54 protein-coding genes, 1 pseudogene and 1 other annotated feature (1 of these 56 running past the window's edge) are annotated in these 57,071 nt (G+C 53.4%); of the genes and pseudogenes, 40 read left to right on the plus strand and 15 right to left on the minus strand.

What is annotated here, in order from left to right; translation table 11 throughout:
• The 5 genes from dnaA (at position 1) to yidA (ending at position 7,044) form a co-directional block, all read left to right on the plus strand.
• Positions 1-1,404 carry a chromosomal replication initiator protein DnaA gene (gene dnaA / locus G4551_RS00005; protein ID WP_003023861.1) on the plus strand — a complete coding sequence of 468 codons (1,404 nt, stop codon included), beginning with the start codon at positions 1-3 and terminating at the stop codon, positions 1,402-1,404.
• 4 nt (positions 1,405-1,408) lie between these two features.
• Positions 1,409-2,509 (plus strand): DNA polymerase III subunit beta, encoded by a 1,101-nt coding sequence (dnaN, locus tag G4551_RS00010; RefSeq protein WP_003023863.1) that lies wholly within the window; start codon positions 1,409-1,411, stop codon positions 2,507-2,509.
• Positions 2,509-3,582, plus strand: coding sequence for a DNA replication/repair protein RecF (gene recF / locus G4551_RS00015; RefSeq protein ID WP_003023865.1), 1,074 nt, complete (start codon positions 2,509-2,511; stop codon positions 3,580-3,582). The genes dnaN and recF overlap by 1 nt, the downstream gene beginning before the upstream one ends.
• Before the next feature lie 28 nt (positions 3,583-3,610).
• Positions 3,611-6,025 (plus strand): DNA topoisomerase (ATP-hydrolyzing) subunit B, encoded by a 2,415-nt coding sequence (gene gyrB / locus G4551_RS00020; protein ID WP_003840598.1) that lies wholly within the window; start codon positions 3,611-3,613, stop codon positions 6,023-6,025.
• A 206-nt stretch (positions 6,026-6,231) separates the two neighbouring features.
• Positions 6,232-7,044 carry a sugar-phosphatase gene (gene yidA / locus G4551_RS00025; protein ID WP_003840602.1) on the plus strand — a complete coding sequence of 271 codons (813 nt, stop codon included), beginning with the start codon at positions 6,232-6,234 and terminating at the stop codon, positions 7,042-7,044.
• A gap of 22 nt (positions 7,045-7,066) precedes the next feature.
• Here yidA and cbrA read toward each other — a convergent pair whose 3' ends face one another.
• Positions 7,067-8,167: a colicin M resistance lipid reductase CbrA gene (gene cbrA / locus G4551_RS00030; protein ID WP_003840603.1), complete on the minus strand. Its 1,101-nt coding sequence runs from the start codon at positions 8,165-8,167 to the stop codon at positions 7,067-7,069.
• A 100-nt stretch (positions 8,168-8,267) separates the two neighbouring features.
• Between cbrA and G4551_RS00035 the strand changes: the two genes are divergently transcribed.
• Positions 8,268-9,494 carry a DUF3748 domain-containing protein gene (locus tag G4551_RS00035; protein ID WP_003840605.1) on the plus strand — a complete coding sequence of 409 codons (1,227 nt, stop codon included), beginning with the start codon at positions 8,268-8,270 and terminating at the stop codon, positions 9,492-9,494.
• A 1-nt stretch (position 9,495) separates the two neighbouring features.
• On the opposite strand, the gene G4551_RS00040 is transcribed toward G4551_RS00035, so the two are convergent.
• A complete protein-coding gene (locus G4551_RS00040; RefSeq protein WP_003840607.1) occupies positions 9,496-9,828 on the minus strand; it encodes a YceK/YidQ family lipoprotein in 333 nt (110 codons plus the stop codon).
• Between the two features lie 238 nt (positions 9,829-10,066).
• Positions 10,067-10,139, plus strand: a sequence feature (ROSE (Repression Of Heat Shock gene Expression) occurs in the 5'-region of heat shock genes and acts as an RNA thermometer to modulate expression.).
• Between G4551_RS00040 and ibpA the strand changes: the two genes are divergently transcribed.
• The 3 genes from ibpA (at position 10,133) to G4551_RS00055 (ending at position 12,853) form a co-directional block, all read left to right on the plus strand.
• Positions 10,133-10,546: a small heat shock chaperone IbpA gene (gene ibpA, locus G4551_RS00045; protein ID WP_003023882.1), complete on the plus strand. Its 414-nt coding sequence runs from the start codon at positions 10,133-10,135 to the stop codon at positions 10,544-10,546. Its footprint overlaps the feature before it by 7 nt.
• 92 nt (positions 10,547-10,638) lie before the next feature.
• On the plus strand, positions 10,639-11,067 hold the full coding sequence (gene ibpB / locus G4551_RS00050) for a small heat shock chaperone IbpB (protein WP_003840609.1): 429 nt from the start codon (positions 10,639-10,641) through the stop codon (positions 11,065-11,067).
• 124 nt (positions 11,068-11,191) lie between these two features.
• The gene (locus G4551_RS00055) at positions 11,192-12,853 is read left to right on the plus strand and encodes a putative transporter (RefSeq protein WP_003840611.1); all 1,662 of its coding nucleotides are present in this window, start codon (positions 11,192-11,194) and stop codon (positions 12,851-12,853) included.
• Positions 12,854-12,855: 2 nt separating this feature from the next.
• On the opposite strand, the gene G4551_RS00060 is transcribed toward G4551_RS00055, so the two are convergent.
• The gene (locus G4551_RS00060; protein WP_003840612.1) at positions 12,856-13,572 is read right to left on the minus strand and encodes a GntR family transcriptional regulator; all 717 of its coding nucleotides are present in this window, start codon (positions 13,570-13,572) and stop codon (positions 12,856-12,858) included.
• Between the two features lie 224 nt (positions 13,573-13,796).
• Here G4551_RS00060 and G4551_RS00065 point away from each other — a divergent pair, with 224 nt between their 5' ends.
• Both G4551_RS00065 and G4551_RS00070 read left to right on the plus strand, forming a co-directional pair.
• A complete protein-coding gene (locus G4551_RS00065; protein ID WP_003840614.1) occupies positions 13,797-15,416 on the plus strand; it encodes an alpha-glucoside-specific PTS transporter subunit IIBC in 1,620 nt (539 codons plus the stop codon).
• A complete protein-coding gene (locus G4551_RS00070; RefSeq protein ID WP_003840616.1) occupies positions 15,413-16,735 on the plus strand; it encodes a 6-phospho-alpha-glucosidase in 1,323 nt (440 codons plus the stop codon). Before G4551_RS00065 ends, G4551_RS00070 begins: the two co-directional genes overlap by 4 nt.
• Here the strand turns inward: G4551_RS00070 and G4551_RS00075 are convergent.
• On the minus strand, positions 16,732-17,625 hold the full coding sequence (locus tag G4551_RS00075; protein WP_032941110.1) for an AraC family transcriptional regulator: 894 nt from the start codon (positions 17,623-17,625) through the stop codon (positions 16,732-16,734). The genes G4551_RS00070 and G4551_RS00075 overlap by 4 nt on opposite strands.
• A 167-nt stretch (positions 17,626-17,792) precedes the next feature.
• Here G4551_RS00075 and G4551_RS00080 point away from each other — a divergent pair, with 167 nt between their 5' ends.
• The 5 genes from G4551_RS00080 (at position 17,793) to G4551_RS00100 (ending at position 22,905) form a co-directional block, all read left to right on the plus strand.
• Entirely contained in the window at positions 17,793-19,508 is a 1,716-nt protein-coding gene (locus G4551_RS00080) for a solute:sodium symporter family transporter (RefSeq protein ID WP_003840621.1), read from the plus strand.
• A complete protein-coding gene (locus tag G4551_RS00085; RefSeq protein ID WP_003840622.1) occupies positions 19,505-20,998 on the plus strand; it encodes a sulfatase-like hydrolase/transferase in 1,494 nt (497 codons plus the stop codon). The genes G4551_RS00080 and G4551_RS00085 overlap by 4 nt, the downstream gene beginning before the upstream one ends.
• Positions 20,999-21,096: 98 nt before the next feature.
• Complete coding sequence (locus G4551_RS00090; RefSeq protein ID WP_003840625.1) at positions 21,097-21,444, plus strand: YidH family protein; 348 nt, start codon at positions 21,097-21,099, stop codon at positions 21,442-21,444.
• Positions 21,434-21,796 (plus strand): DUF202 domain-containing protein, encoded by a 363-nt coding sequence (locus tag G4551_RS00095; RefSeq protein WP_003840628.1) that lies wholly within the window; start codon positions 21,434-21,436, stop codon positions 21,794-21,796. Before G4551_RS00090 ends, G4551_RS00095 begins: the two co-directional genes overlap by 11 nt.
• The gene (locus G4551_RS00100) at positions 21,793-22,905 is read left to right on the plus strand and encodes an anaerobic sulfatase maturase (RefSeq protein ID WP_157787175.1); all 1,113 of its coding nucleotides are present in this window, start codon (positions 21,793-21,795) and stop codon (positions 22,903-22,905) included. Before G4551_RS00095 ends, G4551_RS00100 begins: the two co-directional genes overlap by 4 nt.
• 2 nt (positions 22,906-22,907) lie before the next feature.
• Here G4551_RS00100 and dsdA read toward each other — a convergent pair whose 3' ends face one another.
• The gene (gene dsdA, locus G4551_RS00105; protein WP_003840633.1) at positions 22,908-24,230 is read right to left on the minus strand and encodes a D-serine ammonia-lyase; all 1,323 of its coding nucleotides are present in this window, start codon (positions 24,228-24,230) and stop codon (positions 22,908-22,910) included.
• A gap of 17 nt (positions 24,231-24,247) precedes the next feature.
• Positions 24,248-25,585 (minus strand): D-serine transporter DsdX, encoded by a 1,338-nt coding sequence (gene dsdX / locus G4551_RS00110; protein WP_003023897.1) that lies wholly within the window; start codon positions 25,583-25,585, stop codon positions 24,248-24,250.
• Positions 25,586-25,814: 229 nt separating this feature from the next.
• Here dsdX and dsdC point away from each other — a divergent pair, with 229 nt between their 5' ends.
• Both dsdC and G4551_RS00120 read left to right on the plus strand, forming a co-directional pair.
• On the plus strand, positions 25,815-26,741 hold the full coding sequence (dsdC, locus tag G4551_RS00115; protein ID WP_003840637.1) for a DNA-binding transcriptional regulator DsdC: 927 nt from the start codon (positions 25,815-25,817) through the stop codon (positions 26,739-26,741).
• A gap of 78 nt (positions 26,742-26,819) precedes the next feature.
• Positions 26,820-27,902 carry a cellulase family glycosylhydrolase gene (locus tag G4551_RS00120; RefSeq protein ID WP_003840639.1) on the plus strand — a complete coding sequence of 361 codons (1,083 nt, stop codon included), beginning with the start codon at positions 26,820-26,822 and terminating at the stop codon, positions 27,900-27,902.
• On the opposite strand, the gene emrD is transcribed toward G4551_RS00120, so the two are convergent.
• The 3 genes from emrD to tisB form a co-directional block, all read right to left on the minus strand.
• Positions 27,829-29,013 carry a multidrug efflux MFS transporter EmrD gene (gene emrD, locus G4551_RS00125; protein WP_003023905.1) on the minus strand — a complete coding sequence of 395 codons (1,185 nt, stop codon included), beginning with the start codon at positions 29,011-29,013 and terminating at the stop codon, positions 27,829-27,831. The genes G4551_RS00120 and emrD overlap by 74 nt on opposite strands.
• A gap of 193 nt (positions 29,014-29,206) precedes the next feature.
• Positions 29,207-30,040, minus strand: a complete 834-nt coding sequence (locus G4551_RS00130; RefSeq protein WP_003840641.1) for a DMT family transporter — start codon at positions 30,038-30,040, stop codon at positions 29,207-29,209.
• Between the two features lie 123 nt (positions 30,041-30,163).
• Positions 30,164-30,253, minus strand: a complete 90-nt coding sequence (gene tisB, locus G4551_RS00135; protein WP_003840643.1) for a type I toxin-antitoxin system toxin TisB — start codon at positions 30,251-30,253, stop codon at positions 30,164-30,166.
• Between the two features lie 521 nt (positions 30,254-30,774).
• On the opposite strand from tisB, the gene ivbL reads away from it, so the two are divergent.
• From ivbL to nepI, 11 genes and pseudogenes are all read left to right on the plus strand, one after another.
• On the plus strand, positions 30,775-30,873 hold the full coding sequence (gene ivbL / locus G4551_RS00140; protein WP_003827118.1) for an ilvB operon leader peptide IvbL: 99 nt from the start codon (positions 30,775-30,777) through the stop codon (positions 30,871-30,873).
• Positions 30,874-30,980: 107 nt separating this feature from the next.
• Complete coding sequence (gene ilvB / locus G4551_RS00145; RefSeq protein ID WP_003840646.1) at positions 30,981-32,669, plus strand: acetolactate synthase large subunit; 1,689 nt, start codon at positions 30,981-30,983, stop codon at positions 32,667-32,669.
• A 3-nt stretch (positions 32,670-32,672) separates the two neighbouring features.
• On the plus strand, positions 32,673-32,963 hold the full coding sequence (gene ilvN / locus G4551_RS00150) for an acetolactate synthase small subunit (RefSeq protein ID WP_003023914.1): 291 nt from the start codon (positions 32,673-32,675) through the stop codon (positions 32,961-32,963).
• A 154-nt stretch (positions 32,964-33,117) separates the two neighbouring features.
• Positions 33,118-33,711, plus strand: coding sequence for a transcriptional regulator UhpA (uhpA, locus tag G4551_RS00155; protein WP_003023923.1), 594 nt, complete (start codon positions 33,118-33,120; stop codon positions 33,709-33,711).
• The gene (gene uhpB, locus G4551_RS00160) at positions 33,708-35,210 is read left to right on the plus strand and encodes a signal transduction histidine-protein kinase/phosphatase UhpB (protein WP_003840650.1); all 1,503 of its coding nucleotides are present in this window, start codon (positions 33,708-33,710) and stop codon (positions 35,208-35,210) included. The genes uhpA and uhpB overlap by 4 nt, the downstream gene beginning before the upstream one ends.
• Positions 35,211-35,219: 9 nt before the next feature.
• Positions 35,220-36,548, plus strand: coding sequence for an MFS transporter (gene uhpC, locus G4551_RS00165; RefSeq protein ID WP_003840652.1), 1,329 nt, complete (start codon positions 35,220-35,222; stop codon positions 36,546-36,548).
• A 142-nt stretch (positions 36,549-36,690) separates the two neighbouring features.
• Positions 36,691-38,082 carry a hexose-6-phosphate:phosphate antiporter gene (uhpT, locus tag G4551_RS00170; protein WP_003023929.1) on the plus strand — a complete coding sequence of 464 codons (1,392 nt, stop codon included), beginning with the start codon at positions 36,691-36,693 and terminating at the stop codon, positions 38,080-38,082.
• A 125-nt stretch (positions 38,083-38,207) separates the two neighbouring features.
• Complete coding sequence (locus G4551_RS00175; RefSeq protein ID WP_003023933.1) at positions 38,208-38,660, plus strand: DUF1198 family protein; 453 nt, start codon at positions 38,208-38,210, stop codon at positions 38,658-38,660.
• Positions 38,661-38,760: 100 nt separating this feature from the next.
• Positions 38,761-39,125 (plus strand): annotated as a pseudogene (locus G4551_RS00180) (type II toxin-antitoxin system RelE/ParE family toxin).
• On the plus strand, positions 39,112-39,411 hold the full coding sequence (locus G4551_RS00185; RefSeq protein WP_003840660.1) for a helix-turn-helix domain-containing protein: 300 nt from the start codon (positions 39,112-39,114) through the stop codon (positions 39,409-39,411). Before G4551_RS00180 ends, G4551_RS00185 begins: the two are co-directional and overlap by 14 nt.
• A 118-nt stretch (positions 39,412-39,529) precedes the next feature.
• Positions 39,530-40,723, plus strand: a complete 1,194-nt coding sequence (gene nepI / locus G4551_RS00190) for a purine ribonucleoside efflux pump NepI (protein ID WP_003840662.1) — start codon at positions 39,530-39,532, stop codon at positions 40,721-40,723.
• A gap of 48 nt (positions 40,724-40,771) precedes the next feature.
• Here nepI and G4551_RS00195 read toward each other — a convergent pair whose 3' ends face one another.
• On the minus strand, positions 40,772-42,154 hold the full coding sequence (locus G4551_RS00195) for a glycoside hydrolase family 1 protein (RefSeq protein WP_003840664.1): 1,383 nt from the start codon (positions 42,152-42,154) through the stop codon (positions 40,772-40,774).
• Between the two features lie 94 nt (positions 42,155-42,248).
• Positions 42,249-42,542: a YicS family protein gene (locus G4551_RS00200; protein ID WP_003840665.1), complete on the minus strand. Its 294-nt coding sequence runs from the start codon at positions 42,540-42,542 to the stop codon at positions 42,249-42,251.
• A 130-nt stretch (positions 42,543-42,672) separates the two neighbouring features.
• On the opposite strand from G4551_RS00200, the gene G4551_RS00205 reads away from it, so the two are divergent.
• The 10 genes from G4551_RS00205 (at position 42,673) to nlpA (ending at position 52,656) form a co-directional block, all read left to right on the plus strand.
• Entirely contained in the window at positions 42,673-43,089 is a 417-nt protein-coding gene (locus G4551_RS00205; protein WP_003840667.1) for a GNAT family N-acetyltransferase, read from the plus strand.
• A gap of 90 nt (positions 43,090-43,179) precedes the next feature.
• The gene (gene dagR / locus G4551_RS00210) at positions 43,180-45,978 is read left to right on the plus strand and encodes a transcriptional regulator DagR (protein WP_003840669.1); all 2,799 of its coding nucleotides are present in this window, start codon (positions 43,180-43,182) and stop codon (positions 45,976-45,978) included.
• 210 nt (positions 45,979-46,188) lie between these two features.
• Complete coding sequence (locus G4551_RS00215) at positions 46,189-46,614, plus strand: PTS sugar transporter subunit IIA (RefSeq protein ID WP_003840671.1); 426 nt, start codon at positions 46,189-46,191, stop codon at positions 46,612-46,614.
• A gap of 12 nt (positions 46,615-46,626) precedes the next feature.
• Entirely contained in the window at positions 46,627-47,112 is a 486-nt protein-coding gene (locus G4551_RS00220; protein ID WP_003023959.1) for a PTS system mannose/fructose/N-acetylgalactosamine-transporter subunit IIB, read from the plus strand.
• Between the two features lie 25 nt (positions 47,113-47,137).
• On the plus strand, positions 47,138-47,887 hold the full coding sequence (locus G4551_RS00225; protein ID WP_003023960.1) for a PTS mannose/fructose/sorbose/N-acetylgalactosamine transporter subunit IIC: 750 nt from the start codon (positions 47,138-47,140) through the stop codon (positions 47,885-47,887).
• The gene (locus tag G4551_RS00230; RefSeq protein WP_005121522.1) at positions 47,884-48,744 is read left to right on the plus strand and encodes a PTS system mannose/fructose/sorbose family transporter subunit IID; all 861 of its coding nucleotides are present in this window, start codon (positions 47,884-47,886) and stop codon (positions 48,742-48,744) included. Before G4551_RS00225 ends, G4551_RS00230 begins: the two co-directional genes overlap by 4 nt.
• Positions 48,745-48,747: 3 nt before the next feature.
• Positions 48,748-49,857, plus strand: a complete 1,110-nt coding sequence (gene dgaE, locus G4551_RS00235; RefSeq protein ID WP_003840673.1) for a D-glucosaminate-6-phosphate ammonia lyase — start codon at positions 48,748-48,750, stop codon at positions 49,855-49,857.
• Positions 49,844-50,587 carry a 2-dehydro-3-deoxy-phosphogluconate aldolase gene (gene dagF / locus G4551_RS00240; RefSeq protein WP_003840674.1) on the plus strand — a complete coding sequence of 248 codons (744 nt, stop codon included), beginning with the start codon at positions 49,844-49,846 and terminating at the stop codon, positions 50,585-50,587. The genes dgaE and dagF overlap by 14 nt, the downstream gene beginning before the upstream one ends.
• 211 nt (positions 50,588-50,798) lie before the next feature.
• The gene (locus G4551_RS00245) at positions 50,799-51,713 is read left to right on the plus strand and encodes an Rpn family recombination-promoting nuclease/putative transposase (protein ID WP_003840677.1); all 915 of its coding nucleotides are present in this window, start codon (positions 50,799-50,801) and stop codon (positions 51,711-51,713) included.
• A gap of 124 nt (positions 51,714-51,837) precedes the next feature.
• Complete coding sequence (gene nlpA / locus G4551_RS00250) at positions 51,838-52,656, plus strand: lipoprotein NlpA (RefSeq protein WP_003840678.1); 819 nt, start codon at positions 51,838-51,840, stop codon at positions 52,654-52,656.
• Positions 52,657-52,684: 28 nt separating this feature from the next.
• Here nlpA and G4551_RS00255 read toward each other — a convergent pair whose 3' ends face one another.
• The 3 genes from G4551_RS00255 to G4551_RS00265 form a co-directional block, all read right to left on the minus strand.
• Positions 52,685-53,587 carry a carboxylate/amino acid/amine transporter gene (locus G4551_RS00255; protein ID WP_003840681.1) on the minus strand — a complete coding sequence of 301 codons (903 nt, stop codon included), beginning with the start codon at positions 53,585-53,587 and terminating at the stop codon, positions 52,685-52,687.
• 118 nt (positions 53,588-53,705) lie between these two features.
• Positions 53,706-54,011 (minus strand): putative quinol monooxygenase, encoded by a 306-nt coding sequence (locus G4551_RS00260; RefSeq protein WP_003023975.1) that lies wholly within the window; start codon positions 54,009-54,011, stop codon positions 53,706-53,708.
• A 1-nt stretch (position 54,012) separates the two neighbouring features.
• Positions 54,013-55,020 (minus strand): zinc-binding alcohol dehydrogenase family protein, encoded by a 1,008-nt coding sequence (locus tag G4551_RS00265; RefSeq protein ID WP_003840683.1) that lies wholly within the window; start codon positions 55,018-55,020, stop codon positions 54,013-54,015.
• 104 nt (positions 55,021-55,124) lie between these two features.
• Here G4551_RS00265 and G4551_RS00270 point away from each other — a divergent pair, with 104 nt between their 5' ends.
• Positions 55,125-56,027, plus strand: coding sequence for a LysR family transcriptional regulator (locus tag G4551_RS00270; protein WP_003840685.1), 903 nt, complete (start codon positions 55,125-55,127; stop codon positions 56,025-56,027).
• 36 nt (positions 56,028-56,063) lie between these two features.
• Here the strand turns inward: G4551_RS00270 and G4551_RS00275 are convergent, their stop codons facing one another.
• On the minus strand, positions 56,064-57,071 hold the 3' portion of the coding sequence (locus tag G4551_RS00275; protein ID WP_005121531.1) for a C69 family dipeptidase. 489 nt of this gene lie beyond the right edge of the window; only the last 1,008 of its 1,497 coding nucleotides appear in the window; its start codon lies beyond the right edge, outside the window — the gene reads right to left on this strand; its stop codon occupies positions 56,064-56,066.

Here is a 57,071-nt window from a genome sequence, read left to right on the forward strand (position 1 = left end):
GTGTCACTTTCGCTTTGGCAGCAGTGTCTTGCCCGATTGCAGGATGAGTTACCAGCCACAGAGTTCAGTATGTGGATACGCCCGTTGCAGGCGGAACTGAGCGATAACACGCTGGCTTTGTACGCGCCAAACCGTTTCGTGCTCGATTGGGTAAGGGATAAATACCTTAATAATATTAATGGATTACTCAATAATTTCTGTGGAGCGGATGCCCCACAGCTGCGCTTTGAAGTCGGTACTAAACCCGTCACGCAAACGCTGAAAACGCCGGTCAACAACGTTGTTGCGCCCGCCCACGTGACTCAGCAAGTGCAACCACAACGTGCTGCTCCGGCGGCGCGTCCAGGCTGGGATAACGTCCCGGCTCCGGCAGAACCTACCTATCGTTCTAACGTCAACGTCAAACACACGTTTGATAACTTCGTTGAAGGTAAATCTAACCAACTGGCGCGCGCGGCGGCACGTCAGGTGGCGGACAATCCTGGCGGCGCCTACAATCCGTTATTCCTTTATGGCGGTACGGGCCTGGGTAAAACTCACCTGCTGCACGCTGTCGGTAACGGCATTATGGCGCGTAAGCCAAACGCCAAAGTGGTGTATATGCACTCCGAGCGTTTTGTGCAGGACATGGTCAAAGCCCTGCAAAACAATGCGATCGAAGAGTTTAAACGCTACTACCGTTCCGTTGACGCGCTGCTGATTGACGATATCCAATTCTTCGCGAATAAAGAGCGATCGCAGGAAGAGTTTTTCCACACCTTTAATGCCCTGCTGGAAGGTAATCAGCAGATCATCCTGACCTCGGATCGCTATCCGAAGGAGATCAACGGCGTTGAAGATCGTCTGAAATCCCGTTTTGGCTGGGGACTGACTGTCGCGATCGAACCGCCCGAACTGGAAACGCGTGTTGCGATCCTGATGAAAAAAGCCGACGAAAACGACATTCGTCTGCCGGGTGAAGTAGCGTTCTTTATTGCCAAGCGTCTACGCTCTAACGTACGTGAGCTGGAAGGCGCACTGAACCGCGTGATCGCCAACGCCAATTTTACCGGCCGGGCGATTACTATCGATTTCGTGCGTGAAGCGCTGCGCGATCTGCTGGCTTTGCAGGAAAAGCTGGTCACCATCGACAATATCCAGAAGACGGTGGCGGAGTATTACAAAATCAAAATTGCGGATCTGCTTTCTAAGCGTCGATCTCGCTCGGTAGCTCGTCCGCGCCAGATGGCGATGGCGCTGGCAAAAGAGCTCACTAACCACAGTCTGCCGGAAATTGGCGACGCGTTTGGTGGGCGTGACCATACTACCGTGCTTCATGCCTGCCGCAAGATTGAGCAGTTGCGTGAAGAAAGCCATGATATTAAAGAAGATTTCTCCAATTTAATCAGAACATTATCTTCGTGACGCTATGAAATTTACCGTTGAACGTGAACATTTATTAAAACCGCTTCAGCAGGTCAGCGGCCCGCTGGGTGGACGTCCTACACTGCCGATCCTCGGAAACCTGCTGCTGCAGGTTGCTGACGGCACCCTTTCGCTTACCGGTACCGATCTCGAAATGGAGATGGTGGCGCGCGTGGCGCTGATCCAGCCTCATGAACCTGGTGCGACCACCGTTCCGGCGCGTAAATTCTTCGATATTTGCCGTGGATTACCAGAAGGGGCGGAAATTGCCGTTCAACTGGAAGGCGACCGTATGCTGGTGCGTTCTGGCCGCAGCCGTTTCTCGCTGTCTACGCTGCCTGCCGCCGACTTCCCGAATCTGGACGACTGGCAGAGCGAAGTCGAATTCACCCTGCCACAGGCGACAATGAAGCGCCTGATTGAAGCCACGCAGTTTTCGATGGCGCATCAGGACGTGCGTTACTACTTAAACGGCATGCTGTTTGAAACCGAAGGGGAAGAGTTGCGTACCGTGGCGACCGACGGTCACCGCCTGGCGGTCTGTTCAATGCCTGTCGGTCAGCCGTTGCCTAGCCATTCGGTGATCGTACCGCGTAAAGGTGTGATTGAACTGATGCGTATGCTCGACGGCGGCGATAACCCGCTGCGCGTGCAGATTGGCAGCAACAATATTCGTGCGCACGTTGGTGACTTCATCTTTACTTCCAAGCTGGTTGACGGTCGTTTCCCGGATTATCGCCGCGTATTGCCGAAGAATCCGGACAAACATCTGGAAGCCGGTTGCGATATCCTCAAACAGGCGTTTGCGCGTGCGGCGATTCTCTCCAACGAGAAATTCCGTGGCGTGCGTCTGTATGTCAGCGAAAACCAGCTCAAAATCACTGCCAACAACCCGGAGCAGGAAGAAGCAGAAGAAATTCTGGATGTTTCCTATCCTGGTACTGAACTGGAAATCGGCTTTAACGTTAGCTACGTACTGGACGTTCTGAACGCGCTGAAGTGCGAAAACGTGCGTATTCTGCTGACCGATTCCGTCTCCAGTGTACAAATTGAAGATGCAGCCAGCCAGAGCGCGGCTTACGTTGTTATGCCAATGAGACTGTAATGTCGCTGACCCGCCTGTTGATCCGCGATTTTCGCAATATCGAAAATGCGGATCTCGCTTTATCTCCCGGCTTTAACTTTCTGGTAGGCGCTAACGGCAGCGGCAAAACCAGCGTGCTGGAAGCCATCTATACGCTCGGCCATGGTCGGGCGTTTCGCAGTTTGCAGATTGGCCGCGTGATTCGCCACGAGCAGGAGTCGTTTGTTTTACACGGGCGTTTGCAGGGTGAAGAACGTGAGACGTCGATTGGCCTGACGAAAGACAAACTGGGTGACAGCAAAGTGCGCATTGACGGCACTGACGGGCACAAGGTCGCGGAACTGGCGCACCTGATGCCGATGCAGTTGATCACGCCTGAGGGGTTTACTTTACTCAATGGCGGCCCCAAATACAGAAGAGCATTCCTTGACTGGGGATGCTTTCACAATGAAGCCGGATTTTTCACCGCCTGGAGCAACCTGAAGCGACTGCTCAAGCAGCGCAATGCAGCGCTGCGCCAGGTGAGTCGTTATGAGCAACTGCGCCCGTGGGATAAAGAACTGATCCCACTGGCGGAACAAATCAGCACCTGGCGCGCGGAGTACAGCGCTGGTATCGCGCAGGATATGGCGGATACCTGCCAGCAGTTTCTTCCCGAGTTTTCTCTCTCCTTCTCTTTCCAGCGCGGCTGGGAGAAAGAGACAGATTACGCTGAAGTGCTGGAACGTAGTTTTGAACGCGATCGCATGTTGACCTACACCGCGCACGGTCCGCATAAGGCGGATTTCCGCATTCGCGCCGACGGTGCGCCGGTGGAAGATACGTTGTCGCGTGGGCAGCTAAAGCTGCTGATGTGCGCCTTACGTCTGGCGCAAGGGGAGTTCCTTACCCGTGAAAGCGGGCGGCGCTGCCTGTACCTGATAGATGATTTTGCCTCTGAACTGGATGACGCGCGTCGCGGACTGCTGGCCAGCCGCTTAAAAGCCACGCAATCTCAGGTCTTTGTCAGCGCAATAAGCGCTGAACACGTTATAGACATGTCCGATGAAAATTCGAAGATGTTTACCGTGGAAAAGGGTAAAATAACGGATTAACCCAAGATAAAATGAGCGAGAAACGTTGATGTCGAATTCTTATGACTCCTCCAGTATCAAAGTCCTGAAAGGACTGGATGCGGTGCGTAAGCGCCCGGGTATGTATATCGGCGACACGGATGACGGCACCGGTCTGCACCACATGGTATTCGAGGTGGTAGATAACGCTATCGACGAAGCGCTCGCGGGTCACTGTAAAGATATCGTGGTAACGATTCACGCTGACAACTCCGTGTCCGTTACCGATGATGGCCGTGGTATCCCAACCGGTATTCACCCGGAAGAGGGCGTTTCGGCAGCTGAAGTTATCATGACCGTTTTGCACGCAGGCGGTAAATTTGATGATAACTCCTATAAAGTTTCCGGTGGTCTGCACGGCGTAGGTGTTTCCGTCGTTAACGCCCTGTCGCAGAAACTGGAGCTGGTGATTCGTCGTGAAGGCAAAGTGCATCAGCAAACTTACGTGCACGGTGTGCCGCAGGCGCCGCTGGCGGTAACCGGCGAAACAGAATTGACGGGTACTCAGGTCCGTTTCTGGCCAAGCCACGAAACCTTTACCAACGTCGTTGAGTTCGAATACGATATTCTGGCGAAGCGTCTGCGTGAGCTGTCATTCCTGAACTCCGGCGTCTCTATTCGTCTGCGCGACAAGCGCGACGGCAAAGAAGATCATTTCCACTACGAAGGCGGCATCAAGGCGTTTGTTGAATACCTCAACAAAAACAAAACGCCGATCCACCCGAATATCTTCTACTTCTCCACTGAAAAAGACGGTATCGGCGTTGAAGTTGCGCTGCAGTGGAACGATGGTTTCCAGGAAAACATCTACTGCTTCACCAACAACATTCCGCAGCGTGACGGCGGTACTCACCTTGCAGGCTTCCGTGCGGCGATGACCCGTACCCTGAACGCCTATATGGACAAAGAAGGCTACAGCAAAAAAGCGAAAGTCAGCGCTACCGGTGACGATGCCCGTGAAGGCCTGATTGCCGTTGTTTCCGTGAAAGTACCGGATCCGAAGTTCTCCTCACAGACCAAAGACAAGCTGGTCTCCTCTGAGGTGAAATCGGCGGTAGAACAGCAGATGAACGAACTGCTGAGCGAATACCTGCTGGAAAACCCATCTGACGCGAAAATCGTTGTCGGCAAAATCATTGATGCTGCGCGTGCTCGTGAAGCTGCACGTCGCGCGCGTGAAATGACCCGTCGTAAAGGCGCGCTGGACTTAGCGGGTCTGCCGGGCAAACTGGCGGACTGTCAGGAACGCGACCCGGCTCACTCTGAACTGTACCTGGTGGAAGGGGACTCAGCGGGCGGCTCTGCGAAGCAGGGACGTAACCGTAAGAACCAGGCGATTCTGCCGCTGAAGGGTAAAATTCTTAACGTTGAGAAGGCGCGTTTCGACAAGATGCTCTCTTCTCAGGAAGTGGCGACGCTGATCACCGCGCTGGGCTGCGGCATCGGTCGCGACGAGTACAACCCGGACAAACTGCGTTATCACAGCATCATCATCATGACCGATGCGGACGTCGACGGCTCGCACATCCGTACGCTGCTGTTGACCTTCTTCTATCGTCAGATGCCGGAAATCGTTGAGCGCGGCCACGTTTACATTGCACAGCCGCCGCTGTACAAAGTGAAGAAAGGCAAGCAGGAACAGTACATCAAAGACGATGAAGCGATGGATCAGTACCAGATCTCTATCGCCCTTGATGGCGCCACGCTGCACACCAACGCCAGCGCACCAGCCCTGGCGGGTGAAGCATTAGAAAAACTGGTTTCTGAATACAACGCGACGCAGAAAATGATTGGCCGTATGGAACGTCGTTTCCCGAAAGCGCTGCTGAAAGAACTGGTTTATCAGCCGACGCTGGCTGAAGCCGATCTGGCTGATGAAGCGAAAGTCACTGCCTGGGTGTCCCAGCTGGTTAACGTACTGAATGAAAACGAAGTTCACGGCAGCACCTGGAACAGCTTTGTGCGTAAAGACGCTGAACTGAACCTGTTCGAGCCGGTGATCCGCGTGCGTACCCACGGCGTTGATACCGATTATCCGCTGGAGCATGAATTTGTGACCGGTGGCGAATATCGTCGTATTTGTGCGCTCGGCGAGAAGCTGCGTGGACTGATCGAGGACGATGCGTTTATCGAACGTGGCGAGCGTCGCCAGCCGGTTGCCAGCTTCGAGCAGGCGCTGGAATGGCTGCAGAAAGAGTCACGTCGCGGCCTCGCTATCCAGCGTTATAAAGGTCTGGGCGAGATGAACCCGGAACAGCTGTGGGAAACCACCATGGATCCGGAAAGCCGTCGTATGCTGCGCGTTACCGTGAAGGATGCGATTGCTGCCGACCAGCTGTTCACCACGCTGATGGGTGATGCCGTTGAACCGCGTCGCGCGTTTATCGAAGAGAACGCTCTGAAAGCGGCGAACATCGATATCTAACATGTACCTCAGGCCTGCTCCTGTAGGCCTGATAAGCGAAGCGCCATCAGTCAGTTCGTCTACGTTTGCCGGCTCAGGCCTTATCCGGCCTACCATCGATTGTCAAAAGGGGAATCTCGATTCCCCTTTCTATCCCCCTTTTCGTAGCTGTTTTTTGAGCGGAATCGCGTTAGCATGAGGACGGACTCATTTAATCCGGGGAACTCATGGCTATCAAACTTATTGCTATCGACATGGATGGCACACTTCTGCTGCCCGATCACACCATTTCACCTGCGGTCAAAACGGCGATTGCCGCAGCGCGCGCGCGTGGCGTGAATGTGGTGCTGACCACGGGACGCCCGTATGCCGGCGTTCACAGCTATCTGAAAGAACTACATATGGAACAGCCCGGTGACTACTGCATTACCTACAACGGTGCGCTGGTGCAGAAAGCAGGCGATGGCAGTACCGTTGCGCAAACCGCGCTGAGCTATGATGATTATCGCTACCTGGAGCAGCTCTCCCGGGAAGTTGGCTCGCATTTCCACGCGCTCGATCGCAACACGCTGTATACCGCGAACCGTGATATCAGCTACTACACGGTGCACGAATCGTTTGTCGCGACCATCCCGCTGGTGTTCTGTGAAGCCGAGAAAATGGATCCAGAAACCCAGTTCCTGAAAGTGATGATGATTGATGAACCGGAGATCCTCGATAAAGCCATCTCGCGCATCCCAGCAGAAGTAAAAGAGAAGTACACCGTATTGAAAAGTGCGCCGTATTTCCTCGAAATCCTCGATAAACGCGTCAATAAAGGGACGGGCGTAAAATCGCTGGCCGATGCGTTAGGTATTAAAGCCGAAGAGGTGATGGCGATAGGCGATCAGGAAAACGACATCGCGATGATTGAATACGCAGGCGTGGGCGTTGCTATGGACAACGCTATTCCATCAGTCAAAGAAATCGCCAACTTCGTGACCAAATCCAACCTCGAAGATGGCGTCGCGTATGCCATTGAGAAATTTGCGCTGAATTAAGAAATTATGGGCAAGTGCCTTGTTACATTTGCCCTGTTTCAGCCATGATTTGTGGTGCTGAATGGTCTCCCTGGGGAATATGCGCCACGCCGCTGCGCATAATCCATTTACGGGAAAATGCTGATGTGAGTGCCCGGCTTTTCAGGATTTTGCCATACAGTTTGAGACGTATTTTACGGGTAGCTTTACGGTAAGCATGATTCATATCTGGCGTATCCCGCAGCAGTACCGATTTGAGGATCTCCGCGCTGTCCAGCGCATAGCTAATCCCTTCCAGCGAGCTGGCGCTAATAAAACCGGCCGCTTCACCAATCAAAAATGCGTTGTCCTCTCCGCAGACAAAGTCTTTCCAGCGTGAGGGGAACAGAACCGTACATTTTTCACTTTTCACCGGTTTGCCGAACTGGAAATGGAACGCTTTCAGCTTCTCCTTCAGCGCGTCAAAGCGTGCCTGTCCGTCCTTCATGGGGTAGGCGCCACCAAAGATAAAATAGCCATCTTTGCTGATACTCCATGAATAACAGTCAGTTGCATCGTTATCAAAAATACAGGAATAGAACGGCACAGGATGTTTCTCCGCAAACCATTGTTGAATAGCGACATATTTACGGATTTGGTGCTGGGGATAGAGATGACGGCGCACCAGTGAATTCGCACCGTCTGCCCCCACCAGATAACGCGCGGTGATCTGCTGCTCCCAACCGTCGGCGCGGAAAATAACATGCCATTTATCGCCCTCGCGCCAGATTTTCCGACACAGGCTGTCGTGGTACACCTGCACATCATCAGGGATGAGAGATTTAAGCCATAAATCAAAAGCATGGCGGTTGATATTAATGTAGCTGCGCTGGTAGTTACGCGTCAAAGAAGCGGCAACATCAACCGTTTTAACGCTAAAAATCTGCGGGTTGGCGATGACATCAACGGGTAAGGTTATACCATCGCGGATAAACGAACGCTGGGCGTCCGGGGCCAGCAGACCGCCGCAGGGTTTAGTGAAACCTTCGTTGCCGCACTGGCGTTTTTTATCCAACGCAATCACGCGCATTTTTCCGCTCAACTGCCGCGCCAGCGCTGCGCCTGCCGGACCTAATCCGATAATCGCCACGTCAAAATGTTCCATCTTTCTGTCCGCAAAAAATGAAGATGGCGATACGCTAAAGCCTGAAAGTGAAGTGCTTGTGAAGTATGATTGCTTTAATCGTCTTGTATCAGGGCATCCCATGAAGCAAATCACCTTTACGCCGCGTAATCATCAGCTTACCAATATTAACACCTGGACACCGGACAGCCAGTGGCTGGTCTTTGATGTGCGTCCTTCTGGCGCCTCCTTTACCGGTGAAACAATTGAGCGCGTCAATATCCATACTGGCGAACTGGAGGTGATTTACCGGGCTACTCAGGGAGCGCACGTTGGCGTGGTGACCGTTCATCCAAAGTCGGAAAAATATGTATTCATTCACGGGCCTGAAAATCCTGATGAAACATGGCATTACGACTTCCATCATCGTCGTGGGGTGATTGTTACGCAGGCTGGGGTGGAGAATCTGGATGCGATGGATATTACCGCGCCGTACACGCCAGGCGCGCTGCGTGGCGGGAGTCATGTGCATGTCTTTAGCCCAAATGGTGAGTTTGTCAGTTTCACCTATAACGACCATGTTTTGCATGAGCGCTCGGCGGCGCTGGATTTACGCAACGTCGGCGTGGCTGCACCGTATGGGCCGGTGAAGGTCTCCGCGCAGCATCCGCGTGAATACAGTGGCAGCCATTGGTGCGTGCTGGTGAGCCAGACGACACCAACGCCAAAACCGGGTAGCGATGAGATTAACCGTGCCTATGAAGAGGGCTGGGTAGGAGAAAACAGGCTGGCGTTTATCGGCGATACGTTGTCAGTGAATGGCGAAAAAGTACCGGAATTGTTTATTGTCGATTTGCCACTGGATGAAAGTGGCTGGAAACAGCCGGGGGACGCGCCTCTGGAGGGGACTGACATGACCATGCCTGCGCCGCCATCCGGTATTTGCCAACGTCGCCTGACGTTTACCCATGAGCGCGCCTTCCCGGGGCTGGTGAATCAACCTCGCCATTGGGTACGCAGTAATCCAAAGGCGTCTGAGATTGCGTTTTTAATGCGTGATGACAGCGGTATTGTGCAGCTATGGCTGATTTCCCCACAGGGGGGAGCACCGCGTCAGCTTACCCAATGCGCTACGAATATTCAGTCAGCCTTTAACTGGCACCCATCGGGGAAATGGCTGGGATTTGTACTGGAGAACAGAATTGCTTGTTGTGATGTTCAAACGGGCGAGATTGTTTTTTTAACGGAACGTCATGGTAACCCGCCGTCGGCCGATGCGATCGTCTTCTCCCCTGATGGTCGACAGGTTGCGTGGATGGAAGACGTCGAGGGTTTCCGCCAGCTGTGGGTGACTGAAACCGGGCGTTAACTTATGGCGCGGACATTTCTGCCGGGGGAATAACAGCGTTCGTGGCCTGGGTTCTCTCCTCGCTCTTTTCTACGCGGGATCTCACCGAGTTGTCTTTGCGAAAGAGATCCCACGGTAGCAATACCGTATCGAGCACCGCGGTGAAAGGCATATCCAGAATCGCCAGCGACTTGGTTCCCCAGTTCGTATCACTTTCGCTAATCATTGTGGCACTGGCTCGCGTGCCAGGATACGTCCCTTCTTTGCCACCGGTATGCGACATGATGCTGGAACAGCCGCTTACAAACGCTATCCCACTACACATCGTCAGTGTTACCAACATTTTTTTAATCATCATTTATTCATCTGTATTTATCGTGTTTGCATGGTGAGTTAAAGCGATCCGTTGCGAAAATAACATCACCATTTCGTCGCACTGTGGCGGCCATCGCGATTTAACGAGAACAACTGCTCCCCCCAGTGTATGCAATAGACAACAAACTGCAAAAAAAGTCAGATGAATACGCTTGAAAAGTTTGTATTAAGACCCATTTTTAGAGTGTAGACAAATGAAGGGCATGCCTGATGGGTGTCCTGGCTACCTGACCTGTCCATGATGGAAGGTCAATTATTCTCGCTGATTTCAGGAGCTATTAATTATGCGTAACTTTGATTTATCCCCGCTGTACCGTTCTGCTATTGGTTTTGACCGTCTGTTTAACCTGCTGGAAAACAATCAGGGCCAAAGCAATGGCGGCTACCCTCCGTACAACGTTGAGCTGGTAGACGAAAACCATTACCGCATTGCAATTGCCGTTGCCGGTTTTGCTGAAAGCGAACTGGAAATTACTGCCCAGGATAATCTGCTGGTGGTGAAAGGCGCCCATGCGGACGATCAAAAAGAACGTACTTACCTGTATCAGGGAATTGCCGAGCGCAACTTCGAGCGTAAGTTCCAGTTAGCGGAGAACATTCATGTTCGCGGCGCAAACCTGGTAAATGGTCTGCTGTATATCGATCTTGAGCGCGTGATTCCTGAAGCGAATAAGCCGCGCCGCATCGAAATCAACTAATTCTATAGGCCGCTTCAGGCGGCCTTGCTAAGTCATCGGCTTGCCGTCAGGGAGCCGAAAGGTACCTACTCGCTTCTTAGAAGGAGATTATTATGCGTAACTACGATTTATCCCCACTGCTGCGTCAATGGATCGGTTTTGACAAACTGGCCAATGCTTTGCAAAACACCGGTGAAAGCCAGAGCTTCCCGCCTTATAACATCGAAAAGAGCGATGATAACCACTACCGCATTACCCTTGCGTTAGCCGGTTTCCGCCAGGAAGATTTGGATATTCAACTGGAAGGTACGCGCCTGACCGTGAAAGGTACGCCGCAGCAGCCGGAAAAAGAGACCAAATGGTTGCACCAGGGGCTGGTCATTCAGCCGTTCAGCCTGAGCTTTACGCTGGCTGAAAATATGGAGGTCTCCGGCGCAAGCTTCACTAACGGCTTGCTGCATATCGATTTGACCCGGAATGAACCTGAAGCCATTGCTCCACAACGTATCGCTATCAGCGAACGTCCCGCATTAAATAGTTAAATAGCTCCATGCCTTTGCCCCGCCAGAAATGACGGGGCTTTTTTGTGCTTTACCACCCATACATTGCGACTGTACTCTGCGAGAATCCATTTACTTAATGATGTTATTCACAGGGAACAGGATAATGAGTGATATAGCATTGACGGTCAGCGTTCTGGCATTAGTGGCAGTTGTCGGATTATGGATCGGCAACATAAAAATACGTGGTGTGGGTTTTGGCATCGGAGGCGTGCTGTTCGGCGGTATTATTGTCGGGCATTTTGTCGATCAGGCAGGGATGACCCTGAGCGGCGACATGCTGCATTTCATTCAGGAATTTGGCCTGATCCTGTTCGTCTACACCATCGGTATCCAGGTCGGACCGGGCTTTTTTGCGTCATTGCGCGTTTCGGGCCTGCGGCTGAATCTGTTTGCCGTGCTGATTGTCATCATGGGTGGCCTGGTCACCGCGATTCTGCATAAGCTTTTTGCCATTCCTCTTCCCGTGGTACTGGGTATATTCTCCGGGGCGGTCACCAATACCCCGGCGTTGGGAGCCGGGCAGCAAATTCTGCGCGATCTGGGTACGCCTGGCGATGTGGTAGACCAGATGGGGATGAGCTATGCCATGGCTTATCCTTTCGGCATTTGCGGAATTTTACTCACCATGTGGCTGATGCGCCTTATTTTCCGCGTTAACGTCGATGCTGAAGCCCAGCAGCATGAATCCACGCTAACCAACGGACACGCACTGATTCAGACGATGAACATCCGTGTGGAAAACCCAAACATCAACAATATGGCAATTCAGGATGTCCCGATTCTGAACAGCGACAAAATCATCTGCTCGCGTCTGAAACGTGACGAGACATTGATGGTGCCGTCGCCAGGGACAGTTATCCAGATGGGCGACCTGTTACACCTGGTCGGGCAGCCAGCTGATCTGCACAACGCGCAGGTGGTGATTGGTCAGGAGGTGGACACATCGTTGTCGACACGCGGGACTGATTTACGCGTTGAGCGCGTGGTGGTGACCAACGAACAAGTGCTGGGTAAACGTATCCGCGATCTGCACTTTAAAGAACGTTACGACGTGGTGATCTCCCGCCTGAACCGTGCGGGGGTTGAGCTGGTAGCCAGCAGCGACGCCAGCCTGCAATTCGGGGACATCCTCAATCTGGTTGGGCGCCCTTCGTCGATTGACGCCGTTGCCAATGTTGTTGGTAACGCGCAGCAAAAACTGCAGCAGGTGCAGATGCTACCGGTATTTATCGGTATCGGACTGGGTGTTCTGCTGGGGTCAATCCCGCTGTTTATCCCGGGTTTCCCGGTGGCGTTAAAGCTGGGGCTGGCCGGTGGGCCGCTTATTATGGCTTTGATTCTTGGACGTATTGGCAGCATCGGTAAGCTGTACTGGTTTATGCCTCCCAGCGCTAACCTGGCGCTGCGAGAGTTGGGTATCGTACTGTTTCTCGCGGTGGTTGGTCTGAAGTCAGGCGGTGATTTTGTTCATACCCTGACGCAGGGCGATGGTCTGAGCTGGGTGGGCTACGGTATTTTCATTACCGCGATTCCGCTCATTACCGTGGGCTTGCTGGCGCGGATATTCGCCAAAATGAACTATCTGACGCTGTGCGGCATGCTGGCCGGCTCAATGACCGATCCTCCTGCGCTGGCGTTTGCTAACAACCTGCATGCCACCAGCGGGGCGGCAGCGCTCTCCTACGCCACCGTTTATCCGCTGGTCATGTTCCTGAGGATTATCACCCCGCAACTGTTGGCGGTGATCTTCTGGGGAATGGGTTAGCGTCAGGACGGGTCCGGGTGGACACGCCGTAAGTGGTAGTCCACCTGGTATTCGCTGGCGTTTCTGAACATGACTGAATAATTTAGAAATTCCCCGCTATCACTGTATGACAACGAGGTAATGCGTAATAACGGCGTCTGTTCAGGTACGTTCATCTGTGCGGAGAGCTGCTTATCGGCAAGAACGGGGGTCAGACTTTCATAGTTGCCGCTGATTGTTATCCCGCACTCTTTCTCAATGTAATCGAATTTTGACCCTTCCAGATGTGCCAGTGACAGATTACGGAATAATTTTACCGGCATGTAGCTGTCTTCAAGCATCAGCGGTTTGCCATCCACATAGCGAACACGGCGTGAGAAGTGGATACGTTCATTAATCTGGATACGCAGCTGACTGGCAATTGCCGGTGGTGCGGGCATTACTTCAAAAATCAGTACCTCACTGGTGACTTCTTTTCCCTGTCTCTTCAGCACTTCCGCCAGTCCGGTTAGATTGGTGGTTTCATGATGGACATCTTTGCGTGCTACATAAGTTCCACTCCCATGACGGCGTACGACCAATCCCCAGCCAATTAACATATCAATTGCTTTACGGATCGTCATTCGTGACACCGCAAACTCTTCGGCAAGCTTTTTTTCGCCAGGTAGCGGGCTACCGATGTTGTAATCAGAAGAATTCAGGCGAATTCGTAGTCGTTCCGCAATTGATTTGTAGATCACTACCAGACCTCTTTTTTCTTTTAATCACCGCACCATAGACCTTTTGATGTCTAACTTTTACGTGAAAAGTAGACCTCATTGTCGAAATTAAAACCATGAAAGCGATCACGAATCGTAGCGGCATACCATGTCCGGAGGATCGCAACTTTCTATTCTCGTATCAGGCCAGCAATGACGAAAAAAAAGGCCTCTCTCCCTACTGGTTGTTCTATGAGGATGTGAAAATGCTCAGTCAAATACAACGCTTTGGCGGCGCGATGTTCACCCCGGTGCTGCTGTTTCCCTTTGCTGGTATCGTCGTGGGTATCGCTATTATGTTGCGCAACCCGCTCTTTGTGGGCGAAGCGCTTACCGATCCCAACAGTTTGTTCGCCCAAATCGTTCATATCATCGAAGAAGGTGGCTGGACGGTATTTCGTAATATGCCGCTGATTTTCGCCGTTGGCCTGCCTATTGGTCTGGCAAAACAGGCTCAGGGCCGCGCTTGTCTGGCGGTATTGGTCAGTTTCCTGACGTGGAATTACTTCATCAATGCCATGGGTATGACATGGGGACATTTCTTCGGCGTGGATTTTAGCGCAGACCCGACTGCTGGTAGTGGTTTAACGATGATGGCTGGAATTAAAACGCTTGATACCAGCATCATCGGCGCAATTGTCATTTCCGGTATTGTTACTGCTCTACATAACCGTTATTTCGATAAACCCTTGCCAGTATTTCTCGGTATTTTTCAGGGGACATCGTTTGTGGTGATCATTGCCTTCCTGGTGATGATTCCCTGCGCCTGGCTGACGCTGCTGGGTTGGCCAAAGGTGCAAATGGGGATTGAATCTCTGCAAGCTTTTCTGCGTTCTGCAGGTGCGCTGGGGGTATGGGTGTATACCTTCCTGGAGCGTATTTTAATTCCGACCGGGCTGCATCACTTCGTCTATGGGCCATTTATTTTCGGCCCTGCCGCGGTGGAAGGCGGCATTCAGGTCTATTGGGCGCAACATTTGCAGGAATTCAGCCAAAGTACTGAGTCGTTGAAAACGCTGTTCCCTGAAGGTGGGTTTGCCCTGCACGGCAACTCGAAAATCTTTGGTTCATTGGGCATTGCTCTGGCGCTCTACTTCACCGCCTCCCCGGAAAACCGGGTGAAGGTGGCGGGACTATTGATCCCCGCTACGCTAACGGCTGTGCTGGTTGGGATTACCGAACCGCTGGAGTTTACCTTCCTGTTTATCTCTCCCTTATTGTTTGCTGTACATGCCGTGCTGGCGGCTTCCATGGCGACGGTAATGTATCTCTGCGGCGTGGTAGGCAACATGGGCGGCGGTCTGCTTGATCAGTTCTTACCGCAAAACTGGATCCCAATGTTCCACAACCATGCCGGAATGATGTTCACCCAGATAGCGATTGGTCTGGCCTTTACCGTGCTCTATTTCGCCATCTTCCGCGCCCTGATCCTGCGCTTCAACCTGAAAACGCCAGGGCGAGAAGACAGCGAAATCAAACTCTATACCAAAGCTGATTACAAAACTGCTCGTGGGAAAACCACCGCCGCATCGCCGGAGACCAAACTGGGTCAGGCTGCGGGTTTTCTACAGGCGTTAGGCGGCGCAAGCAATATCGAGAGTATTAATAACTGCGCTACTCGCCTGCGTATTGCGCTTCACGACATGGCGCAAACTCAAAGCGATGACGTCTTCAAAGCGTTGGGCGCGCACGGTGTTGTGCGCCGCGGCAACGGTATTCAGGTCATTGTTGGTTTGCACGTTCCTCAGGTACGCGAGCAGCTCGAAACGCTAATGAAATCTTCTTTATCAAACGAACAGATCCCCATGACGGAGGCAGTATCATGAAAAAATTCTCAGTGGTTATCGCAGGTGGCGGTAGTACCTTTACGCCGGGTATCGTGCTGATGTTGCTGGCAAATCAGGACCGTTTCCCGCTTCGTGCGCTGAAATTTTATGACAACGATGGCGCTCGCCAGGAAGTGATTGCTGAGGCATGTAAAATCATCCTCAAAGAACAGGCACCGGAAATTGAGTTTAGTTACACCACCGATCCTAAAGCAGCATTTACCGATGTCGATTTCGTGATGGCGCATATCCGAGTGGGTAAATACCCAATGCGCGAACAAGATGAAAAAATCCCATTACGTCACGGGGTGTTAGGTCAGGAAACTTGCGGGCCGGGTGGGATTGCCTACGGAATGCGTTCTATTGGCGGCGTGCTGGAACTGGTGGATTATATGGAAAAATATTCACCAAACGCCTGGATGCTTAACTATTCCAATCCGGCGGCAATTGTTGCTGAAGCCACGCGTCGGCTGCGTCCAAATGCGAAAATCCTCAATATTTGCGATATGCCTATCGGTATTGAAGGGCGGATGGCACAGATCGTTGGCCTTAAAGACCGCAAACAGATGCGTGTGCGTTACTATGGACTGAACCACTTCGGCTGGTGGACATCGATTGAAGATCTGCAGGGTAACGATCTGATGCCGAAGCTGCGCGAATATGTGGCGCAGTATGGTTATGTTCCTCCGTCAAACGACCCGCACACAGAAGCAAGCTGGAACGATACCTTTGCGAAGGCAAAAGATGTACAGGCGCTGGATCCAGATACCATGCCGAATACATATCTGAAATACTATTTATTCCCGGATTACGTGGTGCAGCACTCTGATCCGCAGCGCACGCGCGCCAATGAGGTGATGGACCACCGTGAAAAACAGGTGTTCGGTTCCTGCCGCGCAATCATTGAGGCGGGCAATTCTGCCGCTGGTGAGCTGGAGATTGACGAACATGCTTCTTACATTGTCGATCTGGCGGCGGCTATTGCCTTTAATACTCAGGAAAGAATGTTGCTGATTGTGCCGAACAACGGGGCCATTCATAACTTTGATGATGAAGCGATGGTCGAGATCCCATGCCTGGTAGGGCATAACGGCCCGGAACCGTTGACGGTGGGTGATATACCTCAGTTCCAGAAAGGGCTGATGAGCCAGCAGGTAGCGGTTGAGAAGTTGGTGGTTGATGCCTGGGAGCACAGTTCTTATCAGCGTTTGTGGCAGGCTATCACCTTGTCGAAAACCGTACCGAGCGCATCTGTGGCAAAAGCGATTCTTGATGATTTGATCGAGGCCAACAAAGCGTACTGGCCAGAATTGCACTAATCCTGTTGACCGGCATCCTTTGGGTGCCGGTCCGCATGTTTCAATACCGCCGACGGTGCATAGCCAAACTTGTGTTTAAACGCTTTGCTGAAATGAAACGAGTCAAAGAAGTTAAGCATATCCGCCACCTGTCCGACCGTATTTCCCTCCTGTTTTAGCAGTGACAGCGCCAGTTCCAGCCGGGCATCCAGATAATATTCCTTCGGCGTTTTGCCGGTATAACGTAAAAAAAGACGACGTAGCCAGGCTTCGCTACAGGGAATGGTGGCTGCCATATCCGCTACGCTCCAGCGTTTTTGCAGGCTGGCATGCAGAGTGGCAATCAGTTTTTCAATTTGCATCCGTTGTGGGTCTTTTTTACCTTCAGCGTAAATAAGACAAATCCATTGATAAATTATTTTTGTGAGAAAGGCGACGGCCAGATTATTTATCATTGAGTCTGAGGAAGTAATTAATTGTGAAACTTCAGCCAGCTCCTGATTATAAATATCACCATTATAAATAATGCTTTGTTGGCGTAGCGGAATATCCATTACGCTGGTTGGCGTGAACTCCATCCAGTATTGTTCCCATACCAACCCTTCGCAATGATAAGACTGTATATCGGTTGGTTTTAAAAAGATTATACAGTTTCCGGTGAGAGTAATGTGTTCGCCACCTTTTAGCAGGATTTTTCCACAACCCTGGACGGTATAGACAGCAACCCATGAATTAGCTATCAGTGGCTTTTTCTTATCGCGCGGCCAAATAACCCGGTAATGTTCGTCGGCATAGGTGTGCCACAGCGAGATCAATGAAATTCCGCTTGAGATCACATTTTCGTTAATCAACAGGGGAATATTGTACGTAGTTTCGTTTTTTACATGCGAACTTTGCATCTTTCCATTCATTTTAATTTCCCGCCGGAGAATTATGCCCACAACCTGAACTTAACAGAAAAAATCCGTTCAGGGATATGACGTTTTTATTTTATGAAATCTGACTGCCTGACCCGGTGCGCAATACCTCCTGTTACACCCTACAGCTACCGGGACATAATGAAAAAAAGGGCTATGAGATGAATACGCTACAAATTTTAAGCTTTGTGGGCTTTACGCTGCTGGTGGCGGTAATCACCTGGTGGAAGGTACGCAAGACGGATACCGGATCGCAACAAGGGTATTTTCTTGCCGGGCGTTCCTTGAAAGCACCAGTGATTGCGGCGTCACTGATGTTAACTAACCTTTCGACCGAGCAGTTGGTTGGTCTGTCTGGTCAGGCTTACAAAAGCGGAATGTCGGTCATGGGCTGGGAAGTTACCTCTGCGGTGACGCTTATCTTTCTGGCGCTGATCTTTCTGCCTCGCTATCTGCAACGTGGTATCGCTACGATCCCGGATTTTCTTGAAGAACGCTACGATAAAACAACACGGATTATTATCGACTTTTGCTTTCTTATTGCCACTGGCGTCTGCTTCCTGCCGATTGTGCTTTATTCAGGGGCGCTGGCGCTGAACAGTCTTTTTCACATCGGTGAATCACTCAATATTTCTCAGGGTGCCGCAATCTGGTTACTGGTTATTTTGCTGGGCATTGCCGGAATTATTTATGCGGTGATCGGCGGCTTGCGCGCAATGGCGGTGGCTGACTCCATCAATGGTATTGGCCTGGTGATTGGCGGACTGATGGTACCCGTGTTTGGCTTGATTGCGATGGGCAAAGGCAGCTTTTTACAAGGTATCGAGCAACTCACCACCGTGCATGCGGAGAAATTAAACTCAATCGGCGGAGCGAACGATCCGCTGCCGATTGGTGCGGCCTTTACCGGTTTGATTCTGGTGAATACTTTCTACTGGTGTACCAATCAGGGCATCGTGCAGCGTACGCTGGCCTCCAAAAGCCTCGCTGAAGGGCAGAAAGGGGCATTGCTCACAGCGGTATTGAAAATGCTCGATCCGCTGGTACTGGTATTACCGGGCTTAATTGCTTTTCATCTGTACCAGGATCTGCCAAAGGCGGATATGGCCTATCCGACACTGGTGAATAACGTGCTGCCAGTTCCTTTAGTGGGGTTTTTCGGCGCGGTTTTATTCGGCGCGGTAATCAGTACGTTCAATGGATTTTTAAACAGCGCCAGTACCTTATTTAGTATGGGCATATACCGGCGAATTATTAATCAACATGCACAACCGGAACAGCTGGTTCGCGTTGGTCGTAAATTTGGTTTTTTTATCGCGGTAATTTCCGTGCTGGTAGCGCCTTGGATCGCTAATGCGCCAGAAGGGCTCTACAGCTGGATGAAACAGCTCAACGGTATTTATAACGTGCCGCTGGTGACCATCATCATTATGGGATTCTTTTTCCCGCGCATTCCCGCGCTGGCAGCAAAAGTCGCCATGGGACTCGGTATTGTCAGCTACATCACCATCAACTATTTGGTGAAATTCGACTTTCACTTCCTTTACGTACTGGCCTGTACCTTCTGCATCAACGTGGTGGTCATGCTGGTTATCGGTGTTATCAAGCCGCGTGCCACGCCGTTTAAATTCCATGATGCTTTCGCGGTAGATATGAAACCGTGGAAAAACGCCAAACTTGCCTCTGTCGGTATCCTGACTGCGATGATCGGCGTCTATGCCGGGCTCGCACAGTTCGGCGGGTACAACACGCAATGGCTGACCATTCTCTGCTACTCAACTACGGCGGCAGTGATGATGTATTTGATGTACAGCAGTTGGCAGACGCGGCGTAACGCGACTGCACAATGTGTCCCTGACGCTAAGGATGAAGCATGACCCGGCCCAATTTTCTGTTCATTATGACCGATACCCAGGCGACCAATATGGTCGGCTGCTACAGCGGTAAGCCGCTGAACACCAATAATATTGATAGTCTGGCAGCGGAAGGTATTCGCTTTAACTCGGCCTATACCTGTTCACCAGTGTGTACGCCGGCTCGCGCGGGGCTGTTTACCGGGATTTATGCCAACCAGTCCGGGCCGTGGACCAATAACGTCGCGCCGGGGAAAAACATCTCCACTATGGGGCGCTACTTTAAAGATGCGGGCTACCACACCTGTTATATCGGCAAGTGGCATCTCGATGGGCATGACTACTTTGGGACCGGCGAATGTCCGCCCGAGTGGGATGTTGATTACTGGTATGACGGAGCCAATTACCTCGCGGAACTGACTGACGCAGAGATCAGTTTGTGGCGTAACGGGCTCAATAGCGTGGAGGATCTGTTAGCCAACAATATCGATGAAACCTTTACCTGGGCGCACCGCATCAGTAACCGGGCGGTCGATTTCCTCCATCAGCCTGCGCGTGCCGAGGAACCGTTCCTGATGGTTGTTTCCTATGATGAGCCGCACCATCCGTTTACCTGTCCGGTCGAGTATTTGCAGAAATATCAGGATTTTTATTACGATCTCGGTGCGAAAGCCCACGATGCTTTGCATGATAAGCCCGAGCACCATCGTCTATGGTCGCAAGCCATGCCATCCCCGGTTGGCGATGACGGGCACTATCACCATCCGCTCTATTTTGCCTGCAACGACTTTGTTGATGATCAGATAGGTAGGGTGATCAATGCCTTAACGCCGCAACAGCGAGAGAATACCTGGGTCATTTATACCTCCGATCATGGTGAGATGATGGGGGCGCATAAGCTCATCAGTAAAGGGGCCGCGATGTATGACGATATCACACGAATTCCACTGATTATGCGCCCGCCGCAGGGAGAGTCTATGCAGGTAGACACGCCGGTCAGCCATATCGATCTGCTGCCGACGATGATGGCGCTGGCGGGTATTGAGAAGCCGCAAATCCTGCCGGGTGAAAACATTCTTGCCGTTGAAAAGCCGCGCGGTGTGATGGTGGAGTTCAACCGTTATGAGATTGAACATGACAGTTTTGGCGGATTTATTCCGGTACGCTGCTGGGTGACGGACGACTGGAAACTGGTATTAAATCTGTTTACCAGCGATGAGCTTTACGACAGGCGTAACGATCCTGATGAGCTACACAATCTGATTGATTCGCCACAATTGGCCGACGTTCGTTGCCAGATGCACGACGCGCTGCTGGACTACATGGATAAAATCCGCGATCCGTTCCGCACTTATCAATGGAGTTTGCGTCCGTGGCGACCTGATGCCGCACCGCGCTGGATGGGCGCTTTTCGCCCGCGCCCTGAAGACGGCTATTCTCCGGTAGTACGCGATTACGACACCGGTTTACCGACCCGGGGCGTAAAAGTGGAAGAGAAAAAGCAGAAGTTCTGACTACAATGCCAGTTGGCGCAAATATCCTTATTTGCACTTACTTGTAGGCCGGATAAGGCGCGAGCCACCATCCGGCAATGACAACCAGAGGAGTTTGGATGAAGATTTCCCGCCTTGGTGAAGCGCCGGATTACCGCTTCTCGTTGGCAAATGAACGTACTTTTCTGGCGTGGATCCGCACCTCGCTGGGGTTTCTGGCGGCGGGTGTGGGTCTTGACCAACTGGCCCCGGATTTTGCCACGCCGGTAATTCGTGAACTGCTGGCGCTGTTGTTGTGCCTGTTTGCCGGTGGCCTGGCGATTTATGGTTACCTGCGCTGGCTGCGCAATGAAAAGGCAATGCGTCTGAAAGAGGACTTGCCGTACACCCATAGCCTGTTAATCATCAGCCTGATTTTGATGATCGTCGCGGTGATTGTCATGGGACTGGTACTGTATGCCGGATAGCCGTAAATCGCGACGGATCGCCGATCCAGGGTTACAACCGGAACGTACCTCGCTGGCCTGGTTTCGCACGTTGTTGGGCTATGGCGCGTTAATGGCGCTGGCGCTAAAGCACAACTGGCATCAGACGGGGTTCCTGTTTTGGGTTTCAATTGTAGTGCTGGCGCTGGTGGCAATCGTTCTCTGGCGTTATACCCGTAGCCGCAACCTGATGGATGTCAGTCATAGCGATTTTTCTGAATCTCATGCGGTGCGTGACAAATTTATGATCTCCCTCGCGGTGTTATCCCTCGCAATACTGTTTGCTGTAGCGCATGTCCGCCAACTTATGGCATTTATCGGGAATTTAGCATGACAGGATGTCAGGTCATGGCCAAGCCGGCCAGCTCTCGTTGTAACCTCGATTGTCGCTACTGTTTTTACATTGAGAAACCCACTCAACCCACAATGGATGACGCTACCTTAGAGACGTTTATTCGTCAGCATATCGCCGCGCAGCCGGGGTCCGAAGTGATGTTCGCTTGGCAGGGCGGTGAGCCGACTCTTTGTGGGATCGACTTTTTTCACCGCGTAGTGGCGTTGCAAAAACAGTACGGGGAAGGGAAGCAAATCCATAACGCTTTCCAGACCAACGGAATTTTGCTCAATGACGAATGGTGTCAGTTTTTACGCGATAACGGCTGGCTGGTTGGGATTTCCCTGGATGGCCCGGCCGAGTTGCATGATGCTTATCGCGTTAACCGCAGCGGAAAACCGACGCACCATAAGGTGGTGGAGGCCATTGCCAGACTTCGTGAGTATCAGGTGGAGTTCAATCTGTTGGTGGTGATTAACCGCCTGAACAGCCAGCAGCCCGGACAAATGTATCGTTACCTTCGCCAGTGCGGCACGCCGTTTTTGCAGTTCATTCCGCTGGTTGAATATGATGAAAAAGGCGAGCTTACCGCCGACTCGGTCCCGCCGCAGGCATGGGGAACCTTTCTGAATTCCGTCTTTGATATCTGGGTCAGAGAAGATATTGGCCGCGTATTCGTCCAGTTATTCGATTCAACCCTCGGGGTATGGTGCGGGCATCCGGCGCAGATGTGTTCGCTAAGCTCTACCTGTGGGCATGCTTTTGCCCTGGAAGCGAATGGCGATTTGTATCAGTGCGATCACTATGTTTACCCTGATTATCGCTTGGGTAATATTCATCACACATCGCTGGGTGAGCTCAATGCCAGCCCTCGGGCAGGGGAATTTGGTCAGTCCAAGAGAACCACGCTGAGCGCGGAATGTCAGGCGTGTTCATTGCTGCGTTTTTGCCACGGCGACTGTCCTAAGCACCGTGGCAGAAATGGAAAGAGTGCGATTTGCGGTGGATACAGCGCTTTTTTCAATCATACCGCGCCGCATATGCGAGTTATGCGCGATCTCATTAAGCAGCATCGCTCACCCGCGGAGCTGATGGCGATGCTGCGCTGAGATTAGCGCCCTTTCGCCAGGTATTGCGCCATCTCGGTTTCCGGCACCATGCCGCCGCCGGTTGCCCACACCAGATGGGTGGCGTTATTGAGCTGATCCGCGTTGAAGCCATGCATCTGCTGGTAATCCGTAGAGGCGCAAACGTGCTGAGGGCCAGCCATGCCCGCCAGCGCCGATGGTTCAAGACGAATCCCTTCTTCCTGCGCCAGCCAGCCCAGCATGTCGTACATTGTCTGATCGTCCAGGGTGTACAGACCGTCGAGCAGACGTTCCATCGCCCGGCCGACAAAGCCCGAGGCGCGACCGACCGCCAGCCCATCCGCCGCCGTCAGGTTATCGATGCCGATATCCTGCACAGAAAGGGTATCGTGTAGCCCGGTGTAAATCCCCAGCAGCATGCACGGTGAATGAGTCGGTTCAGCGAAGAAGCAGTGCACATTATCGCCAAACGCCAGCTTAAGGCCAAACGCCACGCCGCCAGGGCCGCCACCGACGCCGCAAGGCAGGTAGACAAACAGAGGATGATCGGCATCCACCACGCGCCCCTGCTGGGCAAACTGCGCTTTCAGACGCTGACCGGCGACCGCATAGCCTAAGAACAGCGTGCGGGAATTTTCATCATCGATAAAGAAGCAGTTCGGATCGGACTCTGCCGCCTTACGACCTTGTTCAACCGCCACGCCATAATCTTCTTCGTACTCCACCACCGTCACGCCGTGGCTGCGCAGCTTGGCTTTTTTCCACGCGCGGGCGTCTGCAGACATATGCACCGTAACGTTAAAGCCGATCCGGGCGCTCATGATACCAATCGACATGCCGAGGTTGCCGGTGGAGCCAACCGCGATGCTGTACTGGCTGAAGAACTGTTTAAATTCAGGCGAAAGCAGAACGCGGTAATCGTCTTTGGTGGTCAGCAGACCGGCTTCCAGCGCCAGTTTTTCCGCATGGGTCAGTACTTCATAAATGCCACCGCGGGCTTTAATCGAGCCTGAAATCGGCAAGTGACTGTCTTTCTTCAGCAGGAGTTCGCCGTTAATGTGCTGCCCGAACTCTTTTTCCAACCGTTTTTGCATGGCAGGGATTGCGGCCAGCTCAGATTCGATAATGCCCCCAGTGGCGGCAGTTTCCGGGAAGGCCTGCGCCAGATACGGTGCGAAGCGCGTCAGACGCGCGTGGGCGTCCTCAACGTCGTGTGCTGTCAGGCCAACATACGGTAAACCTTCCGCAAGAGAGGTGGTGCCAGGGTTAAACCAGGTTGTCTCTTTCAGAGCCACCAGATCTTCCACTAAAGGATGCTGGGCGATAAGTGTTTGAATGTTTTCCATAGTCAGTCTCTTCGCGCTTAGATAATAAAGGAAAGCAGGAATGTGCAAGCCAGTGCAATAACGGAAGCGATAAATGTCGCGGTCGTATAGTATTTGAACGTTTCATTCAGGGTGGCGCCGCAATACTGCTTCACCAGCCAGAACAGGGAATCGGTGACGATCGTGCAGCCAATAGCGCCGGAACCGATGGCAATGGCGATGATCTCCGGGCTAACGTTGGGATACAGCGGTAGCATCGGGGCAACGATTGCCGTTGCGCCCATCATCGCCACCGTGGCAGAGCCTACCGCCGCATGCAGAATCAGAGCGACCAGCCATGCCAGTAGAATCGGGTGCATATGCATGTTTGAGAGGATCAGCGCCAGAGTATCCGCCAGCCCGCTGCTCTTGAGAATAGCGTTGAATGCGCCGCCTGCGCCTATAATCAGCAAAATGTTAGCAATCGAGCCAAAACCGTTTTCGGTGTGGGTCAGCAGCGCACCCATACCGATGTGCTGACGCAGACCGAGAATGTAATAGGCTACGAAAACGGCGATAAACATCGCGGTGATCGGGTTACCAATAAACTCCAGCAGCGTATACACCGTGCTGCCTTTCGCCATGTTCAGTTCCGCGACGGTTTTCACCAGCATCAGGCCAATTGGTAGCAGTACGGTAAACAGCGTCGCGCCCAGCGATGGCAGCGTGCTTTCATCACGCACTTTCAGGTCGGAAAACTCAGCCGGTACCGGTTTAAATGGCAGACGGTTACCGAGGAATTTCAGGTACAGCGGCCCACCGACAAGCGAAGCCATTAAACCCACCAGTAAGCCGTAGACAATCACGGTGCCAATGTCTGCGCCCAGCTTATTAGCCACGAACAGGGCGGCCGGATGCGGAGGTACGACGCAGTGTACCGCCATCAGCGCCGTACACAGCGGAATCGCCAGCTTCAGTAATGAGGTATTGGTTTTTTTAGCAATCGAAAAGGCCAGTGGAATCAACAGCACCACGCCGACCTCAACGAACAGCGTGATCCCGCAAATCAGCCCGACCAGCACCATAATGACATCCGCTGAAAGCCAGCGGCAGCGCTGCAGCGTCAGACCGATGCGTTCGGCCGCGCCGGACACTTCCATCATTTTGCCCAGAATGGTCCCAAGGCCGATAACCGCCGCGAGGAAGCCCAGCGTACCGCCGATGCCGCTCTCAATGGCATTGACCATATCCAGCGGCCCCATCCCCATCATCGTACCCACGAAGAAACTGGCTAACAGCAGCGCCAGAAACGGGTGGAATTTGAACTTCACGATGGTCAAAACGATTAACACGATGCTTATCAGCAGCGTGCTCACAACCCAGATTTGAGAGTGCATAGCTCACCTTGCCCTGTGATTAATATAAGGTTATTGGACAAAAATAAGGCACCGTCTGACAAACGATATAAATCTCCTTTCACATGAACCAGATTGCATCAAGTGAGTGATTTATGTCTAATTACGCTATGTTTATGCGATATGGTTCACCTTGATTCATCTTTATGCTGATTTTTGCAGCGAAGTTTTTTACACTCCGGCGAATGAATCAGGAGGACAGGAGGTGAGTTTGGATCCCCTACGCGAGGTCAGAAACCGGCTGCTCAATGGCTGGCAGCTGTCAAAGCTGTATACTTTTGAAGTGGCGGCCCGGCATCAGTCGTTTGCGCTGGCGGCAGATGAGCTGTCGTTAAGCCCCAGCGCCGTCAGCCATCGCATTAATCAACTGGAAGATGAACTGGGCATTCAGCTGTTTGTCCGTTCGCACCGTAAAGTGGAACTCACCCACGAGGGTAAGCGGGTATTCTGGGCGCTGAAATCGTCGCTGGATACGCTGAATCAGGAAATCCTCGATATTAAAAATCAGGAGTTGTCCGGGACGCTCACCGTCTACTCTCGACCTTCTATCGCCCAGTGCTGGCTGGTTCCGGCGCTCGGTGACTTTACCCGTCGCTACCCGTCAATTTCACTGACCATCCTGACCGGCAACGACAACGTCAATCTGCAGCGTGCCGGGGTCGATCTGGCTATCTATTTTGATGATGCGCCCTCCGCGCAGCTTACGCACCACTTCCTGATGGATGAAGAGATCCTGCCGGTATGTAGCCCGGACTACGCTCGCCGCCATGACCTTACCGGTTCGTTAGTGAATTTGCCGCACTGCACCTTGCTGCACGACAGACAGGCATGGAGTAACGACTCAGGAACCGATGAATGGCACAGCTGGGCGCAGCATTTTACGGCGAATTTGCCGACATCATCGGGGATTGGTTTCGATCGTTCTGATTTAGCGGTAATTGCCGCCATGAACCATATCGGCGTGGCGATGGGCCGAAAGCGTCTGGTGCAAAAACGTCTCGACAGTGGAGAACTGGTCGCGCCTTTTGGCGATATGGCGCTGAAATGCCATCAGCATTACTACATCACCACGCTGCCCGGCAGGCAGTGGCCGAAAATCGAGGCGTTTATTAGCTGGCTTCAGGAGCAGGTAAAATAAGCGGACCGCGAATATTTTTTACGCTTTCTCTCTACACGGAAAGTGAAAAAGCGTGCTAAATACGTGATATCACTCCTGATGATTTGCGTAAGGACGACCGTGTTAAAGCCGATTGTTTCCCTTTTACTGTTGGCCAGCGCCACCGTGTGCGCCGCGCAACCTGCGCTGACGGCGGCGCAGTATGCACAGCAGCTTGGCGTTGGGATGGACGTAGATTGGGCGCGCACCGATCGGGGTATCCGTGAATTCGATCCGCTGGTAGTGCGGGACTACAAGGCGAAAGGGTTGGCCCACGTACGCATTCGCGTAGCGGGCGAGCCTACGGAGGCGCGGCTGATTCATCTGCGCAAGCTGGTGGAAGCCTGCGAGCAGTATGGCGTGATCCCGATCATTGCCTATCAGGCAGACGAATATAAAAAAGACCCCAGCGCCGGGAACGAAAAAGAGGTGGTTAACTGGTGGGTGGCGGTGGCGCATTACTTTGGTCAACGCTCGCCGTTGCTGGGTTTTGACCTGATCTACGACCCCTCTGATAAGCTCAACCATAATCAGGCGTCGCTCAATCGCGTGTATGACAAAACCATTCGAACCATCCATGCCATCGATCCACAGCGAATGATTTTTATCGCGCCGAAACTGCATGCCGCTCCGGAAGATTTGGCCAACCTAAAGCTGCCGCCGCAAAGTCAGAATACGGTGCTGGCCCAATGGCATATTTTTCCGTGGGGACCGCTGAAAAATAACGGCAAATATCCGTGGACCTCAGGGACTGCGGCAGAAAAGGCCGCCATTCGCGCCCGTATCAATACTGCCATTCATTGGCAACAGAAAACCGGGCATGTCAGTTGGGTAGGGGGCTGGTCGCCGGGAGAAACCGTCAAAAACGCGCCTTCTGCCTCGCAAATGGCGTTTGCCCGCTTTATGGCGTGCGAGCTGAAAAAAGCGAAAATTCCCTATGCTATCAATGCGGATACGCAGTTCTATGATGGTGAGGAGGGGGCCTGGCGTCCGGCGCTGGAACCGTTACTGACGACGATTATCGCGCCAGAATGCGAAAAGCCCGGCGATAAGCCGGGCCATCATACGCTTAAACCGCCTGTCCCTGATGCGACACGCGTGACGCCAGCGGAAGCCAGCAAACAAAAATCAACAGCCCCATAAGGGTCATCAGCAGGCCCAGACTGGCTTGCCCGGTCTGCGGCAGCATGGCAGAGAACCACGCCAGCACGCCGGAACCAATGTTCTGTAATCCCCCAACCAGCGCGCCGGCCGTGCCTGCCAGGAACGGGAAAGGCTCCATTGCACCGCTGGTTGCCAGCGGAAACAACATTCCGGCGCCGAAGAAAAATAGTGCGGCAGGAACCAGCAGCGTCCAGACGTTCATCACGTCAAACAGCCCTGGGATCCACATCATTAAACCCGCTACCAGACAGCAGGTCACCGACTGCCACATTAGCGTCGAGAAACGTTTATTCGGGCGACCAGCGAACCATGCGCCGAAAAACGCCGCCGGGATGGGCAGGATAAACAGGATACTGACCACCATGCTGCTTAGACCGAGACGTGCGCCCAATAATACTCCGGAGCAGGCCTCAAAGACCGCAACACCCGCCAGACCACCGATCAACATCAGCACGTAACAGGTGAAAGCGCTATTACCAAACAGGGTTTTGTAGCTGGCGATCAGCCGTGGACGCGGCGCACCTGCAGGGCGCGTTTCCGGCATCCAGCGTGCCATGCTAAACGTCACGCCCGCACACAGAATCAACAGAAAAATATAGCAGGCGCGCCAGTTCCACACTGTATCCAGCACACCGCCAATCAGCGGAGCTAACAGCGGACTGACCAGAATCCCCATGTTTAACAGACTATTGGCGTGGCGCAGTTGCGTGCCTTCGTACAGATCGCGCGGTAACGTTCGCGCCATCACACCGCCGACGCCCGTTCCCATCCCCTGGATGGCACTGGCGATAATCAGTACCGTCAGGCTATGCGTGGTAATCGCGACCAGCGTGGCCAGCATAAAAATAGACATCCCGGCGAGGATAACCGGGCGGCGGCCAACGCGGTCTGAAAGGGGACCGTAAACCAGTTGTGATAGACCATAGGTCAACAGATAGGCGGCCATTACGCTTTGCACCGCCCCTTCGCGAACGTTCAGTTCACGCGCCATATCAGCAATCGCGGGGATATAAATGGTTTGCGCCATCTGACCTACCGCCACCAGTAATACCAACATCAACAACAAATTGACGCTTCTATGCCTTTTCATTTCGCTGATTACTTTTAAAAAAGAGAAAAAAGAAGAATAAGGTGCTGCACTTTCCCGTAAATGCGCGTGGAATCTACCACAACAGAAAAAGAAGGCCAGATAGTGGGCTGGAATGTTTATGTGATAGACGGCAGGAAATGTAAACAAAAATCGGCAACAAATGTTGCCGGATTGCATCGGGTTTACAACGTGATCATGATAAGCGTAGTAAAACTGCGCCTACGGCAATACCTGCAGCCGCGACAAGACGTATTCCGGCAACCTTCTCTTTCAGTAGCAGCCACGCGAGCAGCGCGCCAAACAGGATAGAGGTTTCACGCAGCGCCGCGACTACCGCCAACGGAGCCTGGGTCATGGCCCACAGCGCCAGGCCGTAAGAACCCATTGTGCCAATGCCACCAAGAATACCTTTCTTCCACTGCTGTACAAGATAGCGCGACGCTTCCCGGCGTCTGGCGATCATCGCCCAGCCCAGCAGGCAGGAGCCGTTCAGAAAGAAGGTCCACAGCGTATAACCCAGCGCGGTTTCTGATAAACGTACGCCGGTGCCATCAACCAGAGTATAACCGGCGATAAAGCAGGCGTTAATGAGCGCCAGGATAATCCCGCGTTGCGAACCGCTGCGTCCGTTAAATGCCATCCCGAGAATAGCCAGACAGATGGTGGCAATCCCCACCCAGGCGAGTAGCGAGAGGCTATCACCAAGAAACAGGACGCTGATAATCGCGACCAGCAGTGGCGCTGTGCCGCGCATCAGAGGATAGGTCTGGCTCATATCCGAAACCTGATAGGTTTTAGCGACCAGGACGGTATAGACCACCTGTAATGCGGTTGAGACAGCTAAAAACGGCAGGCTGGCGGCAGAGGGTTGCGGCGCAAAGGGTAAACAAATCAGCGCCATAATCGCAGCGGTTCCGCTGACGCTGATCGCCGAGTACAGCTTGTCGTTTCCCGCTTTTACGATGGCATTCCAGCTGGCATGCAGCAGTGCGGCGAACAGCAAAATGCAGAAAACAGAAAGCGTCATGGCGGAATTCTTCCCTGAGGATGTCATAAAAACGTAACATATTGACGCGATACAAGCACCAGGGAGAAGGTGAAAGGGGAGCGGAGTGTTATCCGCCCCCCTTAGGTGCGACTTGAATCTGAATTACTTAATGTATTTCAGAACGGCATCAAGGAGTTGCAGTGCTGCAACAATGAGTTTGAGGATAAGAATAGCGATATCCACGAGGCTCATACGCTCTCCTTTTGGTACAAGGAGCACGGTGCTGACGTACCTCGCCGCTGCCTGTTGCCAGCACCTTTGTTGACATAACACAGTGTGCTCACGCGGGGGTTAAGGCGCTGACGGCACCACCCGTTTCAGCCAGGACTTTGATGCGCCGGTTTACGATGCGGCCCCCGCATAACACATTGCGTACCGAGACATTATAGATAAATACTGTATAAATTAACAGTATTTTATGGACGTTACGCTATTCATGTTCCATACTCAAAAACATCAAAATTCGTGCCGAAATTGCGTGTTCTTCGTAGAACGCGTATACTTTTTTCGTTGACATAACACAGTGTGTTCGGCGGCTACCAACCGCACAACGCTGAAAAAACCTCGCTCCGGCGGGGTTTTTTGTTTTTGCACGACATACAATTAAATGTGATCGTTGAAGCATTTTTGTGCAGATGAAAATTTTTCCATTGTCACGCTGAAAAACCTGTGTTTGTATAAATCCAGTTAATCAACAAACAGACAGGTCCCTAATGAACCCTTCCATGCTGACTGCGACCCTACTAAAAACTGCGCCATCTCGCGCAGCGGTCGTCGTGCGTGTGGTGGTGGTCGTCGGCAATGCGCCGTAGGGTCCGAATCAACACACGATTCCAAAACCCCGCCGGCGCAAACCGGGCGGGGTTTTTCGTTTCAGAGACCTGCCCGGAGCAAAGGCCCAGAATAAAAGGACTGGAGCATGGCAAGTTCGGGCATAACATCCAAGCGTACGCGTTTTACGGGCGCAGAATTCATCGTTCATTTCCTGGAACGTCAGGGGATTCAGGTCGTCACCGGTATTCCAGGCGGCTCGATTCTTCCCGTCTATGACGCCTTAAGCCAAAGCACACAAATCCGTCATATCCTGGCGCGCCACGAGCAGGGCGCGGGGTTTATCGCGCAGGGAATGGCGAGAACCGATGGCAAACCCGCTGTGTGTATGGCCTGTAGCGGACCGGGCGCAACCAATCTGGTAACCGCCATTGCCGATGCGCGTCTGGATTCCATCCCGCTGGTGTGTATCACCGGGCAGGTTCCGGCCTCAATGATCGGCACCGACGCTTTCCAGGAAGTCGACACCTACGGCATCTCTATCCCCATCACTAAGCACAACTATCTGGTCCGCCATATCAGTGAATTACCGCAGGTCATGAGCGATGCGTTCCGCATTGCGCAGTCCGGACGTCCAGGCCCGGTGTGGATAGACATTCCTAAGGATATTCAAACCGCCGTTTTTGAAATTGAAGAGATGCCGGAACCCGCGCAGAAAATGGCGGCACCAGCGTTCAGCCAGGACAGCATTCGCGATGCTGCAGCTATGATTAACGCCGCCAAACGCCCGGTGCTGTACCTCGGCGGCGGCGTAATTAACGCGCCGGAACGTGTTCGTGAGCTGGCCGAAAAAGCAAAACTGCCTACCACCATGACGTTGATGGCGCTCGGTATGCTGCCAAAAGCGCATCCGCTGTCGTTAGGCATGCTGGGCATGCACGGCGCGCGCAGCACCAACTTTATTCTGCAAGAAGCGGATTTACTGATTGTTCTGGGCGCACGTTTTGATGACCGGGCGATTGGTAAAACCGAACAGTTCTGCCCGAATGCCAAAATCATCCACGTGGATATTGACCGCGCGGAGCTGGGTAAAATCAAACAGCCGCATGTGGCGATCCAGGCAGATGTCGATGAGGTTCTGGCACAATTGCTCCCGCAGATTGAAGCGCAGCCGCGTGAAGAGTGGCATCAACTGGTGTCTGACCTGCAGCAAGAATTTCCGTGCACGATCCCCCAGGAAAAAAATCCGCTCAGCCACTATGGATTGATCAACGCCGTGGCTGCCTGCGTAGACGACAGCGCCATTATCACCACCGACGTAGGCCAGCATCAGATGTGGGCGGCACAGGCTTACCCGCTGAATCGTCCGCGCCAGTGGCTGACCTCCGGCGGTCTGGGAACCATGGGCTTTGGCCTGCCTGCGGCGATTGGTGCGGCCCTGGCTAACCCAGACAAAAAAGTGCTGTGCTTCTCCGGCGATGGCAGCCTGATGATGAATATTCAGGAAATGGCGACCGCCAGCGAAAATCAGCTGGATATTAAAATCATTCTGATGAATAACGAAGCGTTAGGTCTTGTATATCAGCAGCAGAGTCTGTTCTATAAGCAGGGCGTTTTTGCCGCGACCTATCCGGGGATGATTAACTTTATGCAGATAGCTGCCGGGTTTGGTCTCGAAACCTGCGATCTGAATAACGAAGCGGACCCACAGGCAGCGTTGCAGGAGATTATTAATCGCCCAGGACCTGCGCTGATCCACGTGCGCATCGATGCCGAAGAAAAAGTGTACCCGATGGTGCCGCCGGGTGCGGCAAACACAGAAATGGTGGGGGAATAAGCCATGCAACAGCAGACTCATGACAACGTAATCCTGGAACTCACCGTACGCAACCATCCGGGCGTAATGACTCACGTTTGCGGGCTGTTTGCCCGCCGCGCATTCAACGTGGAAGGCATTCTCTGTCTACCGATTCAGGACAGCGATAAGAGCCGCATCTGGCTACTGGTCAACGACGATCAACGTCTTGAGCAGATGATAAGCCAGATCGACAAGCTGGAAGATGTGGTGAAAGTGGCCCGCAACCAGTCCGATCCGTCGATGTTTAACAAAATCACCGTGTTCTTTGAGTAACCCGCTCAAGGCTTGAACAGCAACGCGCTTATCGTTAAGGTAAGCGCTTTTGCTGGATGGCGGTATTAATGCCTTATCCGGCCTACAACGGCACCCGCCCGTAGGCCTGATAAGCGCAGCGCCATCAGGCATGTCTTAGCGCCAGGATGAACCCATGATTACCGTTGCCCTTATTGACGACCACCTTATCGTCCGCTCCGGCTTTGCCCAACTGCTGGGGCTGGAACCTGATTTGCAGGTGGTGGCTGAGTTTGGCTCAGGCAGTGAGGCGCTGGCGGGATTACCGGGACGCGGCGTGCAGGTCTGTATCTGTGATATCTCGATGCCAGATATCTCCGGTCTTGAACTGTTAAGCCAGTTACCAAAAGGAATGGCGATTATCATGCTCTCCGTCCACGACAGCCCGGCGCTGGTGGAGCAGGCGCTCAACGCGGGCGCGCGTGGTTTCCTTTCTAAACGCTGTAGCCCGGATGAGCTGATCGCAGCGGTGCATACCGTTGCGACCGGCGGCTGTTACCTGACGCCGGACATCGCCGTCAAACTGGCGGCTGGTCGCCAGGATCCGCTCACCAAACGCGAACGTCAGGTGGCGGAAAAACTGGCACAAGGTATGGCGGTCAAAGAGATTGCTGCTGAACTGGGTCTGTCGCCGAAAACGGTGCACGTGCATCGCGCCAACCTGATGGAAAAGCTGGGCGTCAGCAACGACGTCGAACTGGCCCGCCGGATGTTTGACGGCTGGCAATGAACACGCTCTGTTCCCGGTTAATCACCGTTGTTGCCTGCTTCTTTATCTTCTCTGCCGCGTGGTTTTGCCTGTGGAGCATCAGCCTGCATCTGGTTGAGCGCCCGGAGCTGGCGGTACTGTTGTTTCCGTTTGGCCTGCGTCTGGGGCTGATGCTGCAATGTCCACGTGACTACTGGCCGGTGCTGTTGGGCGCGGAATGGCTGCTTCTTTTCTGGTTGGCACAGGAAGTGGTGCTGGCCCATTTGCCACTTTTGATGATCGGCAGCTTCCTCACGTTACTCCCGGTGATGCTGATATCGCGATACCGCCACCAGCGTGACTGGCGTACGCTGCTGTTGCAGGGCGCGGCGCTTACGGCGGCGGCATTGCTGCAATCGCTGCCCTGGCTTGGGCAGGGTGAAGAGGCATGGAACGCGCTGCTGCTGACGCTCACCGGCGGATTAACGCTGGCGCCGATCTGTCTGGTGTTCTGGCACTATCTGACCAGCACCACCTGGTTGCCGCTGGGCCCTGCGGTGGTGTCGCAGCCGGTGAACTGGCGCGGGCGGCATCTGGTCTGGTACCTGCTGCTGTTTAGCGTCAGCCTGTGGCTACAGCTCGGTTTACCCGCCGAGCTTTCGCGCTTCACGCCGTTTTGCCTCGCGTTGCCGATCATTGCGCTGGCCTGGCACTACGGCTGGCAGGGGGCGCTGATTGCGACGCTGATGAACGCCATCGCGCTGATTGCCAGCCAGACCTGGCACGATCATCCCGTCGACCTGTTGCTCTCGCTGCTGGTGCAAAGCCTGACCGGGCTGCTGCTCGGCGCGGGCATTCAGCGTCTGCGTGAGCTTAACCAGTCGCTGCAAAACGAATTAGCGCGCAACCATCGTCTGGCTGAACGCCTGCTGGAGACCGAAGAGAGCGTGCGCCGGGACGTGGCGCGCGAACTGCATGATGATATCGGCCAAACCATCACCGCCATTCGTACCCAGGCGGGTATTGTCCAGCGCCTGGCGCCGGAAAACGCAGGGGTGAAGCTTAGCGGGGCACACATCGAACAACTTTCTCTCGGCGTGTACGATTCGGTGCGTCGCCTGTTAGGCCGCCTGCGACCACGCCAGTTGGACGATCTCACGCTGGAGCAGGCCATCCGCTCATTGATGCGCGAAATGGAGCTGGAAAGCCGCGGCATCGTCAGCCATCTCGACTGGCGAATTGACGAATCTGCACTCAGCGAAAGCCAGCGGGTGACGCTGTTTCGCGTCTGTCAGGAAGGACTGAACAACATCGTTAAGCACGCCAACGCCAGCGCGGTGACGCTTCAGGGCTGGCAACAGGATGAACGGCTGATGCTGGTGATTGAGGACGACGGCAGCGGCCTGCCGCCAGGGTCGAATCAGCATGGATTTGGCCTCACCGGGATGCGTGAACGGATTAGCGCCCTCGGAGGATCGCTGTCGATTTCCTGTACGCACGGCACGCGGGTCAGCGTGTCACTGCCTCAACGTTATGTGTAAGGAGCGGCCATGTTTGCGTTTTTAAAAGCCCCGGACAATGCGCCGCTCATCACCGACAAGCAGGAAGTGGATGCCCGCTATCGCTATTGGCGGCGGCATATCCTGACCACCATTTGGCTCGGCTACGCGCTGTTCTATTTCACACGCAAAAGCTTCAATGCCGCCGTACCGGATATCCTCACCAGCGGCGTGCTGACCCGCAGCGATATTGGGCTACTGGCGACGCTGTTTTACATCACCTACGGCCTGTCGAAGTTTGTTTCCGGTATCGTCAGCGACCGCTCCAACGCACGCTATTTTATGGGCATCGGGCTGATCGCCACCGGCGTGGTGAACATTCTGTTTGGATTCTCTACCTCACTGTGGGCCTTTGCGGTGCTGTGGGCGCTGAACGCCTTTTTCCAGGGCTGGGGGTCGCCGGTCTGCGCGCGTTTATTGACCGCGTGGTATTCGCGTACCGAGCGCGGCGGCTGGTGGGCGCTGTGGAATACCGCGCACAACGTCGGCGGGGCGCTGATCCCTATCGTGATGGCGGCGACAGCGCTGCACTACGGCTGGCGCGCCGGGATGATGATCGCTGGGCTGCTGGCGATTGTGGTGGGGGTTTTCCTCTGCTGGCGGCTGCGCGATAGACCGCAGGCGATTGGTCTGCCGCCGATTGGCGACTGGCGACATGATGAGCTGGAAATTGCTCAGCAGCAGGAAGGTGCAGGGCTGAGCCGCAAAGAGATCCTCACCCGCTATGTGCTGCTGAATCCTTATATCTGGCTGCTGTCATTGTGTTATGTGCTGGTGTACGTGGTCCGTGCAGCGATTAATGACTGGGGCAATCTGTACATGTCTGAGACGCTCGGCGTGGATCTGGTGACTGCCAATACCGCCGTGACCATGTTCGAACTGGGTGGATTTGTCGGTGCGCTGGTGGCGGGGTGGGGCTCGGACAAGCTGTTTAACGGCAACCGCGGTCCAATGAACCTGATTTTTGCCGCCGGAATTTTGCTCTCCGTTGGTTCGCTGTGGCTGATGCCGTTCGCCAGCTACGTGATGCAGGCAGCGTGCTTTTTCACCACCGGATTCTTCGTCTTCGGCCCGCAGATGCTGATCGGCATGGCGGCAGCGGAGTGTTCGCACAAAGAGGCGGCAGGTGCAGCAACCGGTTTTGTTGGTCTGTTTGCCTATCTGGGGGCATCGCTCTCCGGCTGGCCGCTGGCGAAGGTGATGGAGGTCTGGCACTGGACCGGGTTTTTTGTGGTGATCGCCATTGCGGCGGGGATTTCCGCGCTGCTGCTGCTGCCGTTTTTAAACGCCCAGGCTCCGCGCGATCTCAACGAAGCGTGATGCACCTCACCTTTTTGCCCTGAGTGGGGCAAAACTAAGAAATTTTCCCGGTTTCACCTGGACGCTGTCTCAGGCACGTCTCCCGGCTGATTTTTACAATGCCTGCTATTCGCAGGTATAAAAATTAGCTCGGGAGTGTCAAATGCTGGCCTTTCTCAACCAGGTGCGCAAGCCGACCCTGGATCTGCCGCTCGATGTGCGGCGCAAAATGTGGTTCAAACCGTTCATGCAGTCCTATCTGGTGGTCTTTATCGGCTACCTGACCATGTACCTGATCCGCAAAAACTTCAACATCGCGCAGAACGACATGATCTCCACCTACGGGCTGAGCATGACGCAACTGGGGATGATTGGCCTGGGCTTCTCCATCACCTACGGCGTGGGAAAAACGCTGGTTTCCTACTACGCGGACGGCAAAAACACCAAGCAGTTCCTGCCGTTTATGCTGATCCTCTCAGCCATCTGTATGCTCGGCTTCAGCGCCAGCATGGGCGCGGGTTCAACCAGCCTGTTCCTGATGATCGCCTTCTATGCGCTGAGTGGTTTCTTCCAGAGTACCGGCGGCTCGTGTAGCTATTCCACCATCACCAAATGGACGCCGCGTCGCAAGCGGGGTTCTTACCTCGGTATGTGGAACATCTCCCACAACCTCGGCGGTGCGGGTGCGGCAGGCGTGGCGCTGTTTGGCGCTAACTATCTGTTCGACGGTCACGTCATCGGGATGTTTATCTTCCCGTCGATTATCGCGCTGATTGTTGGTTTTATCGGCCTACGCTACGGCAGTGACTCCCCGGAATCTTATGGTCTTGGTAAAGCTGAAGAGTTGTTTGGCGAGGAGATCAGCGAAGAAGACAAAGAGACCGAAGAAAACGAGATGACGAAATGGCAGATCTTTGTTGAGTACGTGCTGAAAAACAAAGTGATCTGGTTGTTATGTTTCTCGAACATCTTCCTGTACGTAGTGCGTATCGGTATTGACCAGTGGTCCACCGTCTACGCTTTCCAGGAGCTAAAGCTCTCCAAAGAAGTGGCGATTCAGGGCTTTACCCTGTTTGAAGTGGGCGCGCTGGTCGGCACGCTGCTGTGGGGCTGGCTCTCTGACCTGGCGAATGGCCGCCGTGCGCTGGTGGCCTGCGTGGCGCTGGCGTTGATTATCGCCACCCTGGGCGTTTATCAGCACGCCAGCAACCAGTACGTTTATCTGGCTTCGCTGTTTGCACTGGGCTTCCTGGTGTTTGGTCCGCAGCTGTTAATCGGCGTTGCGGCAGTCGGATTTGTACCGAAAAAAGCGATCGGTGCAGCCGATGGGATTAAAGGGACTTTTGCTTATCTGATTGGTGACAGCTTCGCCAAGCTTGGTCTGGGGATGATTGCCGACGGCACGCCGATTTTCGGCCTCACCGGCTGGGCAGGAACCTTCGCCGCGCTGGACACCGCCGCCATCGGTTGTATCTGTCTGATGGCCATCGTGGCCGTGTTTGAAGAACGTAAAATTCGCCGCGAGAAAAAGATTCAACAATTGAAAGTCGCTTAAGTTAAGTGTGCATTGGTAACTTTTGCCCGCCTTAATGGCGGGCTTTTTTATGCCGTGGCGTTCATCCATCGACAGCGATAAATTTGCCGCTATGATGGGCATCCTGTCTGGTAATGGATGTGCGCATGATTTGGATAATGTTGGCCACCCTGGTGGTTGTTTTTGTGGTGGGGTTTCGGGTGCTGACGTCCGGTTCACGGCGGGCAATTCGCCGTCTGAGCGAGCGACTGAACATTGATGTCGTGCCAGTAGAATCGATGATCGATCAGATGGGAAAAGTACAGGGTGAGGCTTTTTTACAGTACCTCCACCGCCCTGATGAATCACATCTGCAAAATGCGGCCCAGGTGCTGTTGATCTGGCAAATCGTGATTGTCGACGGCAGTGAGCCGAATCTGCTGCAGTGGCACCGTTGGCTGCAAAAAGCTCGGCTGGCAGCGCCGATTACTGACGCGCAGGTGCGTCTGGCGCTCGGTTTTTTGCGCGAAATGGAGCCGGATATGCAGGAGCTTAATGCGTTTCAAATGCGCTATAACGCCTTTTTCCAGCCCGAAGATGGTGTGCATTGGTTGCATTGAGAATCAGGTCTGATGGCGAATAAATTATGCAAATAACGATTGATTCAATAGCTAATAAGCTATAATTTCTCTATAGCTTATTAGCTATGAGGGATCGTTGATGTGGGAAGTGGAAACAACGGATGCTTTCGATAAATGGTTTGACGTACAGACCGAAGCGCTCAAGGAAGATATGCTCGCAGCAATGATGATTTTATCCGAGTATGGTCCTCAGTTAGGTAGGCCGTTTGCTGATACGGTAAATGCTTCTGCTTTTTCAAATATGAAAGAGTTGCGAGTACAGCATCAGGGTAGTCCGATTCGGGCGTTCTTCGCGTTTGATCCTTCTCGCCATGGCATCGCGCGCTATGCGCTGGAGATAAAACAGGGTTAAACGAAAAGAAATTCTATAAAGAGATGATCAGGCTTGCGGATGCTGAGTACCGAAATCACCTAATAAGTAAGGAAAATTATGGCTACCCTTAAAGAATTGATGGCGAAACAAAGCCCGGAAAGCCAGGAGCGTATTACCGAAAAAGTAGAAATACTACGTCAGGCGGTTGCGTTAAATATGTTAAGGGAAGAACTGAATCTCTCTCAGGCTGAACTTGCCTCGGCAATGGGGGTTAAGCAGCCAACAATCGCAAAAATGGAGCAGGCAGATAACGATCCTCGTCTGTCGACGCTCAAGCGTTATGTCACGGCACTGGGTGGTGAACTTAGCATTGATGTTAAGCTACCTACAGGTAAAAGAGTCGCGTTCTATCTTTAAAAATCCGAGTAACCGATATTCTTTGTTAAATGAAACTAGTTGCTGAAACGTTAAATACGTCACAAATTTAATGTTACACTGCGTAACTTTTCTACAATAACCCCACGCAGGTAACAAAATGAGTGAAGCTGTTGAACAAAAATCCCGCGCTGAGGCAAATTCCCGACCTAACTGGTCGGCGGTATTTGCCGTGGCGTTCTGTGTTGCCTGCCTGATAACCGTTGAGTTTCTGCCCGTTAGCCTGTTAACGCCGATGGCGCAGGATCTGGGGATTTCTGAAGGTGTGGCGGGGCAATCGGTGACCGTGACGGCATTTGTCGCCATGTTCGCCAGCCTGTTTGTGACGCAAATTATTCAGGCGACCGATCGTCGCTATGTGGTGATCCTGTTTTCGGTGCTGCTGACGCTTTCCTGTCTGCTGGTTTCCTTTGCCAATTCTTTTTCGCTGCTGCTCGTTGGCCGCGCCTGTCTCGGTCTGGCGCTTGGTGGCTTCTGGGCTATGTCGGCGTCGCTGACCATGCGTCTGGTTCCAGCTCGTACGGTGCCGAAAGCGCTGTCGGTTATTTTTGGCGCAGTCTCCATCGCGCTGGTGATTGCCGCGCCGCTGGGGAGCTTTTTAGGCGGCATTATCGGCTGGCGTAATGTGTTTAATGCGGCGGCGGTGATGGGCGTGCTGTGCACAATTTGGGTGGTGAGAGCGTTGCCTTCGCTGCCTGGCGAGCCTTCGCATCAGAAACAAAACATGTTCAGCCTGTTGCAGCGACCGGGGGTGATGGCCGGGATGATTGCCATCTTCATGTCCTTTGCCGGGCAGTTCGCCTTCTTTACCTATATTCGCCCGATCTATATGAATCTGGCGGGCTTTGACGTTGATGGCCTGACGCTGGTGCTGCTGAGCTTCGGTATTGCCAGCTTTGTTGGTACGTCGCTTTCGTCGATGATTTTGAAGCGTTCGGTCAAACTGGCGTTAGCCGGTGCGCCACTGGTGCTGGCGCTCAGTGCACTGGTCCTGATTCTGTGGGGCAGTGACAAAGTGGTGGCGGCGGGTATTGCGATTATCTGGGGACTGTTGTTTGCGCTGGTACCGGTCGGCTGGTCGACGTGGATCACGCGCTCGCTTGCCGATCAGGCAGAAAAAGCCGGATCGGTGCAGGTCGCCGTGATCCAGCTTGCCAATACCTGTGGGGCTGCGGTGGGAGGCTATGCGCTCGATACTCTCGGACTGCTGTCGCCCCTGATGCTTTCCGGCAGCCTGATGCTGCTGACGGCGCTTCTGGTGGCAGCAAAAGTTCGCATAAAGGGTATGCAATAAACTAAAGCTCGGTATGCCGGATCGCTATCCGGCATCCTGGTTATTTTTTTAATTAAAACCATTGTTTTCGGCAGTATGGGCAAACCATTCGCCGCTCTTTTTCACCGTACGTTTTTGCGTTTCTAAATCTAACTGGACAAAACCGTAGCGGTTTTTATATCCGTTGAGCCAGGACCAGTTATCAATAAAAGTCCACATATGGTAGCCAAGACAATTACAACCTTCGCTGATGCCTTTATGTAGCCATTTAAGATGCTCAGAAACAAATTCAATGCGGTAGCTGTCGTTGATCTGGTCATGCTCAACGAAACGCTGCTCATTTTCCACACCCATACCGTTTTCAGAAATAAAGCAGCGTGGGTTGCCGTAATTATCACGAAGATTAGTAATAATATCGTAAATACCAGGCTCATAAATTTCCCAGCCACGGTAAGGGTTCATTTTACGCCCCGGCATTTCGTAATAATCAAACAGCCACTCCGGCATAAACGGCGCGTTTGGATTGACCGCAGTATCACGACATTTCACGCGACGCGGCTGATAATAATTGATACCGAGCAGGTCGATTTTCCCCTCGGCGATGAGCTGACTGTCGCCTGGCTGACAGGTTGGTAGCTGATCGTACTCTTTCAGCAATTCGACCAGATCCGCCGGATATTCCCCTTTTAGTACCGGGTCAAGGAAGCTGCGGTTAAACAGCAGATCCGCATGGTGCGCGGCTTTCACATCCGCCGGGTGCTGAGAGCGTGGATAAGAGGGTGTCAGATTTAGGATCACACCGATCTCACCGCCGTAGTTTCCGGCGCGATACGCCCGCACCGCCGTGGAATGCGCCAGTACAGTGTGATATGCCACGGTGGCCGCGCGTTTGAAATCCACCACGTTTGGGTAATGGAAGTCATACAGATAGCCGCCTTCCACCGGGACAATAGGCTCGTTAAAGGTGAACCAGTGCTTCACCCGGTTGCTGAACAATGTAAAACACGTCTGCGCGTAGCGGCCAAACGCCTCAACCACCTCACGGTTTTCCCAGCCGCCTTTCTCCTGCATCACCATTGGCATATCGAAGTGGAACAGGGTGAAAAATGGCGTAATGCCTTGCGCCAGCAGCTCGTCGATGACGTTGTTATAGAATTCGACGGCTTCCGGATTAACATCGCCGGTACCGTCCGGGATCAGGCGTGACCAGCTCAGAGACGTACGGAAGCTGTTGTGCTTCAGCTGCTTGAGCAGTGCGATGTCCTGTTTCCAGTGCTGATAAAAGGTTGAGGTGTTTGCCGGACCAACCCCCTGGTGGAAACGACCTGGCTGACGGTCGAACCACACGTCCCACGTGGTCTGGCTTTTGCCGCCGTTCAGGCTATCCCCTTCGGTTTGCAGTGCCGAGCAGGCACTGCCCCACCAGAAGTTTTCTGGAAAACGGTATCGCATTGTTATTGCTCCATTGCTATTTATACGTTCTGGCAACAATACGTGTTTTTGCGACACAGAAACCGGTTACAGTGCTCATTTTACAACAAGATGCTTATAAATCCGGGCATTCAACTTTGCCAAGTGCTTCCCAGTAGTTGTTCTGGTTATTTCTTTGTATTGCCAGAATAGCCTCGCGGATATGCTGCTGATTACGTGTATCAGACATAATCGTTTTTTCCCACACGTCATCGGATGGCGACCCCTGTGGGGTGCAAATCTTGCGTAAGTCCTTCAATACAGTATTTTTTTCATGAACGGACTGTAGAGAGCCGTAAGCCGAATCGGCCTGCGCTAAACCCGGCAGCGTGAAAAGAATGGCAATAAGCGGTAAAGCGGCTCGTTTCATGATAATAATCCTTGTTGTCGATGCGCATCATCTCAAGAGTAAGTGTAGACGGCATGCGTCTCACTCATCAGCCTGTGTTAATTTCTAAACAAATAATCAGCCAGAAGTTGTAGTTTTTCAGGAGGATAGGATGCAAATACAGATTACAGATACCATTACCGAAGACGATCAAAATGCCCTGCTTGCCGGATTGCGCGCCTACAACCGCCAGTTCCTGCGAACCACCAACTTTGGCGACCTGGCGGTGTACTGGCGCGATGAAAGCAATGAAATTCTGGGCGGGCTGATTGGCAAAATCAAAGGCGAATGGCTGTGCATTGATTTCCTGTGGATGCATGATTCGCTGCGCAAAGGCGGTTACGGCACAAAATTGATGCAGTCTGCCGAGCAGACAGCGCGTGAGAGAGGATGCCTGCATGCATTGGTGGATACCATGAGTTTCCAGGCGCTGCCGTTTTATCAGAAAAACGGCTATCAGCTGCAAATGACCCTCGATAACTTTCCGGAAACCGGCTCCGCGCGGCATTATTTGTCGAAAACGTTTTGATGACCGGAAGGTCTGGACGCCGCCTCACTTTCTTGCGCAGCAGAATAGTGTATGTTCTGAACAATCATTTATTTCTTAAGCGGTAAAGAGATGAGACGGATTGAGATAATACTGGGGGAGCTGGAACGGCTGACGCGTGGACTGAATCTTGCCCATCTGGCTCAGGAAACGGCGTTCACAGCAGAAGCTATCGGCTTTAACCTCGGACTGGCGCGCAACTCGGTCAGTAAAGATCTCAATCAGCTCTGGAACGACGGCCTGGCGATTAAAAGCCGCGGACGCCCGGTATTCTTTCTGCATCGTCAGGCGATTGAAACGCTGCTGGGGCGCAAACTCGATGAGTCCGAGCGTGAAGTGCAAACCGTTGCCGACCTGTTGCCTGTTCAGGAAAACCAGGCGACAGACGATCCCTTTTCTGGCCTGATTGGTTACGATCGCAGCCTGCGCGACGCGGTGGAAAAAGGCCGCGCGGCGGTGCTGTATCCCCACGGGCTGCACGTTCTGCTGACCGGTCCCTCCGGCGTCGGCAAAACCTTTTTTGCCGAACTGATGCACCGTTTCGCCTGCGAACGCGCAGTGGGAGCGTCGCCGCCGCTGGTTTACTTTAACTGCGCGGAATACGCCCATAACCCGGAGCTGCTTTCTTCGCACCTGTTTGGTCATCGACAGGGGGCATTTACCGGCGCAAATGAAAATAAACCCGGTCTGGTCGAGCAAGCCGACGGCGGCTATTTGCTGCTCGACGAAGTGCATCGTCTGCCGTATGAAGGTCAGGAAAAGCTATTTTCTATTCTCGACAAAGGCGAATACCGGCCACTGGGTTCCAGCGCCGTGGCGCGGTCTATTTCGGTGCGTCTGATTTGCGCCACCACCGAACCGGTAAGTTCGGCGTTGCTGCGTACCTTCCAGCGACGTATTCAGGTGTGTATCGATTTGCCCGGCATCCGCCAGCGTTCGGTGGAAGAGCAGGTTGAACTGATCGTTGGCTTCTTACAGCGTGAGAGCCGCAAAATCGAGCGTACGATAAGCATCGACCGTACCCTGCTGCTCTGGCTGCTGAACAAGCCGCTGGAAGGCAACATTGGTCAGCTTAAGAGCGACATTCAGTTTCTCTGCGCCCAGGCCTGGGCCTCGGGGATGACCGAGCACAGCGACACGCTACAACTGGATAAACGTCTGACCGAGATCCCCTTTAACGCCACGCCGGAACAACGTCTGTTGGTTGGAGCGCTGTTCGAAGGCAAAGAACACCTGAGCATCGATGCCCGCACGCTGCCTGCGCTGAAAAATTCACTGGCCACCGGAGCCGAAATTGAAGAGAGCGATCTTTTCTACAGCTTCCTGACCCGCGAATATATCAACCTGCGTAACAGCAACGTGCCGCCAGCCGAAACGCTGGCAATCCTCAAAAACAAGCTCAGTTCGATATTTGAATATGGTCTCTACAGCCGCGACAGCGTGGCGCATCCTCCGCGCTATGGCGATCAGATTGAAGAGCGAGTCACGCTGCTGATCGGCTGCGTTGAACAGGTGCTCGGTTTTACGCTGCCGGAAAATCTGGTTAACCCGCTGCGCAAACACTTCCTGGCGCTGATTGGCTATGTGCAACGCGGCCTTATTCCGCAACTTTATTCTTCCAGCCTGATCCTCGATCGCTGCAAAGATGAATACGAAAACGCTACGCTGTTATGCCGAAAAATCAATGAGCTACTGCATATTCAATGTCCGGCGACGGAGGTGGTCTGGCTGTGCCTGTTCCTCAAAGAGTGTCGCCATTACCGCCAACGGATTGACGCCAGTCCTGACTGCGGGGTGATTTTGATTGCCCACGGTGCGACGACCGCCACAAGTCAGGCGCAGTACGTGAATCGCGTGCTGGAGCGCGAGGTGTTCAGCGCTATCGATATGCCTTTTGAGCAGTCGGTGCATGACACGCTGGAAGCCCTTACGCAGATGATCCAGACCCGGCAATATCGCCGATTGATCCTGATGGTGGATATTGGCTCGCTGGTCCATTTTGGCAGTACGATCAGCAAATTATTCCAGATAGACGTTCTGCTGATGCCCAATATCACGCTCACCAGCCTGCTGGAAATCGGGCTGGATTTAAGCTACGAAACCAGTGACTTACCGCAACTGGCGGCGTTGATGCAGAGCAAAAATATTCCCTGTCAGCTGTGTACTCCGCAGCAGGAAAACAGCGGTAAAGTGCTGGTTATCTCCTGCATCACCGGGATGGGAACGGCAGAAAAAATCAAAAAGGTGCTGGAAGAGAGCTTCGGTGAGTTGATGTCGCAGGATACGCGGATGGTGATCCTCGATTACAACGAAGTTCGCAGCCTGGAGCGTGTTCAGCAGGCGATTAACGCCAGTGAACGCCTGGCGGGAATAGTGGGCACTTTCCAGCCAGGACTGCCGGATATTCCGTTTATCTCGCTCGAGGAGCTGTTCTCTGAGCAAGGCCCCGAGCTGGTACTCAGCCTGCTGACGCCAGATCTCTCCAGCAGCGAACGCCGTCTGGAGATGGAGCGCAGCGCGATGCGCTTTATCAGCGCGTTGACTATGGAGAGCATCATTAACCATATTTCGGTGCTCAACCCGCAGCGTATTCTCAAAGAGATGGAAGGCGTGCTGAATCATCTGACCACCGCGCTTTCGCTCAAACCGAGCCGTCAGGTGACACTGCGCTTCCTGATCCACTGCTGCTGTATGGTCGAGCGTATCGTGATTAACCGCAAACCGTTACAGATGGCGCTGGAGAACAAGCCGGATCTGGATAATCGCGCGTTTAGTGTCATTAAATCCGCTTTCCTGCCGATCGAAGAGGCCTATGCCATTCGCTTATCGGACGCGGAATATTTTTATATCTACGAACTGCTGTATAGCTAATCCCTTTACTGGCGCGGCTTTCTGCCTCGCCAGCGCTCCTCTCTTCCCCGCGTGACACAAATTCTGGCACAGCCTTTGCTCTTACTTTGATGAGTTTGCCGGATGGCGGCATAAAACGCCTTATCCGGCCTACAAAGCACTTGCCGTGGCCTGATAAGCGAAGCGCCATCAGGCATTGCAAGTCTCATGTAATCGAGCCAGGAGGCCATTTTGACTACCACTGAATCTTTGCCCCAGATCCTGCTGCTGACCCATGGCGGCTGGGGGCAACAGCTTTGCAACAGCCTGCGCATGGTGATGGGTGAAATCAAAGGCGTGACGGAAATTGCGCTGATGCCCGTTGATACGCTCGGCGAGTTTTATCAGCGCGTTGAAGCCGTAGTGAAAACCATGCCGGAAGGCTCACTGATCCTGACTGATTTTATTGGCGGCACCACCTCCAACGTGGCGGCGCGGCTGAGCGCCGATTACCCGGTGGCTGTTATTTCCGGGCTCAACGCCTCTTTGCTGCTGGAGGCGCTCGACAAACGCGAGCATGGCCGGTTGACCACCTGCGTGGCTGAACTGGTCGACGCCGGGCGTAGCAGTTGCCTGGACGTTGTCGCCCACGTGCGTCAATTACAACAATCACAATAAGGAATAAACATCATGGCAAACATCGTCTTATGTCGTATCGATAGCCGTCTGATTCATGGACAAGTGGTGACCAAATGGGTTGGGCAATCTCAGGCAAACCGGATTGCGGTGGTTAGCGATGAGCTGGATGCCGATCCGTTTATGAAAAACATCTACCTGATGGCCGCGCCGCCAAACATCAAAGTGGATTGTTTCGGTAACCAAAGTTTTGCGGCCGCCTGGAAAGAAAACCAGCTTGGTGACGGCAAAGTGCTGGTGCTGTTCCCTTCTCTGGCGGCGGTTCAGGAAGCGGTCCAGTTGGGGTTTGACGTCACTACCATTCAGGTCGGTGGGCTGGGCGGTGGGCCAAACCGCAAAGCGGTATTCCAGAACATTACGCTGGATGAAAAAGACGTCGGCATTCTGAGCGACCTGAAAAATCGTGGGATTCAGGTGTTCTTCCAGACTATCCCGGAAGATAAGCCTCAGTCGCTGGACGATATCCTGAAAAAATTCTAATTCTTTGATAACAGGGTACTTAACTATGGATACTTTAGTCTTTGCAAGCCTGATGGGGTTGTATTACTGGTTTGCCCGATTACGCCTTGGCTACACCTTCTCCGCTATGCTGCTGCAACCGGTAGTGATTGCCGTATTCGTTGGCTTGCTGTTAGGCAACATGGAAACGGCGATGATCATCGGTGCCGGTATGCAGCTGGTTTATCTCGGCGTGACCTCTACGCCAGGCGGTAACGTCCCGTCGGATCCTGCGCTGGCCGCCTGTATTTCAATTCCTATCGCTGTGAAGGCCGGAATGGACCCGAACCTGGCTATCGCGCTGGCGATCCCGTTTGGCGTCATCGGCGTGTTCCTCGACCAGTTGCGCCGCACGTTAAACGCAGCGTGGGTACATATGGCCGACAAGCATGCGGAAACGGCCAACATGGCGGGCATTATGCGCTGTGCATTCCTCTACCCGGCGTTGCTTGGCCTTGTACTGCGTTTCCCGGTGGTTTTCGCCGCCAACTATTTTGGTCAGGACGTGGTGGAAAGCTTCCTCAAGCTGATGCCGCACTGGCTGACGCACTCCTTTGAAATTATGGGCGGCATTCTGCCAGCGTTGGGCTTCGCCATTACCATTATGGTGATCGGTAAAAAGAGCCTTCTGCCGTGGTTTATCGGCGGTTTCTTTGCGGTGCTGTACCTGAAGGTAGACATCATGGCGATGGCAATCTTTGGTACCTGCGTGGCTTTCCTGATTAAAGGTCTGGCAAAAAATGAAGGAGCAGCATGATGAGCAGCGACGTAATGCAACATGAACTGGTGGAGCGTGCGCGTGAAAGCGGCACGCTGACCAAAGCCGATATCACCAAAGCCTGGTTTATCTACTGGCTGGGTGCAGAAGTTTCCAGCTCCTATGAGCGTTTGCAGAGCCTGATTTTCTGCGCCTCGATGACGCCGATCATCAAAAAGCTCTACCCGCAAAAAGAGGAACAGGTAGAAGCGCTGAAACGCCATCTGAACTTCTTCAACTCAGAGCAGACGTTCGGGGCGGTGATTCAGGGGATCTCCATTGCGATGGAGGAACAGAAAACCCGCGGCGAGCCGATCAGCGATGCTTCAATTACCGGGATTAAAACCGGGCTAATGGGACCGCTGGCCGGGATGGGGGACTCGATCATCTGGGCCGCCGTGATGCCGCTGTTAATTGCTATTTTTATCCCATTCGCGGCAAATGGCAGCGCGATGGGCGGAATTGTACCGTTAATCCTCTACCCGGCCATTACGTTGGCAATCAGCTACGGTATGGTGCACAAAGGCTATACGCTGGGACGTGACTCGATAATTGGTCTGCTGCAGGGAGGGCGAATAAAGGAACTGATCTACGGCGCGAACGTGCTGGGCCTGATCATGATGGGTGCGCTTTCTGCGAGCTACGTCAAGATCACCACGCCGTTAAAACTCAGCGCCCTGAAAGGCTCTGAAGTGGTGGTTCAGCAAATCCTCGACTCTATTGCCCCCGGTCTGTTGCCGCTGGCGGCGGTGTTCGCCATTTATTTCTATCTGGTGAAGAAAGGGCCGCGTTACACCACGATTTTGCTATCGATTGTTGCGCTCAGCGTGGTCTGCTCGCTACTGGGAGTGCTGTAAGCCATGACACAGAATATCTACCAACAATTGGGGCTAAAACAGGTGATTAACGCCTGCGGCAAGATGACGATTTTGGGCGTTTCCAGCGTCGCGCCGGAAGTGATGCAAGCCACCGCGCGGGCAGCTTCGGCCTTTGTTGAAATTGACCGGCTGGTGGACCGTACCGGTCAATTGGTTTCCCGCTACACCGGCGCGGAGGACAGCTATGTTACTTCGTGCGCCTCGGCGGGTATTGCGATTGCCGTTGCCGCCGCCATTACCCGCGGTGACCAGGCTAGTGTCACGCTGATGCCGGACAGCGCGGGTATGGCCAATGAAGTGGTCATGCTGCGCGGGCATAACGTTGACTACGGTGCGCCCATCACCAGCGCGATCCGCTTAGGCGGCGGACGCGTGGTGGAGGTTGGCTCAAGTAATCTGGCGGCCCGCTGGCAGCTGGAGAGCGCGATTACCGATAACACCGCCGCGCTGCTGTACGTGAAATCGCACCACTGCGTGCAGAAAGGCATGTTGAGCATTGCAGACTTCGTACAGGTGGCGCAGGTTCATAACCTGCCGCTGATTGTCGATGCCGCCGCCGAGGAAGACTTACACGCCTGGGTGGCGAGCGGGGCGGATATGGTGGTCTACAGCGGGGCAAAAGCCTTTAACGCACCGACCTCCGGGTTTATCACCGGGAAGAAACAGTGGATTGCCGCGTGTAAAGCGCAGCATCACGGAATTGCCCGGGCGATGAAGATCGGCAAAGAGAATATGGTCGGGCTGGTGTATGCCCTGGAAAACTATCATCAGGGGCAAACTGTGGTCACCGCTGAAGAACTGCAACCTGTGGCGCAGGCGATTTCAGCGATTCGCGGACTGGATGCGGATATTGAGCAGGACGAAGCCGGGCGCGCCATCTGGCGGATTCGTATTCGGGTGAATGCACAAGAGCTGGGGATGGATGCTTACGCCGTAGAAGCGCAGCTGCGAGAGGGTGATATCGCGATTTACGCTCGCCGTTACAACCTTCATCAAGGCGTCTTTAGTCTTGACCCGCGTACGGTTGCAGAAGGGGAAATGGCACTGATCGTGGCCCGACTAAAGGAGATTGCAGACCATGCAGCACATTAATTTTTATCGCAATAAAGTGGCTATTAACGTGCTGGCGAAGGATATCGCCAACGCCCGGGAAATCTATGACGCTGCCGAAGGTCACGCGGTGATCGGCATTCTTTCGGCGCAGTTCTCCTCGGTTGAGGAAGGGGTTAAGGAAGTAAAACGCTGGATGGTCGACGTGCCGTCGATTTCCGTGGGGCTGGGGGCGGGCGACCCGGCGCAGTATTACAAAGCGGCGATGATTGCCTCACAGGTCCATCCGGCACACGTCAACCAGACCTTTACCGGTTGTGGGTTTGCGGCAGGGGCGCTGGCGGCAACGGGCGGTGAACAGACCCATATCAACGCGTTAGTCAGTCCCACGGGCATGCCGGGGGAAGTGTTGATCTCCACTGGCGTCAGCAGCAGCCAGGGCACGCCAGCCCACGTTTCCTGTGATGCAGCGGTACGTATGATGCTGGACTCTGGCGCGCATGCGGCGAAGTTCTTCCCAATGGGCGGTGAGCAGTCCCTGCCTGAGTTGTACGCACTGGCGACGACAGCGGCGCGCAACGGCATGACGTTGATTGAGCCGACCGGCGGTATCGATCTCGATAACTTCGGCATTATCCTGCAATCCTGTCTGGAAGCAGGAGTACCGCGCGTCATGCCGCATGTTTACAGCTCGATTATCGACCCTCAGACCGGTAATACCCGACCTGAAGATGTCGCCAGGTTAATGGAGATAGTCAAAGCCCTGGTGTGATGTTGCTATCGCCGGATGGCACACAAAAAATGCCCGGTAAGCGTTAGGTGCCACCGGGCATTTTTGCGAACACCCTTCCCTGAAAATGAATATATTGCACCAGCATGTATTTATCCTCGAAAGCGCCTCGCAGAGAGATAATTTCCCTGATGTCGTCTGTGCCACTGGCGAGTAATGTCCCGTCATCTTGTTCTTCCGGTGACGGACCGCCATGCAAAAACCAACAACATCTACACCGCATGATGCGGTGTTTAAAAAATTCTTAGGTCATCCAGATACGGCGCGGGATTTTCTTGATACCTATCTTCCTGCGTCATTACATGAGCTTTGCGATCTGGATACACTGAAACTGGAACCCGGGAGTTTTATTGAGGAGGATCTGCGTGCCAGTTATTCCGATGTTCTGTGGTCGCTAAAAACTAGAACCGGTAAAGGCTATATCTACGCGTTGATTGAACACCAAAGCTCGCCAGATGCTCATATGGCATTCAGGATGATGCGTTATGCCATTGCTACGATGCAGAAGCATCTTGATGCAGGACACAAAACGCTGCCGCTGGTGGTGCCGATACTTTTTTATCATGGCGTTGACAGCCCGTATCCATACTCGCTGTGTTGGCTGGATGAATTTGACGATCCAGAAACCGCACGGCAGCTTTATGGTTCTGCCTTCCCGCTGGTAGACATCACGGCGGTGTCTGATGATGAGATTATGCAGCATCGGCAGATGGCGCTACTTGAGCTTGTCCAGAAGCATATACGTGAACGTGACCTGATGGTGCTGGTGGATAACCTGGTTGCTCTGCTGGTTAAGGGATACGCTAATGACAGCCAGGTAGAAACGCTATTTAATTATCTGATGCAGTCTGGCAGCGCACCGCGTTTCGAGGCGTTTATTCGCGAGGTGGCTTTACGCGTTCCCCAACACAAGGAGAGATTAATGACTATTGCAGAATGTTTACGCGAGTCGGGGCGAAGAAGGGGTTTATTAGAGGGTAAACTCGAAGGTAAACAAGACGAAGCGTTGCGGATAGCCCATGCCATGCTGGAGAAGGGTATTGATCGTGAACTGGTGCTGATTATTACCGGACTTTCGTTGGACGAACTGGCGGCACATTCAGACTAATCCTTCTCTTTCCCTGTTATGCCTTTTTCTTCTTGCTGATGCTTTTTCGTTTTTTAAACCGCAGCGACCTTGCCGCTATAGTCATTTCATTACTCATCAGGCGGTTATTGCAAAAGGATAGAACGTGAAGCTGAAGATACCTTTTTTTGGGGCCGGGGCGGCGGTATTACTGGCGGGGTTATTGCTGGCAGGATGCGATCAACAGAGCAGTGATGCAAAGCATATCAAAGTGGGTGTGATTAACGGTGCCGAGCAGGATGTGGCGGAGGTCGCGAAGAAAGTGGCCAAAGAGAAGTACGGCCTCGATGTTGAACTGGTGGGTTTTAGCGGTTCTCTGCTGCCCAACGATGCCACTAATCATGGTGAGCTGGATGCCAACGTCTTCCAGCATCGTCCGTTCCTCGAACAAGATAATAAAGCACACGACTATAAGCTGGTTGCGGTGGGCAATACCTTTGTGTTCCCGATGGCAGGGTATTCGAAGAAAATCAAAACCGTCGCTGAACTAAAAGACGGTGCAACGATTGCGATACCTAACGATCCAACCAACCTCGGGCGGGCGCTGTTGCTGCTGCAAAAAGAGAAGTTAATTACGCTGAAAGCGGATACCGGCTTGCTGCCAACAGCGTTGGATATCACTGATAATCCGCGGCATCTGAAAATTATGGAACTGGAAGGCGCGCAGTTGCCGCGCGTATTGGACGATCAGAAAGTGGATGTAGCGATTATCAGTACCACCTACATCCAGCAAACTGGTCTTTCCCCGGTACATGACAGCGTATTTATCGAAGACAAAAACTCACCGTACGTGAACATCCTGGTGGCGCGAGAAGACAACAAAGATGCCGAGAATGTGAAAGAATTCCTGCAATCTTATCAGTCACCGGAAGTGGCAAAGGCGGCAGAAACTATCTTTAACGGCGGCGCGGTTCCGGGTTGGTAATCGTGACCCGTTGCCGCGCCGGTTGGGGTTAAACCGTTCTGGCGCGGCGACGTGAGTCCATTGAGATCAGCACTACCGATGAGAGGATTAAAAGCGTGCCCAGCCAGTCTGGCAGGGTAAAGGTAATACCTAACAACAGTAGTGACAGCAACGCGCTGCTCAACGGTTCTGCGCAGCTTAAAATGCTCGCTTTCGGTCCGCCAATCATCTGCGCGCCTTTCAGGTACAGGCTAAACGTCAGCGACGTGCCGATGACCACCAGATAGAAAAACGCCAGAATCAAACTGCCATTCACCACGAAATTAGTGCCCTGTCCGGCATAAAACGGCAGCAGGATCATGCCGCCGATTAACATACTCCAGCCGACGACCGGCAGCGTGCCGTAGCGCGCGATAAGCGTTGAGGGGTAGGTGGTGTAGAACGCGGCGGCAAACGCCGAGGCAATTCCCCAGAACAGCGCGGCAGGTGAGATAGACAGCGACGTTGGGTTACCGTGGGTGACCAGTAAGAAGGTGCCGATGAGCGAGGTGAAGATTGCGGTCAGCACTAAAATCCCCGGTCGTGCTTTGCGCACCACGGAAAACCACGCCACGATAATGGTCGGTGACAAAAATTGAAGCACCGTCGCGGTGGCGGCGTTGGATTTTTCAATGGTCAGCAGAAAGGTGAGCTGTACGGTGAGCGCTCCAACTACGGAAAAAATCAGCAGGCTGATGGCGTCTTTGCGGTTTTTGATAATGGAGAACACTTTGTCGCCGTGAACGAAAGAGAGCATCAGCAGAATCAGCCCGGCGAAAATCAGACGTGTCATGGTCAGAAACTGCGACGACATCTGACTTTGCTCCATGATGTACTGCGCGCAAACGCCTGAACTTCCCCACAATACGGCGGCAATCAGGACGTTCATCATCCCTCTTCTGGTGGAACTCATCTTTCCCTCGGCATGTTGTTTTGTTTTATTTGTGTGCAGGCATCATAGCAGAGATAGCGAAGCGAGTGAGACATGACTGGTGTAGCCCCCCACGCGGCAGGGGGCTTCGGTAGTTATTTTATGGCGCAATCGGCGTCAGATAATCCAGCCGTAGCGGTTCGGCTAGCAGATCGTTCATTTGTAGAATGAACGCCTGGAAATGTGGCAGAGCGATATGCTCGTCCAGACCGGCCTGACCGTGCCAGGATTCGCGCACGTAAAACACATCCGGCGTGTCGCGTAACTGGAACAGGGCATATTCAATATTGCCCGGCTCCCGGCGAGTAGGCAGTAACAGAGCCTGCAGTGCCTGTTTCAGTGCATCGATTTTCCCTGGTTTGGCTTTCAGTACCGCAATAATTGAAATCACTTCTGAATCTGACATGTTAAAACCCCTCCAGCACAATCTTGCCGACCGAACGACCGGTTTCAATTTGCGCGTGGGCTTTTTGCAGATTTGCCGCGGTGATCGCGCCAAAATGTTCGCCCAGCGTGGTGCGGATGGTGTTGCTGTCGATCAGCTGTGCCACGCGGGTCAGTAACTGATGCTGCGCAATGATGTCGTGGGTGGTAAACATCGAACGGGTAAACATAAACTCCCAGTGCAGCGAAATGCTTTTGGCCTTCAGCGGACGCGCATCGAGAGTGTGCGGATCGTCAATCAACGCCAGTTTTCCCTGCGGTGCCAGGGCGGCAATAATTTGCGAATAGTGCTGCTCGGTATTGTTCAGGCTGGCAACGTGCGTCACCTCTTTAATGCCTATCCGTGCCAGCTCTTCCGTCAACGGCTTGCTGTGGTCAATCACATGATGAGCGCCCGCTTCACGAACCCATTTCTGGCTCTGCGGACGTGATGCCGTACCGATGACGGTCATTTTGGTCAGCTTACTGGCCAGTTGCGTCAGAATAGAACCGACGCCGCCAGCCGCGCCAACGATCAATAACACATCATCTTCATTGCTATTTTCCTCAACGCCCAGACGGTCGAACAGCATTTCCCAGGCGGTGATGGCGGTCAGCGGCAGCGCCGCAGCAGAAGCATTATCCAGTGTTTTTGGCTTCAGCGCGGTAATACGTTCATCAACCAGCTGAAATTCACTGTTACTGCCAGTGCGGCCCAGCGCTCCGGCATACCAGACTTCATCGCCAGGTGTGAACAGGGTGACGGCTTCACCCACGGACTTCACCACGCCAACGGCGTCCCAGCCCAGAACGCGCGGCACATCGGCGTTAAAACCTTCGCGAACCTTGGTATCAACGGGATTGACGGAAATGGCTTTCACTTCAACCAGCAGATCGTGCCCGGTAGCGACTGGCATGGGCAGGTCAATCTCTTGTAAAAATTCAATGTTATTGCCGTCGGTCGCGGCGCGGGTAATAGCGATGGCTTTCATGGTCTCTCCGGTCACAGGAATCAGTTGAATAATTCGATGGTAAACCGGTAGCAGAACGGGAAAAATAGCCCTACGGCGACAGGACTTATACTCGGGGAGTGAAAATGTTCCGGCTTGAAGATCTCACGTTGTTTGTCCGCGCCGCGGCGCTGAATAGTTTTAGCGATGCTGCGCGCGAAGTCGGCGTTCAGCCTGCTCAGGTCAGTTCAGCTATCAAGCGACTGGAGTCTACGTTGGCTATCCGCTTGTTCGCCCGCTCCACGCGCAGCCTACGCCTGACGCCGGAGGGCGAGGTCTGGCTACCCTATGCCCGCCAGATGCTGGACGTGATGCATGCCGGGCTGCAAAAAATTCAGACCCCAGAAGATGAAGTTTCTGGCACGCTGCAAATCGCCGTGCCTTCCGATCTTGGCCGTAACCTGCTGCTGCCGGTCTTTCAGTCGTTTCGACGCCGCTATCCCGCGCTGCGCCTGCGGATTTTTTTCTCTGATCAGGTGACGGATGTCTTTAAAGACCCCGTCGATGTTGCGTTTCGCTATGGCAATACCGAAGACGCGTCTTACATTGCGCTGCCCGTTGCACCGAGTAACCGACGTGTGCTGGTGGCATCACCGGAATGGGTTACACAAAACGGCGCGCCGCAAACCCCGGATGATTTAACACAGCTCAACGCCATGACCTTCGTATTACGCGGCCGTCTGCACGATCGCTGGACGTTTACGCGCAACGGCGAGGTCAGTAGTGTGCAGGTTAACGGCACCATTATGAGCGACGATGCGGAAGTGATCCGACGGCTGGCAATTGCCGGGGAAGGTGTGGCGTACAAGTCGTGGCTGGATGTCAGCGAAGATGTGCGTGACGGTCGATTACAACTGCTGATGCCGGATTATCAGGGGGAGAAAGTCCCGCTGAATATGATTTGCCCCCATCGGAAGCAGCTTTCAAGAGCAGTCCGTCTGCTGCACGACGCAGTGAAGGCGCGGTGTGAAATGCTGGCGCAAAGCTAATAAGCGTTTTACGCCAGAATACTATCGCGTCGTTACTCAGTCTTTTTTCGCAGCGTTTGCAAAGAAGATATCAGACTGAATGTCTTTGGTGCGGATGGTAAATAGCTGATTAGTCAGATCTTCCGTCAGCTTCTCGGCGTCGGCCATGATGCGCAGGTTGAAGTCATTCAGCATCTTATCGGCGGCTGGTTTATCAGTTTTCGCCATCTTCAGATACTCTGCTTCAACCTCTTTTTGCTCCTTGGCCACTTTGTCTTCCCACGCTTTGTAGGCTTTTTTGACGATTGGCGCGAGCTTCGGATAATCGGTCATCGTCAGCGTTTGTAATTTACGATATTTCCAGTAGATAGACTGATCGTCCGCTTTATCGGTACCCATCGTATAGTTAGCCGGATACGCTTTCAGGCCGCTGTAGTACGGAACAAAGGCGGTGAGGTCGGCCATGCCCAAACCAATGTAGGTCGTTTCACCGATCTCTTTTGGCAACCACGGACGGACCTGCATAACATGCGCTTCATAGGTGCGGAAGACGCTGACCGGACGCCATGGCTCTTTGCCGTTCAGACCGTTGGTGTAGGGGTCATGGCTGGTGCCTTCATAATGGTTACGCAGTACGGCCTTCACATCGTCCAGTGTCATTTTCTTCTCTGGCGTCATGAAGACCGGGAATTCACGTCCTTTGGCCATATCCTGGTTTACGGAAGGATTGAACTCTTTCTGGATGGTCCAAACGCGAGGGTCGTTATACGTGCGGTCACGCTCATCATCACGGGTATAGGCTTTGGAGAAGTTGAATTTGCCATCTTTGGCCGGTTCGTACAGACCCTTTTCGGTCGCAAATTGAATCAGGTTTTTTGACGCCATCATGTCCGGGTTTTTCGGATCGTAATCCTGTAAGCGGCCCTGGTTACCGGTGGCAAAATACTGGTTATTTGGCAGACGCTGCGCCATCCACTGATGGCCGCTGCCGGTTTCCAGATACCAGATCTCGTTATCGTCGACGACGGCAACGCCAAAGCCTTCGCCTGCGCCGACGGTCTCAAC

It is taken from the genome of Citrobacter freundii ATCC 8090 = MTCC 1658 = NBRC 12681, from assembly GCF_011064845.1.
Classification (GTDB): domain Bacteria; phylum Pseudomonadota; class Gammaproteobacteria; order Enterobacterales; family Enterobacteriaceae; genus Citrobacter; species Citrobacter freundii.

What these genes read in the sequence shown, in the direction of transcription:
- uhpT (WP_003023929.1), top strand. Translation starts at nt 36,691, where the DNA reads ATGCTGGCCTTTCTCAACCAGGTGCGCAAGCCGACCCTGGATCTGCCG.
- G4551_RS00205 (WP_003840667.1), top strand. Translation starts at nt 42,673, where the DNA reads ATGCAAATACAGATTACAGATACCATTACCGAAGACGATCAAAATGCC.
- nepI (WP_003840662.1), top strand. Translation starts at nt 39,530, where the DNA reads ATGAGTGAAGCTGTTGAACAAAAATCCCGCGCTGAGGCAAATTCCCGA.
- G4551_RS00270 (WP_003840685.1), top strand. Translation starts at nt 55,125, where the DNA reads ATGTTCCGGCTTGAAGATCTCACGTTGTTTGTCCGCGCCGCGGCGCTG.
- G4551_RS00090 (WP_003840625.1), top strand. Translation starts at nt 21,097, where the DNA reads ATGAAGATTTCCCGCCTTGGTGAAGCGCCGGATTACCGCTTCTCGTTG.
- G4551_RS00075 (WP_032941110.1), bottom strand. Translation starts at nt 17,625, where the DNA reads ATGAATGGAAAGATGCAAAGTTCGCATGTAAAAAACGAAACTACGTAC.
- gyrB (WP_003840598.1), top strand. Translation starts at nt 3,611, where the DNA reads ATGTCGAATTCTTATGACTCCTCCAGTATCAAAGTCCTGAAAGGACTG.
- G4551_RS00245 (WP_003840677.1), top strand. Translation starts at nt 50,799, where the DNA reads ATGCAAAAACCAACAACATCTACACCGCATGATGCGGTGTTTAAAAAA.
- G4551_RS00260 (WP_003023975.1), bottom strand. Translation starts at nt 54,011, where the DNA reads ATGTCAGATTCAGAAGTGATTTCAATTATTGCGGTACTGAAAGCCAAA.
- G4551_RS00080 (WP_003840621.1), top strand. Translation starts at nt 17,793, where the DNA reads ATGAATACGCTACAAATTTTAAGCTTTGTGGGCTTTACGCTGCTGGTG.
- yidA (WP_003840602.1), top strand. Translation starts at nt 6,232, where the DNA reads ATGGCTATCAAACTTATTGCTATCGACATGGATGGCACACTTCTGCTG.
- G4551_RS00120 (WP_003840639.1), top strand. Translation starts at nt 26,820, where the DNA reads ATGATTTGCGTAAGGACGACCGTGTTAAAGCCGATTGTTTCCCTTTTA.
- G4551_RS00185 (WP_003840660.1), top strand. Translation starts at nt 39,112, where the DNA reads ATGGCTACCCTTAAAGAATTGATGGCGAAACAAAGCCCGGAAAGCCAG.
- uhpB (WP_003840650.1), top strand. Translation starts at nt 33,708, where the DNA reads ATGAACACGCTCTGTTCCCGGTTAATCACCGTTGTTGCCTGCTTCTTT.
- G4551_RS00225 (WP_003023960.1), top strand. Translation starts at nt 47,138, where the DNA reads ATGGATACTTTAGTCTTTGCAAGCCTGATGGGGTTGTATTACTGGTTT.
- G4551_RS00200 (WP_003840665.1), bottom strand. Translation starts at nt 42,542, where the DNA reads ATGAAACGAGCCGCTTTACCGCTTATTGCCATTCTTTTCACGCTGCCG.
- G4551_RS00065 (WP_003840614.1), top strand. Translation starts at nt 13,797, where the DNA reads ATGCTCAGTCAAATACAACGCTTTGGCGGCGCGATGTTCACCCCGGTG.
- dagR (WP_003840669.1), top strand. Translation starts at nt 43,180, where the DNA reads ATGAGACGGATTGAGATAATACTGGGGGAGCTGGAACGGCTGACGCGT.
- G4551_RS00055 (WP_003840611.1), top strand. Translation starts at nt 11,192, where the DNA reads ATGAGTGATATAGCATTGACGGTCAGCGTTCTGGCATTAGTGGCAGTT.
- dnaN (WP_003023863.1), top strand. Translation starts at nt 1,409, where the DNA reads ATGAAATTTACCGTTGAACGTGAACATTTATTAAAACCGCTTCAGCAG.
- dsdA (WP_003840633.1), bottom strand. Translation starts at nt 24,230, where the DNA reads ATGGAAAACATTCAAACACTTATCGCCCAGCATCCTTTAGTGGAAGAT.
- G4551_RS00070 (WP_003840616.1), top strand. Translation starts at nt 15,413, where the DNA reads ATGAAAAAATTCTCAGTGGTTATCGCAGGTGGCGGTAGTACCTTTACG.
- dsdX (WP_003023897.1), bottom strand. Translation starts at nt 25,585, where the DNA reads ATGCACTCTCAAATCTGGGTTGTGAGCACGCTGCTGATAAGCATCGTG.
- uhpC (WP_003840652.1), top strand. Translation starts at nt 35,220, where the DNA reads ATGTTTGCGTTTTTAAAAGCCCCGGACAATGCGCCGCTCATCACCGAC.
- G4551_RS00220 (WP_003023959.1), top strand. Translation starts at nt 46,627, where the DNA reads ATGGCAAACATCGTCTTATGTCGTATCGATAGCCGTCTGATTCATGGA.
- ilvB (WP_003840646.1), top strand. Translation starts at nt 30,981, where the DNA reads ATGGCAAGTTCGGGCATAACATCCAAGCGTACGCGTTTTACGGGCGCA.
- G4551_RS00040 (WP_003840607.1), bottom strand. Translation starts at nt 9,828, where the DNA reads ATGATTAAAAAAATGTTGGTAACACTGACGATGTGTAGTGGGATAGCG.
- emrD (WP_003023905.1), bottom strand. Translation starts at nt 29,013, where the DNA reads ATGAAAAGGCATAGAAGCGTCAATTTGTTGTTGATGTTGGTATTACTG.
- ivbL (WP_003827118.1), top strand. Translation starts at nt 30,775, where the DNA reads ATGAACCCTTCCATGCTGACTGCGACCCTACTAAAAACTGCGCCATCT.
- G4551_RS00035 (WP_003840605.1), top strand. Translation starts at nt 8,268, where the DNA reads ATGAAGCAAATCACCTTTACGCCGCGTAATCATCAGCTTACCAATATT.
- ilvN (WP_003023914.1), top strand. Translation starts at nt 32,673, where the DNA reads ATGCAACAGCAGACTCATGACAACGTAATCCTGGAACTCACCGTACGC.
- G4551_RS00195 (WP_003840664.1), bottom strand. Translation starts at nt 42,154, where the DNA reads ATGCGATACCGTTTTCCAGAAAACTTCTGGTGGGGCAGTGCCTGCTCG.
- G4551_RS00130 (WP_003840641.1), bottom strand. Translation starts at nt 30,040, where the DNA reads ATGACGCTTTCTGTTTTCTGCATTTTGCTGTTCGCCGCACTGCTGCAT.
- ibpA (WP_003023882.1), top strand. Translation starts at nt 10,133, where the DNA reads ATGCGTAACTTTGATTTATCCCCGCTGTACCGTTCTGCTATTGGTTTT.
- dgaE (WP_003840673.1), top strand. Translation starts at nt 48,748, where the DNA reads ATGACACAGAATATCTACCAACAATTGGGGCTAAAACAGGTGATTAAC.
- G4551_RS00095 (WP_003840628.1), top strand. Translation starts at nt 21,434, where the DNA reads ATGCCGGATAGCCGTAAATCGCGACGGATCGCCGATCCAGGGTTACAA.
- cbrA (WP_003840603.1), bottom strand. Translation starts at nt 8,167, where the DNA reads ATGGAACATTTTGACGTGGCGATTATCGGATTAGGTCCGGCAGGCGCA.
- dagF (WP_003840674.1), top strand. Translation starts at nt 49,844, where the DNA reads ATGCAGCACATTAATTTTTATCGCAATAAAGTGGCTATTAACGTGCTG.
- recF (WP_003023865.1), top strand. Translation starts at nt 2,509, where the DNA reads ATGTCGCTGACCCGCCTGTTGATCCGCGATTTTCGCAATATCGAAAAT.
- G4551_RS00175 (WP_003023933.1), top strand. Translation starts at nt 38,208, where the DNA reads ATGATTTGGATAATGTTGGCCACCCTGGTGGTTGTTTTTGTGGTGGGG.
- G4551_RS00255 (WP_003840681.1), bottom strand. Translation starts at nt 53,587, where the DNA reads ATGAGTTCCACCAGAAGAGGGATGATGAACGTCCTGATTGCCGCCGTA.
- G4551_RS00085 (WP_003840622.1), top strand. Translation starts at nt 19,505, where the DNA reads ATGACCCGGCCCAATTTTCTGTTCATTATGACCGATACCCAGGCGACC.
- G4551_RS00230 (WP_005121522.1), top strand. Translation starts at nt 47,884, where the DNA reads ATGATGAGCAGCGACGTAATGCAACATGAACTGGTGGAGCGTGCGCGT.
- G4551_RS00100 (WP_157787175.1), top strand. Translation starts at nt 21,793, where the DNA reads ATGACAGGATGTCAGGTCATGGCCAAGCCGGCCAGCTCTCGTTGTAAC.
- ibpB (WP_003840609.1), top strand. Translation starts at nt 10,639, where the DNA reads ATGCGTAACTACGATTTATCCCCACTGCTGCGTCAATGGATCGGTTTT.
- tisB (WP_003840643.1), bottom strand. Translation starts at nt 30,253, where the DNA reads ATGAGCCTCGTGGATATCGCTATTCTTATCCTCAAACTCATTGTTGCA.
- G4551_RS00265 (WP_003840683.1), bottom strand. Translation starts at nt 55,020, where the DNA reads ATGAAAGCCATCGCTATTACCCGCGCCGCGACCGACGGCAATAACATT.
- uhpA (WP_003023923.1), top strand. Translation starts at nt 33,118, where the DNA reads ATGATTACCGTTGCCCTTATTGACGACCACCTTATCGTCCGCTCCGGC.